Below are 56,247 nucleotides of genomic sequence, written 5' to 3'. Positions count from 1 at the left end.
TAGGCTCGTAGCTCAGTTGGTTAGAGCACCACCTTGACATGGTGGGGGTCGTTGGTTCGAATCCAATCGAGCCTACCAACGAACAAAAAGCAAAAGGCGTCCGCGTTCTCGCGTGACGCCTTTTGTTTTTTCTGCGACGGATTCGACGGATTCGCCGACCCTTTTGTGTGTCGGTCCCGGTCAGCATCCGGCACCTCCCCCTCAAGTCGCTTTACTCTCCCGTCCGTCGCTTCGTCCTCCTCAATGCCGTTCGCGCACTGACTCGATGAACGCTCGCCGCCATGGGCGACGTCAGCGCATCCGGCAGGTCTACCGGCGTTACAAAACGACACATCCCCAACACCCTCGTAGCACCTGCTACGCGAGGCCGTCGCTAGACTGGCATCAACGGTTCGACGACAAGCTCACACCGACGGCAACGTCCGAAGCGCTACCGAACCCATCCGACTCACCGGCTTCATTGCCACCGCGCGCGTAGTGTCGATGCATCCCGCATCCTGCTGCGAGCGCTCATGGAGGACACCATGAAACGCATTCTGATCATCGCTGCCCTCGGCGCCGCCGCCGCAGTCGCATCGACCGCTGCCTCGGCTCACGTGGACGTCGGCCTCTATCTCGGCGTACCCGCGCCGGTGGTCGCCGCGCCGGTCTATGTCGCGCCGCAGCCGGTGTACGTGGCACCGCAACCGGTGTATCGCGCGCCGCAACCGGTCGTGTACTACGGTCGCGATCGCTGGGACGACTGGCGCGAGCGCCGTTGGGAACACCGTCGCTGGGAAGAACGCCATGATCGCGGCTGGCACCGTGGCTGGTAATCGCCACAGCCTCTACGGCCTGTAGTACCGATTCAGTACCGGATGTCTCACGGCATCCTGATCGAACGAAGAACGAAGCGGCCCGCCGGTTGGCGTCGGCGGGCTTTTTAAGCGGGAAGCGGCGCCGTCGCTTTCCGCGTTCTTTTGTCCGCTTCACGTCAGCTTCACATCCGCTTTACATCCACCTCACACGCCTCGTCCGACGCCTCACGTCATCGCGACATCCCGCAATTCCCGCTTCATCCATTCGACGAAAGCCCGCGTGCGCGACGGCAACAGGCGCGCATGCGGATAGACGATGCTCACCGGCCGAGCCGGCCCTTCGAAGCCCGTCAGCACACGCACCAACCGACCATCGGCCAACGCCCCCGCCACCTGATAGGACAGGAAGCAGCCGTAGCCAACGCCATCGATACACGCCTCGACCGCCGTCATCCCATGACTGATTTCGAGATTGCCGTCGACCGCAACGACCGATTCTCGCCCGCCCTCCCAGAAACGCCACTGACCGTAGCCGCCGCCGTGCGACAGGATGCAGTTCTTGCCGATCAGCTCGCGCGGATGCTTCACGTCCCCCTGCTCGGCGATGCACGACGGACTCGCCACCACCACGCGACGAATCGCGCCGATGCCTTGCGCCACGAGCGTGGAATCCTCCAGCGGTGAGATGCGGATACCGACGTCGATGCCCTCCTCCCACAGATTCACCACGCGATCGTTGAGCATGAGGCGACACTTCACTGCCGGATAGGCGCGAAGGAACCGATACAACGCAGGCGCCACATGCAACTGCCCGAACAGTACCGGCGCAGTGACGACAAGCGTGCCCGTCGGGGCCTCATGACGCGCCGCCAGCCGCGCCTCGGCCTCGTGCAACTCGCTCAGGATCTGACGGCAGGTGTCGAGATACGTCCGCCCCTCTTCGGTGAGCGCGATACGGCGCGTGGTGCGATTGAGCAGGCGCACGTCGAGCGAGGTCTCGAGCGCCGCCAGCGTGCGAACCACGGCGGGGAGAGAGGAATCGAGCGCGCGCGCCGCCGCACTCAGGCTGCCCTGATCGACGATGGCCACGAACGTCTGCATTGCGCGAAGTTTGTCCATGCGGCGCATCATTACTCCGATTTTCGGAGTAGTCAAATCAGGTTGACGCCATTTATCCGGAAATCGGCGAGATGGACAATAGCTTCATCGCGTGACGGTTCTGACGCCAGCATCCGCACGTTCCCAATGTTCTTGCCAACGGAAATGCCCTATGACCCGCCCTGCCGATAGCCATACCCACGTTCCCGCCCGCCCGATTCGCCTGTACCGGTTCGCGCTGTCGGGTCATTGCCATCGCGTCGAGCTGATGCTCCGGCTGCTCGATCTGCCTTACGAGACGGTCGACGTCGATCTCGGTTCCGGTGAACACAAGCAGCCCCCTTACCTCGCCATCAACCCGTTCGGTCAGGTGCCCGCCATCGACGACGACGGCGTGGTGCTCGCCGATTCCAACGCGATCCTCGTCTATCTCGCGAATCGCTACGACGCCACGCACGCGTGGTTGCCGCAGGACGCCGTGGCGGCCGCCCACGTGCAGCGCTGGCTGTCCGTCGCCGCCGGGGATCTCGCCTTTGGTGCCGCCGCCGCGCGCGTGGCCGTGGTGTTCAACCGCGACGTCGACACAACCGCGATGATCGAGCGCGGCGTGCTGCTGCTCACGCGTCTGGAAGCGCATCTGAGCGGGCCGAAGGCAACGGCGTTCGTCACCGCCGCCACGCCGACGATTGCCGATATCTCGCTGTACACGTATCTGGCACACGCCCCGGAAGGCAACGTCTCGCTCCAGCCGTATCCCGCCGTGCGCGCCTGGCTGGCTCGCATCGAAGCGATGCCGCGTTTCGTACCGATGGCCCCCACGGCCTGCGGTCTGAATGCGCTTGCCGCCTGAGCGCAGGTTCGGCCGCCCCCTCCGGCCGGATGTCGCCTGAACTGAAGGAGAGACTCATGAACGCCCCCGCCCCGACACCCCTTCAACTCGAATCGCCGTTCCATGCCGGCGAGATCTACGTGCAGACGCTGGCCGGCTCGCGTGAAGCGATGGCGGAAATCGGCGGGCGCGTGATTCGTCTCGCGATGCCTGATCAGCATCGTCAGTTCTTCGCGCAACTGCCGTTTGTCGTGATGGGTGCGCTCGATGCCGACGCTCAACCGTGGGCCACGTTGCTGAGCGGCACGCCCGGCTTCGCACATTCGCCCGACCCGACGCTGCTGCGCGTGAACGCGTTTGCGCCGCCGACCGATCCGCTTTACGGCGCGGTGCGGCAAGGGGCGTCGGTCGGGTTACTCGGCATCGAGCCGTCGACGCGCCGTCGCAATCGCATGAATGGCACCGTCGAGGAAGTCTATACGCAAGGCTTTACGCTGCGCGTTGCGCAAAGCTTCGGCAATTGCCCGCAGTACATCCGCAAGCGAGAGATCACACCGCAGGAACATGACACGCCGCCCGTGGCCGAGCCGTCGCAGACCTCGCTCGACGACGAAGCCCAGTGGCAGATCGCCAGCGCCGACACGTTCTTCATCGCGACGCATTACGCGGGAGACGGTGCGACGCAACGCAGCGCAGGCACCGACGTCTCGCATCGCGGCGGCAAGCCGGGGTTCGTGCGCGTGGAGGATGCGAACACGCTGGTGTGGCCCGACTTTCGCGGCAACTCGTTCTACAACACGCTCGGCAATCTGCACGTCAATCCGCGCGCGGGGCTGGTGTTCGTCGACTTCACATCGGGCGATTTTCTGCATGTGGCGGGCGATGCCGAGGTGCTCTGGCACGACGAAACCGAAAGCGGGTTCGAAGGCGCGCTGCGACTGGTGCGTCTGCACGTGCGTGAAGTGCGTCGCGTGCGCGGTGCGCTGCCCGCCGCGTGGCGCGACGGCGAGGCGTCGCCGAGCGTCGAGCGCACCGGCGACTGGCCGACCGCCTGAGACTATCGGACGCGCGCTTGCTCGTTCAGAGTCCGCCGTGTAAAGTGTGTCCACGCCCGTCGAGTGACGGGCGTTATTTCTCTTCTCATCGATCCATGACCGCTGAATCGTCCATCCGCCTCGCCGTATCGCCGCCGCAACGCGGTGCGAGCGCACGGCTGCGCGGACGTTTTTCAGCCGTCGCTCCTCCCCCGCCGTCTGGCGTGTCGCCGCCCGCTGTGGTGGTCGTCAGCACCAGCGCCGTAGTGGCCTGACGCCACGTCTGGCGCGCTGGGTGTTCGTCACCCGGCACAACACCTTTTCATCTGAATATCAGTTCTGTCCCGCCTGTCTGCGCGTTGCGTCAGACGCGATGACGTTGCTTTGCACGAATCGGTTCGCCACGATGTCTTGATGCCTTGATGCATCGATGCATGGGCGAGTCGATACGTCGATGTCAGCACGTCGGCGCACGCGCCATGCACGTGGCCGACGCAGCGGCAGCACGAGGCGGACAGACTGCACTGGGGAAGATCGATGCAACTCGATGGTCTCGCGTGGCGCCGGCATGGCGCAACGCTCTTGTTCGTTCTGCTTTGGAGCGGCGGCGCACTGGCCGCCAAATGGGGGCTGACGCATGCGTCGGCGTTTGCCTTTCTCGTGATTCGTCTGGGCGTGGCGCTCGCCGCACTGACGCTCATCGCCCTCACGAGACGCCAATGGTGGCCCGCCGCCGGTACGCGGTGGCAGGTCGCCGGCACGGGCGTATTGCTGATCGGCGGCTACCAGGCTGCGTATCTGCTCGCGCTGGCCAACGGCATCACGCCGGGAGCGCTGGCGACGGTGCTCGGCGTCCAGCCGATTCTGACGCTGGTGGCGCTGGAGCGACGTCACAGTGCGCGCCGTCTGCTGGGTCTTGCCGTCGCGCTCGCCGGGCTGGCGCTCGTCGTCGCGCAGAGTCTGATGTCCGCCCGGCTATCGGCAGCGGGATCGATCTGGGCGCTGAGCGCACTCGCCTGCATGACGCTCGGCACGCTCGCGCAGAAAGGCTCGCGGCAGACACCTCTCGACGTGCTGCCCTTGCAGTACGCCGTGGGGCTGGCGCTGGCGTTGCTCGTCGCACCGACACAGCCGTGGCACATCGATGGCACCGTCGGCTTCTGGCTGCCCCTGCTGTACATGGGGCTGGTGATTTCGGTGGGCGCCACGCTGTTGCTCTACCGGATGATCGCCTCCGGCAATCTCGTGACCGTTACCAGCCTGTTCTATCTGGTGCCCGTCGTCACCGCGCTGCTCGACTGGGGCATCTTCGGCCATCGCCCGACGGCGCTGGCCGTTGCGGGCACCGGCGCGATCCTGCTGGGGCTTCGGTTGGCGCTTCGGTAGTCGGGGACGATCGCGGCAGACGTGGGTGCGGACGTTCGTGGCCCGCGTCTGACGGACCGGAAGACGCAAGCACCGACGACGGGGATATCGCCATCGAGCATGCCGTCGCGCCATCTCGGCTAAGATTGTCGGCTTCCGGGTGACAATGCGGGCAAGAGTCCGTGAGTTGTCACCCGCTTGCCCTCTCACTCTTTCTGACGACGGAAATCGGACCGATGGATCTGCTCGACGACATGCGTATCTTCGTCACAGCCGTAGACGCCATGAGCTTTACCGGCGCGGCAGCAAAGCTCGGGCTGTCGAAGCAGTTCGTGAGCCGTCGCATCTCCTCGCTGGAGCAGTCGCTCGGCGCTCGCCTGCTGCTGCGCACGACGCGGCGGCTGTCGGTGACCGACCTTGGACGGATCTATTACGAGCGGGCGAAACGCATCATCGACGACGTCGAAGCGGCGAATCTGGCGGTGAGCAGCCAGGGAGAGCGCCCGCGCGGCAATCTGCGGGTCTCCGCGCCGATGTCCTTCGGCACGATGTTCCTCGGCTCGGTGATCCCCTCGTTTCTCACGACGTATCCGGACGTCACGATCGAGCTGGAACTGAACGACCGTACCGTCGACATCATCGGCGAAGGCTACGACGTGGCGGTGCGCATCGGCGCGCTGGCCGATTCGTCGCTGATCGCCAGAACGGTCGCGCCCATGCGGATGGTCACCTGCGCCAGCCCGCGCTATCTGGACGCCCACGGCGCGCCGCAAACCCCGGAAGACCTGCGCGATCACGCGCTGCTGCCCTACGGCCATAGCCAGCGGGTGAACTGGCATTACGCGCGCGACGGGCATCCACTGGAAATTCCTGTGTCCGGGCGTCTTCGCGTGAACAACGGCGAACTGGCGCGCGACGCCGCCGTGGCGGGACTGGGCTTGACCTGGCTGCCGGTGTTCATCGTTGCGCCGGCCTTGCTGGGCGGGCGTCTCGTGACGGTGCTCGACGACTTCGAACCCACGCCGTCGTCCATTTATGTCGTCTACCCGCAGCATCGTCAGGCATCGCTCGTGATCCGGGCGTTTTCAGACTTCCTGGCGTCTGCATGCAGCGTGGCCGGCACGCAGTGGTGAGCGGCCGGAACGCGACGCCACGCGACGCAAGGATGACATCGCTGGAACGCAATCTCGGTGCGCGGGAAAAGCGCCGGGAAGCCGGACAAAGGGGCACGAAACGGTACGAATCGCCCATCAGACTTGACCATCCCTAGTCCGGACGGGGATACTTGACAGGTTAAAAACCCAGCTTTTTCACGCCGATGACCACGATTCTGCAACACATCCCCACGGGACAACGGGTCGGCATCGCCTTTTCGGGCGGTCTCGACACCAGCGCTGCGCTGCTTTGGATGCGCCAAAAGGGCGCGATTCCCTACGCTTACACGGCCAATCTGGGTCAGCCGGACGAACCTGATTACGAAGACATCCCGCGCCGTGCGATGGGTTACGGCGCCGAGAACGCCCGCCTGATCGACTGCCGTGCGCAACTCGTGGCCGAAGGCATCGCCGCCCTGCAATCGGGCGCGTTCCACATCTCGACCGCCGGCGTCACGTATTTCAACACCACGCCGATCGGCCGCGCCGTTACGGGCACGATGCTCGTGGCCGCCATGAAGGAAGATGGCGTCAACATCTGGGGTGATGGCAGCACGTACAAGGGCAATGACATCGAGCGTTTCTATCGCTACGGTCTCTTGACCAACCCGGGTCTGCAAATCTACAAGCCGTGGCTGGACCAGACGTTCATCGACGAACTCGGTGGTCGTAAGGAAATGTCGGAATTCCTGATCGCCAACGGTTTCGACTACAAGATGTCGGTCGAGAAGGCCTATTCGACGGACTCGAACATGCTCGGCGCCACGCACGAAGCCAAGGATCTCGAGCACCTGAATTCGGGCATCAAGATCGTGCAGCCGATCATGGGCGTGCCGTTCTGGCGCGACGATTGCGCGATCAAGGCCGAGGAAGTCACGGTTCGCTTCGAAGAAGGCCAGCCGGTGGCGCTGAACGGTAAGACGTTCGCCAACGCTGTCGAATTGTTCGAAGAAGCCAACCGCATCGGTGGCCGTCATGGTCTGGGCATGAGCGACCAGATCGAGAACCGCATCATCGAAGCGAAGAGCCGCGGCATCTACGAAGCCCCGGGCCTCGCGCTGCTGTTCATCGCCTATGAACGCCTCGTGACGGGCATTCACAACGAAGACACCATCGAGCAATATCGCGAGAACGGCCGTCGTCTGGGCCGTCTGCTGTATCAGGGCCGTTGGTTCGACCCGCAGGCCATCATGCTGCGTGAGACGGCACAACGCTGGGTGGCGCGCGCCGTCACTGGCGAAGTGACGATCGAACTGCGTCGTGGCAACGACTACTCGCTGCTGAACACGACCTCGCCGAACCTGACGTACAAGCCGGAACGCCTGACGATGGAAAAGGGCGATTCGGTCTTCACGCCGCTCGACCGTATCGGCCAGCTCACGATGCGCACGCTCGACATCGTCGACACGCGCGAGAAGCTGATGACGTATGCGAAGGCGGGTCTGCTGACGTCGACGGGCGACGACGCCCTGCCGCAGCTCGAAGGCAAGAAGGACTAAGTTCGACGCGCCGATGTATCGTGCCTCCCGGTGAGGTCGCGATACGTCTGTGTCGTCTGACACAACAGGCGGTGCGCCCCGAAAGGAGCGCACCGCCTTTGTTTTTGGTCTGTCACGGCTGACGCGCTAAGATAGCGACAAAAATAGGCGGCATCCCAAATTAGTTCTAACCCTCCCGCATTCGGGGTGCGTGTCGTCCCCTTGCCGGGACGCGCGCATGCGATGGAGACTCTCGTTGGTACGTCTGATTCTGTTATTGCTTGGCGTGAATTACCTGCGCCGCCGGGCTCGTGCGCTGATCTGGATCGGCGCGATCTTCTTTGCCTTCGGCCTGGCGCTGATCGTCGATGCGCTCGACGGCGTGGTGCATTTCCCGCTCAAGGTCTTCGCGTGGCTGCTGCTGCTCGAAGGTTTGGCGACGCTTGCCATCGCGACCATCGGTGTGGGCGGTCAGCGGCTCGTACGCGGGCTCAAGGGCGGCACGTTCACGGTCGCGGCACTGCTCGTACTCGTCTTCCATCAGTTCAACGGCAACTTCTGGCTGTCGATGCTGTTCGGCACGCTGTTCCTCGCCGACGGCCTGCTGCAATGCGTGGCGGCCTACGTGGTGCGCTACCCGCGCTGGATCTGGGCGATGGTCGGCGGCCTGCTGGAAATCGGCGTGGCGATCTTCTTCTACCAGCCGTATCCCACGCACTACAAGGGCACGCTGCCGTACGCCATCGGACTGGGCCTCGTCTTCACCGGGTGGAACGTGCTCGTGCTCGCCATGCGCGCGCGACGCATGCGTGGCGACTTTCGCGTGGAGCAGATTCTCGGTAGCCCGGAAGACAAGCGCCGCCTGTGGCGCGATCGTCCTCGCGCCCCTCGTTGGGACGGTCCGCCTACGGACGCCGAACCCGCGCTGACGGTGCACGTCTGGACGCCGTCGGGGTCCTCCAAAGCCCCTGCGCGTCGGCATCCGGTGATCGATCGCTACATCGCTGCCGTCGACAAGAATGGCGTGATTTCGACCGGCCACGCCGCGCTCGAGAGCCACGAGGGAGTCTATGTGAGTCTCTACCCCGCGAAGGAAATCGACCGCTCGCCGGATCAGTTCGGGCAGTTGCTGCGCGCCACCCGCGAGAACGACGTGCCCGGCACGTTCCAGCCGGACTACGCGACCGAATCGAAGGCCTGGTGTCCGTCGACGGTCAAGGTTCGCATTCGCAATTACAGTCCGCAACAATTGGCCGCTTTCTGGCAGACATACCAGCGCAACGCCACGTATAACCTCACGCACCGCAACTGTTCGAGCAGTGTGGCCAAGGCACTCGAAGCTGCTATCGAGGGTCGTGTGGGGCAATTGCAGAACGGCGCCGATGCCGGCTGGTGGACGTTCGTCCGGCTGTGGCTCACGCCGGAGCTGTGGGTCGCGGCGCAACTGCGCAAGCGCGCCAAGACGATGGCGTGGACGCCGGGTCTGGTGCTGGACTATGCGCGCGCGGTGAGCATGCTCGTCGATCCGCGTCCGTTCGGCTGGATCACCATGACGTCGCTGGCGCTGCGCCGGATGCGTCGCTCGCGCCGTGCGTGGCGCGAGGCCGAGCAAGCCGCAGCAACGCAGGCACAAGGCGGTCAGGCGTCGCACGGTTGACGAGCCCCGCAGGGTGCAACGACGCGTTTGATCGCGACCGATCGCATCCGGTCGCGCCTGATTGCCCGGGTGCGCGCCCGTCACACGGCGCGAACGACACGGTCGGGGACGCATCGATTCGGCATTATTGAGACTTTCACAGGGAGACGGTGTAACGTCACCCGTATTGGCCACGCAACAGCAGCAGGCATCCGGGCAGTGCGCGAGCGCTGCTCGCCCAAGCGTCACGCATCATCCAATACGAGGACAGTTCAACATGTTCAACCGCCTGTGGCGCTATGTCAGCGCCGCGCTGTTCGCCAGTCTGGTCATCGGCCGTGCCGCACATGCGATTACGCCCGAGGCCGCTCCCGTCACCATTCCGCACGGCGCTATCGTCGAACGGCAGCCGCTCAATCCCGACTACGGACTCGCGGAAGCCGGCGCGCAGTTCAGCATCCGTTACAGCTCCATTGACGGGGTCGGCGGCATCGAAGCCCGTGAGGACACCGGCGCAGTCTTCCTGCCCAAAGGGCCGACGCCGCCGGGTGGCTGGCCGGTCGTCGTCTGGGCGCATGGCACGGTCGGCATCGCCAGCACCTGTGCCCCGTCGCTCAATGTCCGCAGCCCGCGCGACATTCAATATCTCGACACCTGGCTATCGCTCGGCTTCGCCGTGGTGGCGCCGGACTACGCGGGCCTGGGCTCGCAAGGGCTGCATCACTATCTGAATTCGCGGGCCGAAGCGTACAGCGTGCTCGACAGCCTGCTGGCCGCGCGCAGCGTCTTCCCGTTACAGAACCGCGTGGTGCTCATCGGGCAGTCGCAAGGGGCCCACGCCGCGTTCGCCGCCGCGGGATACCAGCCGCAGTACGCACCGGACGTCAAAGTCGTCGCAACGATCCTGACCGGCACACCCTATTTCAACGCGCAAACGTCGGCCAGCAAGCTGTTCTCGGGTCAGCCCGACCCGGGCGCGCCGGACCCGAAGATCCCGTACGCGATGTACATCTTCCTGTCGGCCGCCGACCGCGATCCGTCGCTGAACCCGGCGAAGTACTTCTCGCCTCAGGCGCTGCCGGTCCTCAACGAAGCGCGCACGCTGTGCATCGACACGCTGACCGACCATTCCACCGCCGCCGGGCTGAACGCCGGGAACAGCATGCAGCCGGACATTCAGAAGTTGCTGGACAGTCAGACACCGTCGCTGCGCTATCCGACGCTGCGCATCCAGCATCCGGTGTTCATCGGCATGGGATCGGAAGATATCGACGTGCCGCTCATCATGCAGCAGGCCTTCGCCCGCGACGTCACGAAAGCCGGCACGAAGACGCTCGTGCGCGTCTATCAGGGACTGGATCACGATGCGACGGTCAACCCGTCGCTGCGCGATTCCGTACCGTTCCTGCTGCAACTGATGGCAACGAAGAAGGGTGCACGCGCACAATAACTAGAGGTATGACTCGGATTTCTCCGGGAGGATTCGTTGAACGGTACGGCGACATCGAAAATAACTCATTGATTTTATGATGATTATTTTCCGTTGCACATACGCAACAAGCGGGCACTTACGTAAAAATACATATGGTGCATCGCAACACGTCGTCCTATACTGAACTCGTCTCCTCCATGTCTCCTCCTGATATGGATTAAGCCCGCAACGCGCGGGCTTTCTTTTTTTCTGCGGTCAGTCGATCGCGGCAGCGCACGCATCCGTCGGCGCAGCCAGCACACCCCCAACCCCCGGAATGATCTTCAAGCCGGCCGAAGCCACCCGGCACGGTGCCGCCAGCAATCCACATCCCGCCACCGACGTCACGAACGGCAGAATTGCGAACAGTGCCCACCAGCGGCGCCAGTTGCGCGGCGCAGGTTTCGACATCGACGCGTCGGCGCGGTCGAACACGGTCGACGCGATGGGCTGTTGCGGGTCATGCGCGTCAGTCGTCGCAAAGTGACGGGCGTGCGGGGTCGCGATGGCCTTACGGCTCATCGTAGGATGCGTAGTCATCGGGGGGCGTCCTGAGTCGGGCTAGGTGCCGGAAAACCGGCGGTTCTGGTAAATCGTCAAATCAATCTGTCTGTATGCCGGTGTCCGGCGAAAAACGCTTTCAAATTGCGCTCCTGGCACACCGCCTCTGCCCGATACTTCATTCGGCACATCAGTTCAGCACCTCAATGAAGCACATCAGTTCGGCACAACAATGCCGACGGATTTCGCCAGCGGCACGGGCGAAATGCCCGAGGAGCCGCGGAAGGGTTCGTCGAGATTGACGATCAGCGCGATCACCATGCCGATCGCACCCATGTGCATCGCGACGATCACGTTGCTCTTCCACGAGCCCGGATATCGGCCATTCATCGCCATTGCCGCGAGCATGAACAGCGAGATCACCCACCAGAACACGCCGGGCACCGTCTTCGTCGAATTCTCGAAGCGTCCCTGCCTCGCCTCTTCCAGACGGTCGAGCAATGTGCGAATCGAACTGGCGCTGTCCTCATGTCGGGCGATCACCCGGCGCGTCGCGCCGACGAACGCCGTCAGCGCCGTCTCGGTATCCGGCGAGAGCTCGGGGTCGGCGGTACTCAACGTTTTCCATTCATCGGTCACGGCAGACGCCACATAGCCACGCAGCAATACGCGCGCCGACTTGGCATCGTCGTCGCCAACGGCCTTCAATTCACGATCGAGCCGACGAACCACCGACGCCTCGTGCAGTGCCTGATCGTCGGCATGCCCAAGGTTCGCCCGCACATCCGTCAGCACGTGGGCCAGCACGAACACGATGAAGGCCAGCAGGCTGCCGTGGACCACGTCCGCAACGGAGCCGCGCACTTCGGACGGATCCTTCAACCGGTCGAACAGCGTGACGCGTGCCAGCCAGGCGACGACAACGGCAAGCAATGCCGTGCCAATCGCCATGCAGACGAGCAACAAGCCCATCGGCAACAACGTCATGTGATCCACCACCCGCTGCATTCACGTCTCCCGGATTTCATCGCGATCATGCTTTCCGAAACTTTTCCGACGGTCGAGGCGCAGTGCTCCGCCGCCGATGCGGCGACTATACCTGATGCACGAAAGACGGCAACTTTAGAAAATTTCCGCGCCTCACCGTCGAAACGTGACGAAAGTTTCCCGTGCTTTCCAGGCGCGGCTGCGGGACGTCTGCGGCGCACTGCCGCCACGTGTCCGAGGAATCCCCGAGCCGATGATGTCGGCATGCGCGCGGCGTCAGAGTGGTTTGGTGAGCAGCACCGTCGTCAAACCGCTATCCCACTCTTCGTCGGGATACATGGCGACCTCGGCGTACCCGTGTCGCCCGTAAAAAGCGCGGCTTTGCGTATTGAAGGTGTCGGTCTCGAGGCGCGCCACCCGATGCCCCTGTGCGCGCATTTGCGTTTCGGCGTGCGCCAGCAGCAACGCCCCAATGCCCCGGCGCTGCTGTGATGGCGACACGTGCAGCGCGTCGATGAAGTCGCCGACCGTATGCACCATGCCGATAACGTCCTCATCCGCCCCCTGTGGCGCCGCGACGACGAACTCAGCCCAATGGGCCTGCACGTAAGCACGCGTGCGCTCACCCGAGGTGAACGTTGCGGCAATCTCAGCGCGCAGCATGGGCGCCCACGTCGAGAAATAGGTCCGCATGAGCAGTTGAGTCAGCGCGTCGACGTCCGATGCTCGCCCCTCGCGCAGCACGATCTGCGCTGTCATCTCACGTCCAGGCATTACGAAGTTTCCTCGCCACATCGATATGCACCTTCACGTCGCCGACCGGGCCGCGCGACATCTCGTCCTCGCGCGGTTTCGGGAAGATGTCGTAGAGCGGCAGCATCTTGTCGGAGACGAAGCGACTGCGTGTGCCGTACACATGACGGTCGCCCAAACCGGTTTGCTGGTGCACATAGAACCGCTGCGGCACGACTAACTGCAACGACTCTTTGGCGCGTGTCATCGCCACATAGAGCAGACGTCGCTCCTCCTCGATATCCTCGTCGTCCCCCGTACTCATGTCGGACGGAATACAGCCGTCGACCACATTAAGCACATAGACCGAATGCCACTCCTGCCCCTTCGCGCTGTGGATCGTCGAGAGAATCAGATAATCCTCGTCGAGCAACGGCGGCCCCGATTGCGCGCTGGTCGCATCGGGCGGATCGAGCGTGAGTTCCGTGAGGAACTGCTCGCGCGAGCCGTAGGTATTGGCAATGCGCGCCAGTTGCTCGAGATCAGCCTGACGCACGGCCGCGTCGTCGAAACGCTGTGTGAGCAACGGCGCATACCAGCGCAACGCGAGATCGACGTCGGCCGGCCACGCGAGCCGCGTGTCGCGCAACGTCATATAGACATCGACGAACGCCTTCCACTCCGCAGTCGCGGCTGCCGGTGGCTTGAACGCCGCCAGCACCTGTGCCGGTGTCGCAGATTGCGCCATGGCGTCGAGCAACCGGGTAGCGCTCACCGGGCCGATGCCGGGAATCAACTGCGCGACGCGGAACCCCGACAAGCGGCTCGCCGGGTTATGCGCCCAACGCAAGATCGACAGCATGTCCTTCACGTGCGCGGCTTCGAGAAACTTCAAGCCGCCGAACTTCACGAACGGAATATTGCGACGCGTGAGTTCCAGTTCCAGTGCGGCGCTGTGGCTGCCGGTACGGAACAACACCGCTTGCTGCGTGAGCCGGGTGCCGGTTTCCCGTTGCGCCAGCACTTGATCCGCGACCCAGCGCGCTTGTCCCGAGTCATCGCTGACATTGACGAGCTGCGGCAACCGCGTCGATTGCCGGTCGGTCCACAAAGCCTTGGCGTAACGCTCGCTCGACTCCGCAATAACGGCATTCGAGGCATCCAGAATCGGCTGCGTCGACCGGTAATTGCGCTCCAGCGTGACCACGTGCGCGGGTTCGGCGAACTGGCCGGGAAAATCCAGGATGTTGCGGATCGTGGCGGCGCGAAACGCGTAGATCGACTGCGCGTCGTCGCCCACGACGGTGAGGCCGCGTCCCTGAAGCTTCATCGACAGCAGAATCTGCGCCTGTAGGCGGTTGGTGTCCTGGTACTCGTCGACGAGCACGTGATCGAAGCGGCTATCGAGTTCGCGCGCCAGCGCCGGGGCCGCCATCGTCTCGGCCCAGTACAGCAACAAATCGTCGTAATCGAGTACGTGCTGCGCCTGCTTGGCGTCGACGTAAGCCCCGAAGAGTTGCTTGAGTTGCGCTTCCCACGGGGCACACCACGGGAAATGTTTCGCCAGCACTTCGGCCAGCGGCGCCTGACTGTTCACCACACGCGAATAGATCGACAGACACGTGCCCTTGAGCGGGAAGCGCGACTGTGTGGCGGAGAATCCGAGATCGTGCCGCACCAGCCCGAGCAGATCCTCGGCGTCGCTGCGATCGTGGATGGTGAAGGCTTCCGATAAACCAATGCGCGGCGCGAAATCGCGCAGCAACCGTGCACCGATGGCGTGAAACGTGCCGGCCCACGGTAGCGACGGCGGCTGGGACGACGCCAGCCCCAGCACCTTTTGCAGCACCGCGCCCACGCGTCGCTCCATCTCCCCCGCCGCGCGCCGCGAGAACGTGAGCAACAGAATGCGGTTGGGATCGGCGCCGCGCACGATCAGATTGGCCACCCGATGGGCGAGCGTACTCGTCTTGCCCGAACCTGCCCCCGCGATGACGAGCAACGGCCCGCCCGGCGCGCCGTCGTCGCCCACGCCATAGTCGACCGCTTCGCGCTGGCGGTCATTGAGTTCGGCCCACGGATCGCGGGCGGCGGCGGACGATGGTTCTGACATGCGAGGTGAAAAACGGAGAAGGTACGCTCGAAGAGTACTGTATATTTATACATTATAACGACGGACCCGACGCCCATCGAGCCTTCGCGGAAATTCGGACGAATCACCGTCGTCCCCCTCCCAAGCGTCCAACAGGCAAGCCATTCGCCGACACGATGACGATCCGCACCGGCACCTCCTCCTGGACCGACCCGACGCTCATCGCGTGCGGACGGTTCTACCCGCCGGGCGTCGATACGCCGGAGGCACGGTTGCGCCATTACGCGTCCCAGTTCGATCTGGTGGAAGTCGACAGCAGCTATTACCGTTTGCCGGACGCCGCCGTCGCCTGGCGCTGGACGCAGCGCACACCCCCATCGTTTCGCTTTCACATCAAGGCGTTTCGCGCGTTCACGGGGCATACCACGCCGGCGAGCGCCCTGCCGACGGATATCGCACGGGCCCTGGGATCACGCATCGCCACGGGCGGGTCATCGCGGACACCGGCGACATCGCCGACATCACCGACACAGGACACGCAGATCGCGCCCGGCGATATCCCGGCCGAATTGCGCGACGAACTCTGGCGACGCTATCTCGAAGCCATCGAGCCCCTGCGCCAGAGCGGGCAACTGGCGGCCATCCACTTCCAGTTTTCACCCCGCGTCCGGAACGACCGGGCCGGGCGCGCACTCGTCTTCGAGACGGCAGAACGACTGGACGGCGAGCGGCACGCCATCGAATTCCGCCATCGCAGCTGGTTCGATTCGCCGTCGCGAGAGACGGCCACGCTCGCCATGCTGCGCGAAACGGGTGCGGCGCACACAATCGTCGACAGCCCGACGGGCTTCGACAACACCGTACCTGCCGTGTGGGCTACGACGCGCGACGACCTGTGCGTCGTCCGTCTGCATGGCCGGAACGCGGCAGCGTGGAATCGACGAGGCATCACGGCCTCGTCGGGACGCTTCGTCTACGAATACAGCGCGAGCGAGCTGATCGACATTTCCGCCCGTGTGGCGCGCATTGCCGCCCTCGCCGACGACACGCACGTGCTCTTCAACACCAACCACGAAGATCAGGGCATGAAGAACGCATCGGCGTTCCAGCGCGCCCTCACCGACCTGGCACGCCTTGGACGATAGCGCTATGGGTCCGAAAACTGCCTGACGTCAGACGCGGGGCAGGCTGTCGCTCGGATTGACAGCGGCCGTGTCCTTGGACGCGACGCCCGTACGCAGCATCCTGCGCCACGCAGGCACATCCGCAAGCCGCGTGCCTTCAGGTACCGGGCCATGTTTGCTGTGCCCGACCCGTTGCGCACGATAGATCCCCGTGTGTCCCGAGCAGAGATACGCCAGTACGCAGGCGAGGGCCGCATATCCACCGATCTGCGGACCGAAGATTTCGATGGCCATCAATGTCGACGCGATCGGCGTATTGGCAGCCCCCGCGAAGACGGCAACGAAACCGATGCCCGCCAGAATCGGTGCGGGCAGTGCCAGCACGTGAGACAGCGCGTTGCCCATCGTCGCGCCGATGTAAAACAACGGGGTGACTTCGCCGCCCTTGAATCCGGTGCCCAGCGTCACGACAGTGAAGACGAGCTTGCCGAGAAAGTCGTACCACGGCAGCGACGTATGGAATGCGTCGACGATGGTCGGAATGCCGAGCCCCAGATACTGCGGCGTGCCCAGCACCGTGACGGCAATCGCCACCGCCAGACCGCCCAGCAGCGGACGCAGCGGTGCGTAGGCCACACGACGCTTCATGAAAGCGGACGTCGCGTGGGTCGCCTGCGCGAAAGCCATGCCGACCAGTCCGCAAAGCACGCCGGCCGCCGCCGCGCTGAACGCCCCCGAAAGGGTCATCGATGCGCCGAATGCCGAGGGGGCAATCGTATAGACGGTGTGATGCACGCCCCAGGCATGCGTGACGGCGTCGCCCACGAGTGCGGCGACGAGACAGGGCAGCAAGGCGTCATAGCGCAAGCGGCCGATCGCCAGCACCTCCAGCCCGAAAATAGCGCCCGCGAGCGGCGTGCCGAACACCGAGGCGAAGCCCGCCGCGATCCCCGACATCAGCAGCACGCGACGCTGCTCGCCGGACAACCGGAAAACATGGGTGAGCTGATCGGCCAGCGCGCCGCCCATCTGGACGGCGGTGCCTTCGCGTCCGGCGGAGCCGCCGAACAGATGCGTCATGACCGTACCGAACAGCACGAGCGGCGCCATGCGCAACGGCACTACCCGCCGGGGATCGTGGATTTCGTCGATCAGCAGATTGTTGCCCGCCTCGACGCTCGCGCCGAGCCGAAGGTAGAGCCAGCCGACGGCGAAGCCCCCGAGCGGCAGCCCCCAGAGCAGCCAGGGATGGGCGAGGCGCGTGTCGGTCGCGAGATCCAGGGCGACGAGAAACAGCGCGGAAGCACTACCGGCCATCACCCCGACGAGCGCGGCCAGCAAGCTGGCGTGGGCGGCACGCGGGATGACACCGAACAGGTCACGCAATGGAGAGTCGTGGAACATCTTCATGGTTGCAAACATCGTGAATCGCGGCGTACGACGCCGTCGACAACATGCCTGAACGCGACAGAAAGGGGAAACGCGGGGTGACTTCGTGGGGAACGAGAAAATCGCCCGTCCGCATAGCCCGCAACCTCCCGGCACGCCAGGATCTTGCAGGCATCATCAGCCCCGGGGCGGGGCGGTTTGCGAAACGAACGCCGGAGGTATGCCATCTCCGTGCAGCAATCGTCATGCTATCAGGAAGCGAGCGCACTCACAATGCGTGACATTTTTCGACGATATCTCAGACGAAATGCCGAACCGCATCGGCGGATTCCGATAAATCGGCCAGTTGCCGTTTTGTCAACCCCAACGCCCCTAGAATCGCCTTCAGCTTCACGGAGGACAGCATGGTCGCAGACAGGGAATACATCGAACGGGTGAAGGGGTACGGGTGGGACGAGGTTACGGGGTTGTGGCGCGACGTCAAACAATGTTCGACACCGGGTTGGGATGCGGGAAGAGCGTTGGAATACCTCGTGCTCAAGGGCTTCGAGCTAAGCGGAGCGAAGGTCAGGTGGCCTTTCAGGGTGCGGCACGAGGACCGGAAGATCATCGAACAGGTCGACGGCATGATCTATTCCGGTGGCATTGCCGCCATTGTCGAGTGCAAGGACTATTCGAAGCCGTCGACACGAACGAAGCGAGCCGCGAACAAGGAGCCGATCGCAACATTGCTCGCGCATCTCACGCGTCGCCCGTCGTCGTTGATCGGTTGTCTGTTCGTCAGCGGTAACTACTCGGACACCGCGCGCAATCTGGTCAATTCGATCAAGCCCGCCACGATTCTTTGCTGGACCGGCGACGACATCGAGTTCTGTCTGGCGCAGCGGGATTTCGCCTTGGGACTAAAACGCAAATACCGCGCGTGCATGGAAGAAGGCGCGCATTGCATGAGCTGTGCGAACTAAGGAGACACGTTCATGGACTTACGAAGCATTGTTTGCCCCTCCAATGACGCGATTGCGTTTCTTAAGGCATGGCTGCCCGACACCCTTGTCGAGACGTCGCGCTTTTATTGCCCCAGTTCGTTGAGTGACGTCCCGTCGACGGCAGGCGACGTCATTTATCTCCGGCAACTTCAAACGCTCGTGATTCACGACGTTCACTCGACGCACTCTGGCGTCATCGACGATCAGGAGGATCGCATCAAGGACGTGCTGACCATCAACGCGTCAAGCGAGCAGTTCGAGGTCGTGGTCGTCGCGCCGACGCTCTTCATCATGCTCTTCGAATCGCAAACGATATTTGGCGCGGTCTTCGGCGAGCGTGCGACCGAATACCTGCACTTGATGGGAAGCTACGATCCCGAACGTGCCATTCAGGAGGCGGACACCAGTGTGGCCAGGATAATCGAAGGCCTGGACGCGTCCATGCGGGAACAACTGCGGGCGACACCCACGGCGACCCGCATTCTCGCGGGCATTGCCACCCTGGACGCCAAACCTTTCACCCATGAAAACGGCGGGGACTATGTCGTGCATCGTCGCCCGCCGTCACTCCGTCAGTGGGAGTAGTGGGTTTACTTCTTCGCGTCCTTCACCGCTTTCTCGATACGCGCACCGACGTCCGGATCGATCTGCTTCCAGTAGTCGAATGCGCGTTCAAGCACCGGACTGCGCACGCCACCGAGCAGCGCGCCCGAAACGGTCTCGACCAGTCGCGTGCGCGATGCGTCGTCGAACACATGGCGCACGAGGTCGCCGGGTTGCGAGAAGTCGTCGTCGTCCTTGTGCAGCGTGTAGGCGCTGCGCACCATCGGACCATCGGACTCCCAGCCGTCGTCGGCCGCGCCCGTCTGATCGGCATACGGACGGCCGCCGCTGTTCGGCACGTACACCGGCGCGTTGCCGCTATGCTCGTAAGCCATGTGGCCGTCGAACATATAGGTCTGCACCGGCACCTTCGGGCGATTCACCGGCAGTTGATGGAAGTTCGTGCCGATGCGATTGCGTTGGGCGTCGTTGTAAGCGAAGGCCCGGCCGAGCAACATCTTGTCCGGCGAAAGACCGATACCCGGCACAGTGTTGCCCGGCGAGAACGCGGCCTGCTCGATCTGCGCGAAGAAGTTTTCCGGATTGCGGTTGAGCGTCATCTTGCCCACCTTGATCAGCGGATAGTCCTTGTGCGACCAGGTCTTCGTCAGATCGAACGGATTGAAGCGATACGCTTTGGCGTCCGCGTAGGGCATCACCTGCACCGACAGGATCCAGCTCGGGTTGTCGCCGCGTGCAATGGCGTCGAACAGGTCGCGACGATGGAAGTCAGCGTCCTCGCCCGACATCTTGGCCGCTTCGGCATTGGAGAAGAACTCCATGCCCTGCTGCGTGTGGAAGTGGTACTTGACCCAGAATTTCTCGCCCTGCGCATTGACCCACATGTAGGTATGCGAACCATAGCCGTTCATGTGGCGCCAGGTGCGCGGCAATCCCCGGTCACCCATCAGATAGGTCACCTGATGCGCAGACTCCGGATTGTTGGTCCAGAAGTCCCATTGCATGTGGTTGTCACGCAATCCCGAATCCGGCAGACGCTTCTGGCTGCGGATGAAGTGCGGAAACTTCATCGGATCGCGTACGAAGAACACCGGGGTGTTGTTGCCGACGAGATCGTAGTTGCCTTCGTCGGTGTAGAACTTCAGAGAGAAACCGCGCACGTCGCGCCAGGTGTCGGGGCTGCCGGCTTCGCCCGCGACCGTGGAGAAACGCGCGAGCATGTCGACCTTGGCGCCCTTCTTGAACAGCGAGGCCTTGGTGTACTTGCTCACATCTTCCGTGGTTTCGAAAATACCAAAGGCGCCGGCGCCCTTGGCGTGAGGTTGACGCTCCGGCACCTTTTCCCGGTTGAAGTGCGCCATCTGTTCAAGGAAGTGAACGTCATGCAGCAGGAGGGGGCCGTCTGCACCGACCGACAACGTGTTCCGGTCGCTTGCCGCCGGGGCACCTGCTCCGGTTGTCGAACCGGTGTCCAGACGTTCTTTCTCTTTGCTCATACATACCTCCGACATGAAGGTGGGTGGGGAGAGGGAGAGAATTAGAGTCAGCAATATCGCAAGTCGTTCAAAGCATAATACAAGACGACGAATTTCACCCCCCCCCACGACGGTTACAGCGTCGAGAAGCCGCCGTCCACCACGATTTCCGCACCGAGCATGTAGCGCGAATCGTCGCTCGCGAGGAATAGCGCCGCACGAGCGATGTCTTCAGCCGTGCCGAGTTGACCGACCGGAATCCGCGACGCCAGTTGCTGCTTCGCGTGCGCATTCTCTTCCGGCGTCGCTCCCCGACGGTCCAGAATCGGCGTATCGATCGCGCCCGGACTCACGGCGTTCACCCGAATGCGGCGTGCCAGCAATTCGCTCGACCAGGTGCGTGCCAACGAGCGAACCGCCGCTTTCGACGCCGAGAGCATCGACATTCCCGGCGTTCCCACCTCGTTGAGCCACGACGTATTGAGAATCACCGACGCGCCATCGCTGAGTATCGGCGCCATCGCCTGCATTGACAGAAACACGCCCTTCACATTGATGTCCATCAACGTGTCGTACTGCGCTTCAGTCGTATCGGCCAGCGGCGTCGCATAAGCAACGCCTGCGTTGGGGAAGAAGATGTCGAGCGAACCGAGCGCCTGAACGACTTCGTCGCGGATACGGTGCAGGTCGTCAACGCGACGAACGTCACCAAGGATGGGCACGACGCGCTCACCCAACGATTGCCGCAGCGCTTCCATGCGCGCCACATCGCGGCCGACGACCGCAACGCGTGCCCCTTCCTCCACGAACAATCGCGTCGTAGCCAGACCAATACCGCTCGTCGCGCCCGTGATGAGCGCACGCTTGCCTTGCAGTTTCATGAGATGTCTCCCGAGTGTTCAACGCGTGTTGACGAAGGCCGAATGCGCATCGAGTACACGCGCGGTGTACGTGAGCGCCGCCCCGGCGTTGAGCGAGATCGCGACCGTCAGCGCTTCGATGATTTCCTCGCGCGTAGCGCCCTGCTCGATGGCGGCCTTCGTGTGCACGGAGATGCATCCGTCGCAACGCGTCGTGACCGCGACAGCCAGTGCGATCAGTTCGTGCGTCTTCGCATCGAGATGCCCCATCTTCGCGGCGCCGCTGTCGATCATTTGCAAGCCGCGCATCGACTCGGGGTTCGCCTTGGCATACTCGCCGACGCGAGCCAGCAGTTCACTGCGGTAACCGTTCCAGTCTTTCATGACAAGGTCCTCCTCAAGCGTGACGGCCGGCCATCACGCCGCCATCGACCGGTAGCACCGTGCCCGTAATCCACCCTGCGGCGTCTGATGCGAGGAACAGAATGGCTTCGGCCACATCGCGCGGCTGACCGTTGCGGCCGAGCGGATGGAACGCGTTGAATGTCGGCAGCGCCGCTTTCACTTCGTCGTCGCTCATGAACGTGTTGTAGACAGGCGTCTCCACGACACCGGGCGCCACGGTGTTGATACGGATGTGCAGCGGCGCGAGTTCGATGGCGAGGTTGCGCGTGAGAGCGTGCACGCCGGCGTTGGCAGCGGAATAGGCCGAAGAGGGCGTCGCCCCGATCGCCTGCAACGCCCACAGCGACCCCGTCTGCACGATGGCGCCGCCGCCGCGCAACGACATCGCCTTGGCAGCCGCCTGCGCCATGAAGAATTTGCCCTTGAGGATGATGTCGAGAAAGCCGTCGTACTCGCTTTCGGTGAGCGAGAGGAATGCCTTCGGACGGAACACCCCGGCGTTGTTCACGAGAATATCCACGCCGCCGAACGCCGACGTCGCCAGATCCACCAGCGCCTGCGCCGTCTCCGGACGCGCGATGTCGCCCGCCAGATAGCGCACGGCAGCGCCGCTCGCATCGATCTGTGCGGCCGCAGCCTTGAGCTTGGCCTCGTCACGCCCGCCGATGACCACCTTCGCGCCGGCCGCAACAAGTCGTGCCGCCACTTCCTTGCCGATGCCCGAACCGCCACCTGTCACGATGGCAACCTTGGAAGAAAAACTATGCATTTGATGACTCCAGAGATACGTTGGAATTCGCAGGCCCGGCCGCCATTTATCGGCTGCACCGCACCTTCGATGTCTGCATTGTTCGCTCCGGGCAACGGCTTCACAAATCAGTTATTCTGCGTCGCATCGAAAGAAAATCTTTCTCATATGAAAGCTCCCGTGTTCCTCAATGCGCTGCGCGCCTTCGAAGCCAGCGCACGCCATCAGAGTTTTTCTGCCGCCGCCGGCGAGTTGAACGTGACGCCCGCCGCCGTCGGTCAGATGGTGCGAAGCCTCGAAGCATGGCTCGGCCTGTCGCTGTTCGAGCGCAGCAGTTCCGGGCGCGCCCGGCTCGTGCCGACGCAAGCCGCCCAGCGTGCACTGCCCGACCTGCGCGACGGCTTCGACCGTCTGAACCTTGGATTCGCCAAGCTTCGCGAAGGCTCGACCGTCGGCGTGCTGACGGTGGCGGTGAGCCCGGCCTTTGCCGCGAAATGGCTGCTGCCGCGCATCGACCGTTTCCAGAGCGCGTGGCCCGACACCGACGTGCGTCTCGACACCAACCTCAAGCCGGTGGATTTCGTTGCGCAAGGCATCGATATCGGCGTGCGCTACGGGCTCGGCCACTGGCCGGGACTCGTGGCGGAAAAGCTGATGGACGAGGAAGTGTTTCCGGTGTGTGCGCCGTCGCTATTGCGCGCGCATGCGGCATTGAAGACGCCGGCCGGTTTGAAAGGGATGACGCTGATCCACGATCTGTCGATCGACAAGAGCGCAGGCTATGTGACGTGGCCGCAGTGGTTGGAACGCGCAGGGCTGGCTTCGCTGGAGACACGCGCCGGGCTGAAGATCAACAACTCGGCCGCGGTCCTGCAAGCGGCCATCGACGGGCATGGCATCGCGCTCGCCCGCAGCGTACTCGCGCGCGACGACCTCGCGGCAAACCGACTGGTGCGGCTCTACCCCGAGGTGGATTGTTCGTCGCCGCTCGCGTATTACGTGGTGTATCGCGCGGAGTGCGCCACGCTGCCCCGGCTCGCGGCGTTCCGCGAGTGGTTGCAGCAGGAAACTTCCGCACTGGCGACGTCGGATACCGACACGCGCAATACGGGAAAGGGACGCAAGACTGCCGTCAAGCCGCCAGCGCCCGGCACTGACAAACCACGCGCTCGAAGCAGGCAATCGCAAAGTCGACAGACGCCTCGGAAGTAAAACGCCCGAGACTCAGCCGCACCGTGCGGCTCGCCGCTTCGCTGTCGAGTCCGATGCCGCTCAGCACGTGCGACGGCTGGCCGGAGCCGGAGTTGCACGCCGAGGTCGACGACACCGCGAGATTGCTGTTGAGCATGAACGTGAAGAAGCCGGGATGCCCGACGGTCAGGCTCAACGTGTGGGGAATGCGTCTGGCGGCTCCGGCGTTGTGCACCACACCGTCGAGCGCGAGCACCCCATCGAGCAACCGGCGGCTCAGCGCCGCAATGCGCACGTTATCCGACGTCATGTTCTGCCGGGCCAAATCGCAGGCCGTGCCCATGCCGACGATCTGATGCGTCGCCAGCGTGCCCGAGCGCAGACCGCGCTCATGGCCACCGCCGTGGATCTGCGGGGCGATACGCGCCATCACGTCCTTGTTCACGTACAACGCACCGATGCCTTTGGGGCCGTACACCTTGTGCGCCGACATCGACAGCATGTCGATGCCCATCGCCTTCACGTCGATAGGGGTCTTGCCGAGCGCTTGCGCGGCGTCCACGTGCAGCAACGCACCGGCGGCATGCACCACCTTCGCGATGGCGGCCACGTCGGTCAGCGTGCCGAGTTCGTTGTTGACGAGCATCAGCGACACCAGCCCCGTCTCAGGACGCAGCGCGGCGGCAACGGCATCTGCCGTGATCTCGCCGTTAGCCGAAGGCGTCACATAGGTCACGGGCACGCCGCCCTTCTCCAGATAGGCCATCGTGTCGAGAATGGCTTTGTGCTCCAGAACGCTCGTGATCAGGTGCGGGCGGGCCTGCCCTCGTTCGGCATAGCCCTTGAGGGCGAGATTGTTCGATTCGGTCGCGCCGGAGGTCCAGACGATCTCACCGGCATCGGCATTGATAAGTGCCGCAACCTGCGCCCGCGAGCGCTCGACGAGACGGCGCGCGCCGACACCGGCGGCGTGCGAGCTGGACGCCGGATTCCCGAACACGCCATCGACGCCCAGACATTCGGACATGGCCGCGATCACGGTGGCATCCACCGGCGTCGTCGCGGCGTAGTCGAAGTAATGGAATGATTCGTTGTCGCGCATGATCGGCCCCCGCCAGAAAAAAGTTGCATCGATCGTACGCGCCGGAAGCGGGAAAAGGCTTGCGAATTTAGCTGTACATATCTGGTTTCGTGGAATATCCATCCCACAAAATATGGATTGAAGGAAAATTCATCCAGCCAAATTCATTCGATACCGTCCACCGGGAATCGGACGGTGACTTCGAGACCGCCGCCGGGGGCGTCGCCAAGCGACACCTGAGCGTGATGCTTGCGGGCGATTTCCCTGACGATCGCCAGCCCGAGTCCGGAGCCGTCGGCGTTTTGTTGCGGGGTGCCGCTGTGCTCGCGACGATAAAAGCGCTCGAACACCGCGTCTCTCTCCTGCACCGGGATGCCAGGCCCGTTGTCGATCACCTGAAGGACGGGCACCGCCCCGTCGAGACGCGTGCGAACGGTGATCACCGCCTCGTCCCCCGCGTAGCGAATGGCGTTGTCGATCAGGTTGCCGCACAACTCCGCCAGCAACTCGCGCTGTCCGTGAACCGTCACCGCACCGTCGTGCTCGAAGCCCAGATCGATCCGGCGGGCACGAGCGACCGGCGACCAGTCGAGCGCGACGCTGCGAGCCACGTCGTCCAGTCGTAGCGAGGCCATCACCATGGGCGGACCGCCCTCCGCCTCCAGGCGCGACAACGACAGCAACTGCCGCACACTCTTCGCGGCCTGCCTGACCGCATGATTGAGCCGCTCGACGCGCTCTCGTGCGTGCGCGCTCAGCGATTCGCGCAGCGTCAGCTCGGACTCGGCCTGAATGATCGCGAGCGGCGTTTTCAGTTGATGAGCGGCATCGGCGAAGAAGCGTTGTCGCGCGGCCTGCATGCGCCCAACGCGTCCTACGTACTGATTGATGGACTCGACCAGCGGCTTGACCTCCGTCGGCAAGTCGACGTTATCGAGCGGTGTCGTATCGTCTTCACCACGAGCCGCCACTTTCGCCGAGAGTCGGTTCAGGGGGCGCAGACCACGCGTCACCCCGAGCCAGACGATGGCCAGCGCCAGCACCACGAGCAGCACTTCCTGCTGAAGGGCGCCGGTCAGGATCTGACGCGCCAGTTCGTGACGCGCTTCCGTCGTCTCCCCGACCACGATCCACACCTTACGCGTCTTCGCATTCGGCACGTCGTGCACCGGCAATTGCAGCGCGCCCATGCGCAGCGTCTCGCCGCGATATTCGGCGTCGTAGAACGCCGTGTGGTACGGCTCGGGCGTGAGCCGAACCGGCGGCAGCGGCAAGTCGTGGTAGCCCGTCACCGCGCGCCCGTCGTTGCCACCGCCCTGTGTGCCGTCGCCGCCTTCGCGAATCACGTAGTAGATCTTGCCGCCGCGATCCGACTCGAACATCTCCAGCGCGAGATACGGCAGGTTGACCTGCACCTCACCGTCGATCAGTTGCGTGCCTTCGCGAATCGACTTGATCGAGAACTCCAGCGAACGGTCGAACGCCGAGTTGGCCGCACTCATGGCGCGCTGATAGGTCAGCCAGGTGTCGAGGGCGAGCAGTCCGAGCAACGGGAACAGCAGCCAGAGCGCCAGTTGACGGCGAAGATTCGGTTGCGGCATGGAACGGGGGACGTCGAAAAAGGTACGGCGTGAGACGAAAGCGCGGCGCGCCTGACGGCAAGATCGTGAGAGATCGCGCTCAGCCAGCAGAAGGTGCGAGGTCGGCCTTCTCTTCGAGCAGATAACCCAGCCCGCGCAACGTGACGATCGCGACGCGGCTGCCTTCGAGCTTCTTGCGAAGCCGGTGAACGTATATTTCGATGGCATCGGGGCTCACCGATTCGTCGATGCCGAACAGCTTCTCGGAGAGCGCTTCCTTGTTGATCGCGCGTCCGCCGCGCAGGATCAGCACTTCGAGCACGGCACGCTCGCGCTTGGTCAGCGCCAGTAGCTCGCCGTCGAGACGAAAGCTTCGTTCCACACCATCGAAGACCAGTGGCCCGCATGTGACGTCGGCGCTCTCGTGATGCTGCGACCGGCGAATCAGTGCGCGGGCTCGCGCTTCCAGTTCATCGAGTTCGAACGGTTTTGAAAGATAATCGTCGGCCCCGAGATTGAGGCCCTTCACGCGGTCTTCGAGCGAGCCGTGCGCGGTGAGAATCAGCACCGGCACGCGATTGCGCCGTGCGCGCAGGCGTCGCAGGATCTCGAGCCCGTCCAGACGCGGCAACCCGAGATCGAGAATCACGAGCGAATATTCCTGCGTGCGCAGCACGTGATCGGCCGCTTCGCCGTCGTGCATGCAGTCGACGGCGAAGTTCGCCTGCCCCAATGCTTCGGAGAGCGATTTGGCCAGACTCGGATTGTCTTCGACAAGCAGGATACGCATGAGATGCAAGACCACTGAAGCGCCGCAGAATTCGCTTTCGATGGCGTGTCGATCGTTGAATCGCACGACGCGGGCGGATGAGCGCACTCACCGACACTAGGGAAATCCATGACCCGAAAAAGGGGGCGCAGGCCGGATTCGAAAGGAAATCGAAAGCGAATTGAAAGTTTCGGCAAATTAACATGCGCCACGCGAAAACGACAAATCCCTCTCAAGGGATCTTCCGGAGGATGACATGCAGCAAAAGACAGCGATCGGCGCACTCGGCGCAATAGCGGCGTCCGTGACGCTTGTGGCCGCCATGCCCGCAGCCCACGCGCAGGTACCGGCCGGCTACCCGGCCAACTATCAGGCCACCATCGACGCCGCCAAAAAGGAAGGCAAGCTGATCGTGTACTCGGTGACCGACACCGCGCTCGTGCGTCCGCTCATCAAGGACTTCGAGTCGCTGTACGGCGTGAAGGTCGAGTACAACGACATGAACAGCACCGAGTTGTACAACCGCTTCATCAGCGAATACGCCGCGAACAGCACCAGCGCCGACGTGCTCTGGAGCTCGGCGATGGACCTTCAGGTCAAGCTCGTGAACGACGGCACCATGGCCAGCTACGAGTCGCCCGAAGCCGCGCACATCCCCGGCTGGGCGCAGTATCAGAAGCAGGCATACGGCACGACGTACGAGCCGCTCGCCATCGTCTACAACAAGCGCCTGCTGCCCGCGAACGAAGTCCCGCAAACGCGCATGGAGCTGATCAAGCTGTTGCAGGCGAATCCGGCGAAGTTCAAGGGCAAGGTCACGACCTACGACATCGAAAAGTCCGGCGTGGGCTTCAACTACCTGACGCAGGACGCCCGCGTGAATCCGGAAGTGACGTGGGAGCTCGTGGGTGCCATGGGCGCGCTCAACCCGAAGCTGCAATCGAGCACGGGCGCGATGATGGAGCGCATCTCGTCGGGCGAAAACCTCATCGGCTACAACATCCTTGGCTCGTACGCCTTCGCCAAGGCGAAGAAGGATCCGTCCATCGGCTACGTCTATCCGCGCGACTACACGCAGGTGGTGAGCCGTCTGGTCACGATCTCGAAGAAGGCGAAGAACCCCAACGCGTCGAAGCTCTGGATCGACTATCTGCTCTCCCAACGCGGCCAGACGCTGCTCGCCAATCAGGCCAACCTGTTCTCGATCCGTGCGGACGTGGACGGCGAAACCTCGATGGCGAACCTCACGCAGCAACTCGGCGCGGCGCTCAAGCCGATTCCGATCGGTGCGGGCCTGCTCGTCTATCTGGATCAGTCCAAGCGTCTTGAATTCCTCAAGCGCTGGCAGCAGTCGATCAAGCGTTAATGGCATAGCTAACCCATTGATATCGACTTGATAACGCCGTGAAGTCTACGGCCAGCGGATGCTGATTCACCCCTAAGTCTCAAGCCTCAAGACCGGCGCTCGCGTATCGACGTTCCAACGACATCGTTACGACATCGATACGCAGCGCCTCTCCCCAAGCCTTTCTCGATATGCGCCCCGCGGGGTGCAGGGAGACCCTCATGCTGTCGTCTTCTACCGCCAACCGCTCTGCGGTGCCTGCCGGGCGTGCGCCTCACGGTGCCGCGCCTCACGTGGCGTCCCCCTGGCGCGCGCTTGCCGCCACTTCGCGCTGGCTGGTCATCGCCGTGCTCACGATCGCGGTGTTGCTGCCGCTGTCGTTCATCGTGCTGCAAAGCCTGCTCTCGGCGCCGTTCTTCGACGCCAGTCGCACGTTCGGCATCGACGGTTACCGCTTCATCTTCACCGACCCCGACTTCTGGTCGGCGGTGAAGAACTCTTTCATCATCGCGTTCGGGATGCTGTTCATCTCGATCCCGTTCGGCGGCATTCTCGCGTTCCTGATGGTGCGCACCGACCTGCCGGGCCGTCGCTGGCTCGAACCGCTGCTGCTCACACCCGTGTTCGTCTCGCCGATGGTGCTCGCCTTCGGCTACGTCGTGGCCGCCGGCCCCGTGGGCTTCTACTCGGTGTGGTTCCGTGAACTCACCGGGATCGACGCACCGTGGTCGGTGTACTCGGTGCTCGCCATCACGATCATCGTCGGCCTCACGCACGTGCCGCACGTCTATCTGTACTCGTCGGCCGCCCTGCGCAATCTCGGCTCCGATGTCGAAGAAGCGGCCCGCGTGGCCGGCGCACGCCCGTTCCGGGTCGCGCTCGACGTCAGCCTGCCCATGACCATGCCTGCACTGCTTTTTGCCGGCGTGCTCGTGTTCTTCCTCGGCTTCGAAGTCTTCGGCCTGCCGCTGGTGCTGGGCGACCCCGAAGGTCACCTTGTGCTGGCGACGTACCTCTACAAGCTCACGAACAAGCTCGGCGTGCCGTCGTATCACCTGATGGCGGCCGTGGCGATGTGCATCGTGGCCATCACGTTCCCGCTCGTGCTGCTGCAACGTCACCTGCTCAAGCGCGCCAACAAGTTCGTGACGGTCAAGGGCAAGGCCGGCCGTCAGACGGTGCTGCCGCTGGGCGTCTGGCGCTGGGTGGCGCTGGCCATCGTTGCCCTGTGGCTGGTCGTGACGGTGTTCGTGCCGATCTCGGGCATCGTGCTGCGCTCCTTCGTCACGCACTGGGGCGAAGGCGTTGCGCTGGCCGAAGTCCTCACGCTGTCGAACTTCACGGAGCTGTTCGAGCAGGACAACCTCGTGCGCGCCATTCTCAACACGCTGGGCATCGGCGTGATCGGCGGGGCGATGGCCGTGGGCTTCTACTCGCTCGTGGCGTTCGCCGGGCATCGTCGCAACGACTGGGCGGCGAAGCTGCTCGACTACATCGTGCTGCTGCCGCGCGCCGTGCCGGGTCTGCTTGCCGGTCTGGCATTCCTGTGGATCTTCCTGTTCGTGCCGGGGCTGCGCGAACTGAAGAACTCGATGTGGAGCATCTGGGTGGCCTACACGGTCGTGTGGCTCGCCTACGGCATGCGTCTCATTCAGAGCGCGCTGCTGCAAGTCGGCCCCGAACTGGAAGAAGCCGGCCGCAGTGTCGGCGCCACGCGCAGCCGCGTGAGTCTCGACGTCACCCTGCCGCTCGTTCGCTTCGGTCTGCTCGCAGCGTGGCTGCTGATCTTCATGATCTTCGAGCGCGAATACTCGACCGCCGTCTACCTGCTCTCCCCGGGCACGGAAGTCATCGGCTCGCTGCTCGTGTCGCTGTGGGCGACCGGTGCGGTCGATCAGGTCGCGGCGCTCTCTGTCATCAACATCGCGATGGTCGGCGCCGGTCTGGGCGTGGCGTTGCGCTTCGGAGTCAAATTGCATGGATAAGCTCATCGTCGACAACCTCTTCCTGAGCTACGGCACCAACCCCATCCTCAAGGGCGTGTCGTTCGAACTCAAGGCCGGTGAAGTCGTTTGCCTGCTCGGCGCGTCCGGCAGTGGCAAGACCACGTTGCTGCGTGCCGTCGCAGGCCTCGAACAACCGTCCGACGGCCGCATCTCGCTCGACGATCAGGTTTTCTTCGACGGCGCAAAAGGCATCGACTGCCCCGTCGAACAGCGCTCGCTCGGGCTGGTGTTCCAGTCGTACGCGCTGTGGCCGCATCGCACCGTGGCGGACAACGTCGGCTATGGTCTGAAGCTGCGCAAGGTGAGCGCGGCCGAGCGTCGTGAGCGCGTGCAGAACGCCCTCGATCAGCTCGGCCTCGGCCATCTCGCCGAGCGTTTCCCCTTCCAGCTCTCCGGCGGCCAGCAACAGCGCGTGGCGATTGCGCGAGCGCTCGTCTACAACCCGCCCGTCATTCTGCTCGACGAACCGCTCTCGAACCTCGACGCCAAGCTGCGCGAAGAAGCGCGTGCGTGGCTGCGCGAGCTGATCGTCTCGCTGGGGTTGTCGGCGCTGTGTGTCACGCACGACCAGACCGAAGCGATGGCGATGTCGGACCGCATTCTGCTGCTGCGCAACGGACGCATCGAACAGGAAGGCACGCCGGCCGAACTCTATGGATCGCCGCGCTCGCTGTACACGGCCGAATTCATGGGCAGCAACAACCGGATCGACGCCACGGTGAGCGCCGTCGACGGCGATCTCGTCACGCTCGCAGGCGACGGCTTCGCGCTGCAAGCCCGTGCACGCGACACGCTGGCCGCCGGTCAGGACGCGCAGGCCGTCATCCGGCTGGAGCGCGTGCAGGTCGCCGACGGCCCGGGCCACAACCGCGTGAACGCGCAACTCGTCACGTCGATGTATCTCGGCGACCGCTGGGAATACCTCTTCCATTGCGGCTCGCTGCGCTTTCGCGCCTTCGGCCATGTGCCGCGCGAACCGGGTCATCACTGGGTGGAGTTTCCGGCCAACGACTGCTGGGCGTTTGCGCAATCAAATGCCTGACGGCGGGTGCCGGGGGCATTCGTCCACCCGGCACTCACGCTTTTCATGCGATGCGCGGGCGCTCTCCCGCGCGAACACCACGAGAATCAAAAAAGAGGAGACAACAATGAAACGAAGCAGTATGGCGTTGGCCGCCATGACCGCAATGGTCGCCGCGGGAACGCTGGCCGGACAGGCGCACGCACAATCCAACGTGACGATTTACGGGATCGTCGACGCGGGCGTCGAGTATGTGAACCACGCCAGCGACAACGGCGGTGCCGTGCGCGCGATCTCCGGCGGCAAGAACACGTCGCGCTTCGGCTTCAAGGGCACCGAAGATCTCGGCGGCGATCTCAAGGCCGTGTTCAACCTCGAGAGCGGCATCAACATGGTCAACGGGCAGTTCGACGACGGCCCGGGCGCGATCTTCGACCGCCGTGCGACGGTCGGTCTGGCACACAAGAAGTGGGGGCAGTTCACGATCGGCCGCACGTTCACCACGACGTACGACTACATGCTCCAGTTCGACCCGATGGGCTATGCGCCGAACTACTCGTGGGCGACCAGCTCGACGGCCACCGGCGGTCGTAAGGACGGCCTGTTTTCGCGCTCGTCCAACGTCGTGCGTTACGACGGCGACTACAACGGCCTGAAGTTCGGGGCGATGTATGGCTTCGGCAACGTGGCCGGCAGCACGAAGACGTCGTCGAAATACGACTTCGCCCTCGGCTACGAGAACGGCCCGTTCGCGGTCGTGGCGACGTATGACCGTCAGAACGGCGCAGGCAATAGCGTCGCGCCGGCCGACACGACGGACTACATCCAGGGCATTCACGCCGGCGCGAGCTATCGCTTCGGTGGCGCCAAGGTAATGGCAGGCTATCGCAACTACAAGAAGACGTTCGTGACAGCGGGCACCGCATCGCTGCGCAGCGATATGTACTGGCTGGGCGCGTCGTACGACTTCACGCCGGCGTTCACGCTGTACGGGGCGATCTACCATCAGGACATCAAGGACGCGAGCGACGCCGATCCGACGCTCATCTCGCTGCGCGCGCAGTACGCGATGTCCAAACGCACGGCGCTGTACCTGTCGGGCGGCTACGCCTTCGCGAAGCACGGCCAGAAGGTCAGCCTGTCGCGTGACCTGACCGGCGCGGCGGACACGCAGCTTGGCGTGACGGCGGGCATCCAGCACCGCTTCTGACGCGAGTCCATCACTACAAGAGAATCTCCAAAGCGTTTCCTCAACGACGGCCCGGAGGTGCGGGGGTGCACCGCTTGCCGGGTCGTCGTGTTTTTTTGTCTACGCCCTTGTCCCGGGTCTCGTCAGGACAGAGATTCAATGTGCGTCGAATGCGCGTAGACCTGTCCGAAGCGATTGGCGAGGAAGTCCGGCAGCGCGATCTGCTCCTGACGGATAAACCCGCGTTGCGGCAGTTGCTTCGCGAAGAACATGTCCACCACGGCGCAGATCGCCGACGCGGTCGTAATCTGAATCGCACTGGCGCTGTGCCCGTTATTGCGCTCCGCGAAAATCTTGCGGGCAAACACTTCCTGCGTGAGCGTACCGCCGCGAAGCCCGTTCACGACCACGAAAATCAGCACTACATCCTGCAACGTGCTTGGGATGGCGCGCTTGAGAATGGTCTTGATCGTCTCCTGATCATCCTTGAGTCGCAGCTCGTTGAGCAGCACCTTCATCAACGCCCCGTGCCCCGGATAACGCACCGACTTGTAGTCGAGATCGCGCACGCGCCCGGCCAGCGTTTCACATAACGTCCCCAACCCGCCGGACGTATTGAACGCCTCGTACTCGGCGCCGTCGAGCGAGAAGTGTTCGAGGTCTTCGAGCGGCTGCACGCTGAGCCGGACACCGTCGCGAATCGCTTCACAGGGCTGACAGTACTCGTTGATGAGCCCGTCGACGCTCCACGTCAGGTTGTACTTCAGCGAATTGGTCGGGAACGCGGGCAAGGCGCCCACGCGCATCTTCACGGAATCCACCTGATCGAACGAGGCGGCGAGATGGTGCGCCGCGATGGCGATGAAGCCGGGAGCGAGTCCGCATTGCGGCATCAGGGCCGTCGAGGCGCCTTCGGCGAGTTGCGCGATGGCGTGGGTCGCGGCAACGTCTTCCGTCAGATCGAAATAGTTACAGCCGGCCGCCACGGCCGCAGTCGCAGCGCTCGTCGCCATGGTGTAGGGCAACGCGTTGACCACGGCATCAAAGCCGGACACCGCGCGCTGCAACGAGCCGGTGTCGTGACCGGAAAGTTCGACGAACGCATGCGCGTACTCGCGAACCGCGTGATAGGACTGTGCGTTACGGTCGAACACCGTCACCCGGTAGTCGCCGCTGTCGTGCAACAAACGGGCAATGGTCTGGCCGATGTGTCCCGCACCCAGCAAGGCAATCTTCTTCATGTTTTCCCCCTTTCAGGAACGTCGGTCGGAGGCGTCGCGCGGGCTTCGCCAGCGACGCGTCGGTGCTTTCATTCTAGGGAGGGTAACGGATGAAATGTAGCGTCATTTCGTCGATAAAACTTATATTCATGACGAAATGACTTAATAGCTATTGATTTCGTCATCAGCCGACGAAACGTCAATCGATTGATGGCCAGCCCGTTGCCGGACGGGCGTTGTGCGATTTTTGCAAGTCATCTCGGTCGAGCCTCGTCGACAATGGCGCGCGAGTCACACAACGCAGGAATCGGAGCCTATGCGACCAAGACGCCAGCGCGCAACCGCAACCGTGATGACGGCCATGCTTGCGGCATTGTTCGCGCCATCCGCACGCGCGGACTGCTGGGACATCGCGGCCGAACGTTATCAACTCGACCCGCTATTGCTGTACGCCATCGCGCAAGTCGAATCGAATCTGGACCTGAAGGCGCGCAACGTGAATCGGGACGGCACCTACGACATCGGACTGATGCAGATCAACAGCCGTCACTTGCCGAGCCTCCTGCATTACGGCGTCAGCGAGCGGCGATTGCGGGAAGATGCCTGCACGTCGATCGTCACCGGCGCATGGATTCTTGCCGGCTTCGTGCGTCAGTACGGCTATGGATGGGAGGCGGTCGGTGCGTATAACGCCGGCGGAGGTCAGGCCCGCGCACCGTTGCGAAAGACGTACGCCGAGAAGGTGCGCAAGCGCTATGCGGCATTGATCGCCGAACGCAATCGACGTCTGATGCAGTCCGACTGATGAGAGGGAGCACTCCCGGACTTCGCGGCCATTGGATTTATACGGCAGTCATGTGTCATGAAAATGAAATTGCGGCGATTCTTCGGCACTTGTTTCGATGCGTTGCAACGACAAGACAATTCGCACACCTTTTCGTTAAGACACCTATGGAATTACGACTTCGTTCGATATAGTTCGGCCCGAACCCACGGGGCGCCCGTCCACAGGCGAAAGGGTTCGAATCGACTAATAGGTTATCGATAGAGGAATCGACCGATGAAAAAGACGCAATTGGCCGCCGCACTGTGTGGCGTTATCGCAGCCGCAGCAACCGGTGCAGCCCACGCGCAGAGCAACGTCTCGCTGTATGGCATTCTCGACGGCGGTCTCGCCTATGTGAGCAACGTCGGCGGCAGCAAGAACTTCACGACCGCCGATGGTCTGCAATCGGGCAACCGCTGGGGCCTGAAGGGCTCGGAAGATCTGGGCGGCGGCACGTCGGCCATCTTCACGTTGGAAAACGGCTTCAACATCACGAACGGTCAACTGGGTCAGGGCAGCCGCGAGTTCGGCCGTCAGGCATTCGTCGGTCTGTCGAACAAGGCGTTCGGTAGCGTGACGATCGGTCGTCAGTACGACTCCGTGGTCGACTTCGTGAGCGGCCTGACGGCAGCCAAGCAGTTTGCGACGAAGCTCGGCGCACACGTCGGCGACGTTGACAACCTGTACAACTCGTTCCGTATCAACAACTCGATCAAGTACACGAGCGCCAACTACGCCGGCTTCTCGTTCGGCGGCCTGTATGGCTTCTCGAACCAGGCCAACAACGGCGCAAGCGGCACCGGCTTCGCGAACAACCGCGCATGGAGCCTGGGCGCGAGCTACGCGAACGGCCCGGTCAAGTTCGGCATCGGCTACCTGGAAGTCGGCACGCCGAACGGCGCCAACACCGGTGGTGCCGTGTCGGGTGACTACAGCGGCGACTTCTACTCGTCGAAGGTCGGCACGGCAACGGTCGGCGTGGACAAGCAGCGCGTGCTGGCTGCGGGCGGTAGCTACAAGTTCGGCCCGGCCAACGTCGGCTTCGTGTATAGCAACACGCAACTGCGCTATGTCGGTGGCACGGGTGCCCGTGTGTCGAACTACGAACTGAACGGCACGTACAACCTGACGCCGTCGCTGCTGCTGGGCCTGTCGTACACGTACACGGACGCCAGCACGCGTAGCGCCACGCTCGCCGACCTGAGCCCGAAGTATCACCAGGTCAACGCAGCGGTCGACTACCTGCTCTCGAAGCGTACCGACGTGTATCTGGTCGGTATCTATCAGAAGGCAGCCGGCGACGCCACGGCCGCATCGATCAGCGGTGCCGGCGGCCTGTCGAGCACGAAGACGCAAACGGCTGTGATCTCGGGCCTGCGCCACAAGTTCTAAGCCGACATCTTCGCGAGATGTTTTTGTAGTTGATTTGAGTGCTCCAGTATTTTTAGGGAGCCCCGCAAGGGGTTCCCTTTTTTACTGGCCCACTCACTTTCTCGCGTTGAGCTTGTCGTCGATCTGCGGCACAAACTCCTGCTCGAACAATTCCCGCATGACGCCGACGAATTCGTTGACGATCTTTGAGCGCTGCTGATGCGCCGGGAAAACCATCGAGACCTGAAAGGGAATCGCAGGCGCCAGCCGTCGCCAGACGGCGCCCGGAAATTTCGTGTACGTCGCGGTAAAGGGATCGAGCACCGCGATACCAAGACCACCCGCGACCAGCGTGCACGCCGAATGCGCCAGCGTCGTTTCCACCGGATACCGGCATGTCACGCCGGCCGCATCCATCGCCATCTCGAGACGTAAGCGCAAAGGATTGTTCGCACTCAATGCGATGATCGGCTGATCCTGAAGCTGGTGAATATCCACCGTCTTCTTGCGCGCGAGCGGATGGTGCGAAGGCAGCACGCACACCGCATCGACACTCGGCAGCGCCACCACATCGACACCCGGATACTCCGCGCCGAGAATCTGCACGAAGCCGATGTCGACCTGATTGGCGGCAATCAGCTCCAGCACGCTCGTCGAATTCCTCACATCGAGGGATGTCCGCACGCCCGGCCTCGCGTCGGAGAAGCGCCGCACGCCTTCCGTCACCACGCTCAAGCCCAGCGCTGTCATCGACGCGATACGCAACGTTCCCGTGCGGGCCGACTTCAGGTCTTGCGCGACCTGCTCGATACGCTCGATCCCCTTGTAGAACCGATCGACTTCGTTGAACAGACGCTGCGCCTCCGCGCCGGGAATCAGGCGGTTCCCCTCACGCCGGAATAACCGCAGGCTCAGGGTCTGCTCCAGATCCTTGATCAGACGACTGACGGCCGGCTGGCTGACCTTGAGCATCTCGGCGGCAAGCGTCATGCTGCCCGTGAGCATCACGCTGCGAAACGCTTCGAGCTGACGAGGATTGAGCTGCATGGCTGGCCTTGAGACGAGTGTGAAGTGTGCCGTGGAACGCGAACGCCCGGAGCATAACATTTCCTTATGCGCGTCCAATGCCGTGTGGGTTTGATTGTTGAATTTTGGAGCGCAATCATCCGGGTCATTAGCTGTACATTATTCGGAGGCATTTTGCTGAACTTTGCTATTCGACGGCTCCTGCTGTTACCGCTGATGTTATTTGGCGTATCGGTAGCCGTCTTCGTCATGTTGCATGCCATCCCGGGAGACCCCGCGCGAATGGCCGCAGGCCCTGATGCGTCGGAGGAAGACGTTCAGCAGATCCGCCTGAACTATGGACTCGACAAGCCCCTCACCACGCAATACGCGATCTATCTCAAGAAGATCGTGCACGGCGATCTGGGCGACTCGTTCCAGACGTACTCCCCTGTCCTCGAAGGGATCGGCATCACGCTGCCTGCCACACTGGAGCTGACCGCCGCCGGCATGCTCGTTGCAGTGCTGATCGGTATTCCGCTGGGCATCTTCGCCGCGATGCGCCCACGAGGGCTCCTCGACAACGCGCTCACGTCGCTCGCCGTGTTAGGCATCTCGATGCCGGGCTTCTTCCTCGGCCTGCTGCTGATGATGTTCTTCTCGCTGCGTCTCGGCTGGTTGCCGCCGACAGGCCGGGGCAGTTGGCAACACCTGCTGCTGCCCGCGCTCACACTCGGTTTGCCGTACGTCGCGACCTTCTCGCGACTGGCCCGCTCAACGATGCTCGACGTGCTCGGCGAGGACTACATCCGCACGGCCTACGCCAAGGGGGTGCCGCGCTACAAGGTCGTGTTCAAGCACGCGCTCTCGAACGCCGCCATTCCGCTCGTGACGGTGTTCGGCATGGACTTCGGACGCCTGCTCGGGGGCGCCGTGATCGTCGAAAAAGTGTTCGCGTGGCCCGGCATGGGGCGCTTCATGATCGACGCCATCGTCGCCCGCGATATCTATGTCGTACAGGGGACCATCCTCGTTTTCGCAGCGATCGTCGTACTCGTTAATCTCTTGGTGGATCTCGCTTATGGATTCCTCGACCCTCGCATCGCTTACGCCTGATACGGCGGCGTCGGCACGGATGAGGCCGCGCGGCGGCTTCGTCGGTTACCTGTTCGCGCAACGACGCTGGATCGCCCTGCTCGCGCTGGCCGTAATCGCCGTGATGTTCCTCGCCGCCGCGCTCGCGCCATGGCTCTTCGACTGGCATAGCGTGACGCGCGTGAATCTCGCGACATCGCTCACGGCGCCGAACACCACTTTCTGGCTCGGCACCGATCAGATGGGGCGCGACTTGCTCGGACGCGTCGTCTGGGGCGCACGCATCACCCTCACGGTAGCGTTCGGCAGCGTGGCCATCGCGGTGGCCTTCGGACTGACGCTCGGCGGTATCGCGGGCTATTACACCGGCATCGTGCCCGGCGCCATTCTGCGTCTGACGGACTTCATGATTGCGTTTCCGCGCACGCTCGTCGCCATCATGGTCATCACCGTGGCAGGCAACAGCGTGCTGAGCCTGACGCTGGCGATTGCGATCTCCACGGTGCCGATCTATGTCCGCTTCTTCGCCGCGCCGGTAAGAACGCTCAAGCAGCGTGAGTTCGTGCTCGCCTCGCGCTCGATCGGGGTGGGCGACGTCGGACTGCTGCTCACGCACATCCTGCCGAACGTGGCGTCGCTCGTCATCGTTCAGGTCACGGTGTCGATTGCGGAAGCCATTCTCATCGGGTCCGGGCTGAGCTTTCTCGGACTCGGGCCGGCGCCGCCCACGCCCGAATGGGGCGCAATGATTGCCGAAGCCCGACCGTTCCTGACCAGCCATCCGTATGTGCTGGCAGCCCCCGGCGGCGCCCTCTTCTTCGTGATTCTGAGCTTCAACCTCGTGGGCGACGCCTTGCGTGACTACGTCGACCCGAAGTCTCGTCAGGGTCGTTCCTGACATTGCCCGCGACGCACCCGAACTAAGCATTGGAGTGATGCCACCGATGAATCGGTATCGTAACGAAACACGCCCGGCCGCGCGGCTTGCCGCCGCAGCGCTCGGCACAGCATTCGCAGCATTTTGTAGCCTCTGTCCCGTATGGGGACACGCGGCGGACAAGGCGACGACCAGCGTGACCTACGTGCAAGGCTCGGATCTCGACACCCTCGATCCGGCCGTGACGCGCAGTACGCCGTCCAAGATCGTGATCGCCCACCTCTTCAATCAACTGGTGAAGTGGGATGGCCCCGGCATGAGCAAGATCGTGCCGGATCTCGCCGAATCCTGGACGACGTCGCCCGACGGCAAGGTCTGGACCTTCGCGCTGCGGCCCAACGTGAAATTTCAGGATGGCACGCCGCTCAATGCCGATGCCATCAAGTTCAATCTCGATCGCATACGCGATCCGAAGCTGGGGTCGCCGAACCGCTCGTACTACAGCGACATTCAGTCGGTGCAGGCAATCTCGGAACTCGTGGTCCAGATCAGCACGAAGCATCCGTCGCCCACGCTGCTCGAAATTCTCGCCGATGGCTGGTCAGCGATCAGCAGCCCGACAGCCATCAAGAAGTACGGGCGCGGCTACGGTCATCATCCGGTCGGCACCGGCCCGTACAAGTTCACGCGCTGGATGCCCAACGACCGCGCAGTTATCGAGCGCAACCCGGCGTACTTCGGCGCCTCGCCAATCCCGGACAAGCTGATTTTCCGCCCCGTGCCGGAGGACTCCGCACGCGTGGTCGAACTGCAAACCGGGAACGCTGATGTCGCAGGCAATCTGTCGCCCGAGTCCGCCGCTGCCGTCAAGGACAACCCGAAGGTCGAGTTGCTGCGCACGCCGGGGTCGTTTCAGGTGTTCTTCGAGATGAACGTGACGAAGCCGCCGTTCAATGACGTTCGCATGCGTCGCGCGGTCAATCTCGCCATCGATCGTCAAGCCATCGTCGACAAACTGCTGCTCGGGTATGGAAAGGTGCCGACGAGCCCGTTCGCACCGGGGGTACAGGGCCGCCGCACCTTCAAGCCGTTCGCCTACGACCCGCAGACCGCGAAGCAACTGATCCGCGAGGTGTACCCGAACGGCTATCCCGGCGTGGTGGTGATATGGACCACGGCGGGGCGTTACACCAAGGATCGCGAGGTCTCGGAAGTGGTGCAGAGCTATCTCAACGCCGTGGGCCTCAAGACGGAATTCAAGGTCTGGGAGTGGGCGTCGTACCAGAAGACGCTGTATCGCGCACAACCGGGCACGGGCACCGGCCATGGCACCGACGACGCCAACCTGTGGTTGCTCGGCACCGGTATCACCAGCGCCGACATCCGGTTGCGTCGCAAGCTGAAGACCGGGGATCCGTCGAATCTCACCGGGTACAGCAATGCGCAGGTCGATCGTCTGCTCGATCTCGCCGCCTCGGAAATGAATCAGGACAAGCGCATGCGCTACTACGGCGACATCCAGCGCATTGTCTGGGACGAAGACCCCGCGAGCATTCCGCTCTTCGATCAGGAGCAGGTGTTCGGCTTACGCAAGAACCTGAAGGGCCTGGTGGTATTCGACGACGGCATCGTCAACTTCAACAGGACCGAGTTGAACCGGTAATTACCATGACTGCACAAACCATGCAAAACGAAATGCTGCTGACCGAGGCGCGTCTGAGCGCCCCCGCCTCCCAACGCCTGGTCAAGTACCACGACATTCCCGCGCTGGAACATGAGCGTCGTCAGTTCCACGAGTTCGTCGCCGTCGACCGGGCGCACACCGCCATGATCGTCGAGACGGGCATCATCGGCCGCGACGTCGGTCGTTCGATCCTGACGCAATTGCAGCGACTCAAGACACTCCGTCCGGAAGACTTCTCCACGGATGTGACGAAAGGCAGCTTCCTGCTTCAGGTCGAGTCGTTTCTCTTCGATGCCATCGGCGAAGATTTCGCGGGCCAGATGCACACGGGCCGCAGCCGTATCGATCAGGGAGCCACGGTGCGCCGTCTCTATGACCGTAACCGCATGCTCGACGTGATGGATCGCATGAACGAACTGCAAGCGGCACTCGCCCGTCAGGCAGCACGTCATTCACGCACGATCATGCCCGGATACACCCACATGCAGCACGCGCAGCCGTGGGTGTTCGGTCACTATCTGCTGAGCTTCAGCGCGCGTTTGCACGACAGTTTTGCGCGACTCACCGAAGCCTATGCCCGTGTGAACCGCAACCCGCTCGGCGCCGTGGGGCTGGCCGGCACCTCGTGGCCGCTCAACCGCGCCCGCACGACCGAATTGCTCGGCTTCGATACTGTGCTTGAAAACTCCAAGCTCGGACGCGAGGCCTGGTACGCGGCGGAAACCATCGGCGCGCTCTCGTTCGTGATGGCCGACCTGAACGATCTCGCCACCGATCTGCATGTGTGGTCGAGCATCGAATTCGGTCTCGTCGAGAGCGACGACAGTTACAGCGGCACGAGCAGCATCTTCCCGCAGAAAAAGAACCCGACGGCGCTTGAGACGATCAAGAAGGCCGCGGGCGGCGCCGTCACGTGGCTGTCGACCGCACTCGCCACGTTCCGCGCGGAAGGCACCGGCGATCAGGCAATGCGCGATCTACCGCTGATTCACTCGGCGCTCGAGACGACGGAAGGCATGCTGGATCTCTTCACCGGGGTGATGGACACGCTGATCGTGCACGAAGACCGTATGGCATCGCGGCTCTCCGGAAGTTGGGCGACGGCGAGCAACCTCGCCGACGTCATCGTGCGCGAGAGCGGCCTGTCGTTCCGGCAAGTGCATCACATCGTCGCCCGACTGGTCCGCAACTGCCTGCGTGCAGACATCCGGCCGGATCAGGTCACGGGCGCATTGCTCGACGACGCTTCGTTCGAAACGGCAGGCGTACGACTCGATTTCTCGGATGCGATGGTGCGCGACGCGCTCGATGCACGTCGCTTCGTGGAAACGCGTGTCACCGTGGGCAGCGTCGCCCCATCCGAGGTCGAGCGCATGCTGGCGCGCGCCGTGGCAGATGCCGACGGCGATCGCCAGTGGGTAGTGAATGCACGCACTCGCTTGCTGGATGCGGAGCGCGCCCTCGATAGCGCCGTTGCCGCGATCGTCGGCTGATGAAAGACGTACGGGACAAGTCATGAGCGATAACCTCGTAGCACAGGTGCGCAACCTGAGCGTCGCCTTCGGCAACAACCCCGCCGCGCCGCCCGTCGTGCGCGACGTCTCTTTCGACGTGCGACGCGGACAGACCCTCGCCATCGTCGGGGAATCCGGGTCGGGCAAGTCGGTGACATCGCTCTCGATGATGCGGCTCGTCGAACTCGGCGGCGGACGCATCGTGTCGGGCAGCATGACGCTGCACACCCCGACGGGCGAGCGGATCGACCTCGTGCAAACGCCTGAAGACAGGATGCGACGTCTGCGGGGCTCCGCTATCGGCATGATCTTTCAGGAGCCGATGACGTCGCTCAACCCGGTCTTCAAGATCGGTGCACAACTGATCGAGGCGATCCGGCTGCATCAGCCCGGCAGCCGACGCGCCACGCAGGCGCAAGCGTTGCGCATGCTCGATCTCGTGCGCATTCCGGACGCGCGCCAGGTGCTCGGGCGCTATCCGCATCAACTCTCGGGCGGCATGCGGCAACGCGTGATGATCGCCATGGCCCTCGCCTGCGAGCCCGCACTGCTGATCGCGGACGAGCCGACGACCGCGCTCGACGTCACGGTGCAAGCGCAAATCCTGCAACTGATCCGCCAGTTGCAGGACGACATGGACATGGGGGTCGTCATCATCACGCATGACATGGGGGTCGTGGCGCAGGTCGCCGACGAGGTCATGGTGATGCGCCACGGCGAGACGGTGGAGCACGGTAGCGTGACGGACATTTTCCGCGCGCCACAGCACGAATACACGCGCGCGCTGCTTGCAGCGGTGCCCCGGCTGGGCTCGATGAACGGTACGGATGCGCCCGCCAAGTTCGCACTGGTCGGCAGCGAGGCGAAACCTGCGCCGTCCCCGGTGCCCGCACACGCCGAGGCAACGCGCCAGGCGTCGGCAGCGCCTCTGCTGAGCGTGAAGGATCTGGTCATTCGCTATGACCTTCGTGGCGGCATCTTCGGCGGCGTGAAAAAGCGTGTCCACGCGGTCGAAGGCATCGACTTCGCCTTGCATGCCGGGGAGACCCTTGCACTGGTCGGTGAGTCCGGCTGCGGCAAATCGACGACGGCCCGTGCGGTTGCCGGGTTGATCGATACGCAAGGCGGAACCATCGAGTTTCAGGGACGCGCGCTGACTGGCCTGAAAGGCGCTGAGAAGAAACAACTGCGACGCGACATTCAGGTCGTGTTTCAGGATCCATATGCGTCGCTGGACCCACGAAGGAGCATCGAAGACACGTTGCTTGAGCCGCTGCGCGTGCATCGCATCTGCGACGGCGCACAGGCACGTGCGCGCGTGGGCGAACTGTTGGAGCGCGTCGGCCTGTCCGCCAGCCACGCGCAGCGCTATCCGCACCAGTTCTCCGGTGGGCAACGTCAGCGCATTTGCATCGCACGGGCACTGGCGCTCTCGCCGAAGCTCGTCGTGGCAGACGAGTCGGTGTCCGCGCTCGACGTCTCGATTCAGGCTCAGATCGTCAATCTGCTGCAAGACCTGCAACGGGATCTTGGCATCGCGTTCCTTTTCATCTCACACGATCTGGCGGTCGTGGAGCGCGTCAGTCACCGTGTGGCTGTCATGTATCAGGGACGCATTGTCGAGATCGGGACTCGCCGCCAAATCTTTGAAACGCCGCAGCATGCTTATACGCGCAGACTACTCAGCGCGGTGCCGCATGCCGATCCGGGCGTGAAACCGTCGTCGATCGAGACGCCTCCGGACGACATGCCGAGCCGGGTTTTCGACATCGACTACCGACCGGAGCCGATGCATTTCGCGCAGGTCGCGCCGGGTCACTTCGTCGCCCGGGCCGCCTGAATTCATAGGGCAATTCGCATCGCACGGCGACACCGGTCGCCGGCGGCATCAAGGAGGCTGAAACGTCGTTCGATTGACAGGGGACATCCGCCGAAAGGCGTGATTTAAATTTAGGATAACTAATAGAAAATCGATGAACAACGGCATTCGAATCGCTGCCGCGATGGCAGTCTTGTCGGGCGTGGCCCATGCGCAAAGCCAGGTGACGCTCTACGGCATTGTCGATAATGGTCTGACGTATGTGTCCAACTCGGGCGGCAGCCGCCTTGTCGGCATGGCAAGCGGTGGCATGCAGGCCGCGCGATGGGGCATGCGCGGCGTCGAGGACCTCGGCGGGGGACTGAAGGCGACGTTCCGGCTGGAGAACGGGTACGACCTGAATACCGGAAAGTTCGGACAGGGCGGTCTGGAGTTCGGCCGTCAGGCGAACGTGGGGCTTTCCGGGCGTTATGGCGCTGTCTTGCTGGGCCGTCAGTACGATTCCGTGATCGACTACGTCGGCCGGTTTGCGTTCTCCAATACGTTTGGCGCGTCCATCAACGCGCATCCTGGCGATATCGACAACTTCAACAGCAGCAATCGCATCAACAACGCCGTGAAGTTCCAGAGTGCCGATTACGCCGGGTTCAGCATGGGTGGCCTGTACAGCCTGGGAGGCATTGCGGGCAACAGCGGGCGCAACCAGATTTATTCCGTTGGCGCCGCGTATGCGCGTGGACCGCTGAACGTCGGTGTCGGCTATCTCAACGTGCGAAATCCGAACGTCAGCTTCTTCGGCAACAGCACGACGGGCACGGTGTCGTCGACGACCTCCAACATTGCGTCACCGGTGTACGCCGGCTTCGGCTCGGCGAATACGTATCAGGTGGTCGCGGCGGGGGCCAGCTATGAGGTGGGCGACGCCACGCTCGGCGCGACCTACTCGAACATTCGCTTCATCAATCTCGGCGCGGCGTATGCGTCGCCGTTCGCAGGGCAATCGCAGACGTTCAACAACGGTGAAGTTTCGCTCATCTACCGGCTTAACCCGGCGCTGCTGCTCGGTGCCTCCTACAACTACACACGCGGGACCAGTGTGAACGGCAAGCCTGCTGCGCAATATCACCAGGGCGCGATGGGCATCGATTACTTCCTCTCCAAACGCACCGATCTGTATCTGGTCGGCGTGTATCAGCATGCGAGCGGCGTGACGTTGTCGAGTTCGGGCACGGGGGTTGTCGCGGCCGTCGCATCGATCGGCGGTCTGACGGCGTCGTCGAACCAGAATCAGGTAGCGTTGCGCGCAGGGATCCGCACGAAGTTCTGACGTTGGGGCGTTCAAGCGCCATCAACTTCGACCTTGCATCCTGCTCAGGTTCGAGTACACTCAATACTGTACAAAAATACAGTATTGAGTGGTATCTCATCTCAACCGAGGAGCGTGTAAGTGAATCGCACTGCCAAAGGTCTTTTCGATGTCCAGCTCGGCCCGCAGCCGCTCAGTCCGGTAGCGGAAGGTACGGGACTTGCGCGTCTATCACTGGACAAGACGTATCACGGCGATCTGAGCGCGACCGGGCACGGTGAGATGCTCGCGTTTCGAAGCGGCACCCCGGGCTCAGCGGGCTACGTCGCGATGGAGACGGTACGCGGCACGCTTCAAGGCCACACCGGAACGTTCGTGTTGCAACACAGCTCGACGATGACACGCGGCGTGCCTACGCAATCGATCACCGTCGTTCCCGACTCCGGCACCGATGCGCTCAGCGGCCTGACCGGGACCGTGATCATCACTATCACCGACGGACAACACGCTTACGCGTTCGACTATGTGCTGCCGCAGACGCAGCCCGCGACAGGAGAGGCGTCATGAGCCATCGAGGCACCGATCGTCAGATCGACAACATCGAATTCAATGTCGGCGATATCGCACGCAGCAAGAAGTTTTACGGCAGCGTGTTCGGCTGGACGTTCACCGACTACGGTCCAACCTATACGGAATTCACCGATGGGCGACTCACCGGCGGGTTCACGACTGGCGAAGCCGTGCGTCCGGGCGGCCCGCTGGTGATTCTGTATGCCGACGATCTCGCCGAGACGCAACGCCGCATCGAAAACGCAGGTGCGACGATCAGCCGTGCGGTGTTTTCGTTTCCCGGTGGCCAGCGCTTTCATTTCATCGATCCGGACGGCTACGAACTTGCGGTGTGGTCGGCGGCAACTTGATTCCGATTGATTGAGGTCACCGGCGTCGCGGGCATTGCGCGTCGCGACACAAAACAAAAAGGCCGGCACGCTTACCGCGTTGCCGGCCTTTTTATTGCGTCTGGTTGGGGGCACTGCCCCCACCGCGCTACCTCACTCCACCGTCACCGACTTGGCGAGGTTACGGGGCTTGTCGACGTCGGTCCCGCGAGCGCAGGCCGTGTGGTACGCCAGCAGTTGCAGCGGCACCACGTGCAGGATCGGCGAGAGCTGGCCGTAGTGCTCCGGCATGCGGATCACGTGGAGACCTTCGGCATTCGCGATCTGCGTGTCGGCGTCGGCGAAGACATACAACTGACCGCCGCGCGCGCGCACTTCCTGCATGTTCGACTTCAGCTTTTCCACCAGCGCGTCGCGCGGCGCTACCGTGACGACCGGCATCTGATCCGTCACCAATGCCAGCGGGCCGTGCTTCAACTCGCCTGCGGGATACGCCTCGGCGTGGATGTACGAGATTTCCTTGAGCTTGAGTGCACCTTCCAGAGCGATCGGATAGTGCAGACCGCGTCCCAGGAACAGCGCATTCTCGCGACGGGCAAATTCTTCCGCCCAGGCGATGATCTGCGGCTCAAGCGCCAGCACGCTGTTGAGCGCCGCCGGCAGGTGACGCAACTGCGTCAGGTATTCCGCTTCCTGCGCTGCCGGCAAGCGGCCACGCAGCTTCGCGATCGTCAGCGTCAACAGGAACAGCGCCGTGAGCTGCGTCGTGAACGCCTTCGTCGACGCCACGCCAATTTCCGTGCCGGCACGCGTGAGGTAATGCAGCGCCGTCTGACGCACCATCGCACTCGTACCCACGTTGCAGATCGCCAGCGTGTTCGTCATGCCCAGCGATTGCGCATGTTGCAGCGCCGCCATGGTATCGGCGGTCTCGCCCGACTGGGAAATCGTGACGACCAGCGTTTTCGGATTCGGCACGCTGTCGCGATAGCGGTATTCGCTCGCCACTTCGACCTGCGTCGGAATCTGGGCCAGCGACTCCAGCCAGTACTTCGCCGTCATGCCCGAGTAGTAGCTCGTGCCACACGCCAGAATCAGGATCGAGTCGACACTGCTGAGCATCGCTTCGGCCTTCTCGCCGAAAAGCGTCGGCGAAATGCCTTCTACGCCTTCCATCGTGTCGCCGATCGCGCGCGGCTGCTCGAAGATTTCCTTCTGCATGTAGTGGCGATACGGCCCCAACTCCACCGCGCCCGTGTACGCCTGCACCGTGCGCACTTCGCGCTCGACCACGGTGTCGTTGCGATCCATGATCTTCACGCCTTGCAGCGTGAGCTCGACGACATCGCCTTCTTCCAGATAGATGAACTGGTCGGTCGTGCCGGCAAGCGCCAGTGCGTCGGACGCGAGGAAGTTCTCGCCATCGCCGACACCCACGACGAGCGGCGACCCGGCACGCGCGCCCACGATACGGTGGGGCTCCTGCTTGCGGAACACCGCGATGGCATAGGCGCCATGCAAACGACGCGTGGCCAGACGCACCGCCTGATACAGATCGTCGGCGGCGCCATTCGACAGAATGTGATGAATCAGATGCGCGATGACTTCGGTGTCGGTTTGCGACACGAACGTGTAGCCCAGTCCACGCAACTCGTCGCGCAGGCTCTCATGATTCTCGATGATGCCGTTGTGCACCAGCGCCACTTCGTCACGCGAGAAGATCGGGTGCGCGTTGTCCGTCACCGGTGCGCCGTGCGTGGCCCAACGCGTGTGGGCGATGCCCGTCTCGCCGCCGAGCTTCGTTTGCGCCAGTTGCTCGTCGAGGTCTGCCACGCGCGACACGCTGCGCGCCCGCTGGGGCACGCCGTCCTTCAACACCGCCACGCCACACGAGTCGTAGCCGCGATACTCCAGGCGACGCAATCCCTCGACCAACACCGGTACTACATTACGTCGCGCTACCGCGCCGACAATGCCGCACATATTCGCTTTCCTCAGTGCCAGATAGTCTGGCTCGATCAATCGGATGAAATCCGTTTCCATCGCCGGCGCGCGCATCCGCGGCGCTCGCCGGCACATAACCGCCGATTTTACTGCTTCTGCTTGCGCGGGCGAACATACCCCGCCTTCGCTTCCTGCGTCTTGCCGTTGAGCACCAGCGAATCTTCCGGCGTGTCCTTCCACACGGTCGTGCCTGCAGCGATGGTCGTGCCGCGGCGCACCGTCACGGGCGCAACCAGTTGCGAATCGGAGCCGATGAACACATCGTCTTCGATCACCGTGCGGTGCTTGTTCGCCCCGTCGTAATTGCAGGTGATCGTGCCCGCGCCGATGTTCACGCGCGCGCCCACGGTCGAGTCGCCGACGTACGCCAGATGGTTCGCCTTCGAACCGTTCCCCATCACCGCATTCTTCACTTCGACGAAGTTGCCGATGTGCACGTCGTCCGCCAGATCCGCCCCCGGACGCAGACGGGCATAAGGCCCGATATGCGCATTCGCGCCGACGACCGCACCGTCCAGGTGACTGAACGGTTCAATGTGCGTTCCGGCGCCGATGGTGCTGTTGCGAATGACGCAGTTCGCGCCGATGCTCGCGCCGTCACCAATCGTCACCTTGCCTTCGAAGACGCAGTTCACATCGATGGAGACGTCGGTACCGCATGCGATCTCGCCGCGAAGATCGAAACGTGCCGGATCGATCAGCGTGACGCCTGCCGCGAGCAACGTATTTGCCGCGTTGCGCTGATAGTCACGTTCCAGTTCGGCCAGTTGCGCCTTGTCGTTCACGCCGTTGGGCTCCCATGCAAACGCCGGCTGCGTGGTCACAACCGGCACACCGTCCGCCACCGCGCACGCGATCACGTCCGTGAGGTAATACTCGCCTTGGGCATTCTGGTTCTTCAGACCGCCGAGCCAGCCTTTCAGGGCGCGCGTCGGCGCCACGAGAATGCCCGTGTTGATCTCGTGAATCGCCAGTTCCGCCTCGTTGGCGTCCTTCTGTTCGACGATGCGCTGCACGTTGCCAGCCGCGTCGCGCACGATACGGCCATAGCCGGTCGGGTTGTCCAGATCGACGGTCAGCACGCCCAGCTTGTCGTTGCCCGCCGCTGCAAGCAGTCCCTGCAACGTTTCGGCACGCGTGAGCGGCACGTCGCCATACAGCACGAGCGTCGGCACGGACTCGTCGAGCAGCGGCGCCGCCTGCTGCACGGCATGTCCCGTACCCAGTTGCTGCGCCTGCTCGGCGAAGCAGACGCCTTCATCCCCCACGGCTTCGCGCACGGCATCGACGCCATGCCCGACCACCACGATCAATTTTCCCGGCGCGAGCTTGCGCGCTGTCGCGATAACATGCGAGAGCACCGGACGGCCAGCCAGCGGCTGCAACACCTTGGGCAACCTGGAGCGCATGCGCTTACCCATGCCAGCGGCGAGAATGACAATGTTCATGGCGTCGTGACGATTCGAAATTGGAAGACGGATATCGTGGGTATCGGGATCTTACCCCGCCGCCCGATCACGGCACGGCGGGGCGTCAGGAAGAGCGGCGTGCGATCAGTCGTCGAATTGCGTGATGCGAATGATGCCCGCGTCGTCGTCGCCGCAGGGCGCTTCGTCGAAGGCGATATCACCGAGCGGATCGGGTTGCCCCGTCGCACGCAGATTCTTGAAGTCGTGCAGATTCGTGTCCATCAGGTGCGACGGCACCACGTTCGACAGCGCGCTGAAAATCGATTTGATACGCCCGGGATGCTGCTTCTCCCACAGGCGGATGAGCGACTTCATCTCCGCACGCTTGAGGTTCGGCTGGCTGCCGCACAGCGTGCACGGAATGATCGGGAACTGCTTGTACTCGGCGTAGCGCTCCAGATCCGGTTCGCGCACATAGGCGAGCGGGCGAATCACCACGTTCTTGCCGTCGTCCGATTGCAGCTTCGGCGGCATGCCCTTGAGCTTGCCCCCATAGAAGATGTTGAGGAACAGCGTCTCGATGATGTCGTCGCGATGGTGGCCCAGCGCGATCTTGGTCGCGCCCAGCTCGCCGGCCACGCGATAGAGAATGCCGCGACGCAGACGCGAGCACAGCGAACACGTCGTCTTGCCCTCGGGCACCACGCGCTTGACGATGGAGTACGTGTCCTGATTCTCGATGTGGAAATCCACGCCGATGGAACGGAAGTAGTCCGGCAGCACATGCTCCGGGAACCCCGGCTGCTTCTGGTCGAGGTTGACGGCGACGATCGAGAAATCGATCGGCGCGCGCTCACGCAGCTTGAGCAGGATGTCGAGCATGGCGTAGCTGTCCTTGCCGCCGGACATGCACACCATCACGCGATCGCCCTGCTCGATCATGTTGTAGTCGCCGATGGCCTGCCCCGTCAGACGGAACAGACGCTTTTCGAGCTTGTTGTTCTCGAACGCGAGCTTCTGCGCTTTCTTCACGCTGTCGGTGGCAGCACCGGTGGCAGCGTTCGCCGGGTTGGCGGTGGCGGTAAGCGGCGCACCGGTCTCGGGCATGACGGCACTCATGTCAGGCATCCTTCATTTGAAACACTTCGATGCCGACCGAGTGGCAATCGGGATAGACGTCGGGCTTCTCGGTCGACACACCCACGGCACGCACGCGCGGATGCGCCAGCAGCGCACGCGCGACGTCGTCGCAAAGGGTTTCCTGCAGGTGAATATGGCCCTGCCCCACTCGCTTGGCGATCGTCTCGCGCATGAAGTCGTAATCGACCACTTCGTCGAGCTTGTCTTCCGTGGGCGTGCTTTCGGCCAGCGGCACGAACAACTGAACGTTGATCAGCACGCGCTGCTCGCCACGCTTCTCATGATCGTGCACGCCAATGTTGATGAACACTTCGTAGTCGCGCAGGAACATGCGACGGCAGTCCATCAGGCGGGGGTGGGAAAGAGCGCTATGCATTTTGAAGACTCGTAATGACAATCAACGAGACCGGTCGGCGTCGGCCGGCTCGGTCAGAAATTTCACGTCCCGCGACGAACTCGCGAGATGTTGCCCGCCATCGACATACAACACCGTGCCGGTGACGGCAGGCGCCTCAGCCAGATAGGCGACGGCCTGGGCAATGTCCTCCGGCGTGGACGACGCCCCCAGCGGCGTGGCGGCATGTGCCGCAGCAAACCCCGCCGGGGTCTGATCGACCGACAGGAGCGTGACACCGGGCGCCACGCCGACCACACGCAGACGCGGCGCAAAGGCCTGCGCCAGCAGCGTCGTCGCCACATCGAGCGCCGCCTTCGACAGTGTGTACGACAGATAGTCCGGATTCGGATTCGCCAGCTTCTGATCCAGCAAGTTGACGACGACACCGCGCCCGGTCTCGCCCAATGCGGCGTGCATTTCGCGCGCGAGCACGAGCGGCGCGCCCGCGTTCACCCGCATGTGACGCTCCAGCGCCTGATACCCGAAATCGTCGGCACTATCGTATTCGAAGCGCGAGGCGTTGTTCACCAGGCAGCGCGGCACGCCCAGCGATTCACGGCAGCGGGCGATCAGCCCGACCGTGGCGGCTTCGTCGGCGAGCGACGCTTGCAACGCCACCGCGCGGCGGCCCATGGCCTCGATGGCCGCGACGGTTTCGAGCGCTTCGTCGTGCGAGCGCTCGTAATGAACCGCGACGTCCCATCCCAGGCCAGCCAGCTTCAGCGCGATGGCACGGCCGATGCGACGTGCACCGCCGGTCACCAGCGCTACGCGCGGCACGTCAGACGTGCGGGCGGTGTCGCTTGCGGCGGAGGCGGGGCGTGGCGTCGATGCAACGGTCATGCGGCGATTTCCTGTCGAATGCCTGTCTGCGGGCAGGACGATGAGCTAACTTCGGGCGGCACAGTGCAAGGTTTGCGGCGGGACCCGGCAATCGCTCGCGCCGTCATGGCCCTCTGGATAGAGGGCGATCGTTGCGCATACTAGCGAAAACCTCGCCAAAACAATCGAAAACCGGCAAAAATCGGCGCAAAAGCCCTCGATTTCGCCCGCAGACGCTGCGATGTCAACCATAGCAGCCAGTCTGCACGGTCTCCGTTACAATGCCCGCATGAATCAGGCCGCACCGAAACCCCATAGTTTACCCGTTCCGGAGACGGACGCGCTCGAACACTCGCGTCGCCTCACGGCATATCTCGCCGACGCCATTGCGGCGAACGGCGATTGGCTGCCGTTCGACCGCTTCATGGAACTCGCGCTGTACGCACCCGGCCTTGGCTACTACGCCGCCGGTGCTGCCAAATTCGGACGTCTCGCCGCCGACGGCAGCGACTTCGTCACCGCACCGGAACTCACGCCGTTCTTCGCCCGAACGCTGGCACGCCAGCTCGGCGAGATCTTCGAGCAGACGGGTGACACGCGCGTGCTGGAATTCGGCGCCGGCTCCGGTCGCCTCGCCGCCGACCTCCTGCTCGCACTCGATGCCCAAGGCACGCCGTGCGAGCAGTACTCGATCATGGAACTGTCCGGCGAGCTTCGCGCGCGTCAGCGCGACACCATCGAAAAGGCCGCGCCGCATCTGCTCGATCGCGTGACGTGGCTCGACCAGCTACCCGACGCCTTCGAGGGCGTGATGCTCGGCAACGAAGTGCTCGACGCCATGCCGGTGCGCCTCTGGGCCCGTCGCCCTGACGCGAACGCTCACCCCGTGTGGTTCGAGCGCGGTGTCGTGCTCACGCCGGATGGCTTCGCATGGGAGGAGCGCCTTTACACCGGCCGCCTGCCCGAAGCCCTCGATGCGCTGGCCGATCTGCCGCCGACGCAGGAATATCTGACGGAGACGCACGAAGCGGCGGCCGCGTTCGTGCGCAGTGTGGCACCGCTGCTCGCCCGTGGCGTGCTGCTGCTGATCGACTACGGATTCCCGGCCCGCGAGTACTACCATCCGCAGCGGGCGGGCGGCACACTGATGTGCCACTACCGACATCACGCGCACGACGACCCGTTCTATTACCCCGGCTTGCAGGACATCACGGCACACGTGGAGTTTTCGGGGGTGGCCGACGCAGGCGTCGAGGCCGGTCTCGACCTGCTGGGTTTCACCTCGCAGGCACGCTTCCTGATGAACGCGGGCATCGTCGATCTGATGAGCGCGCTGGACCCGACCGATCCGAAGACCTTCCTGCCGGCGGCCGCTGCGGCACAAAAGCTGTTGTCCGAGGCCGAGATGGGCGAGTTGTTCAAGGTCATCGCCTTCGGACGTGGCATCGATGAATGGGCAGGCCTGATCGGATTCGCCACGGGCGACCGCAGCCACGCGCTCTGATCCACATCCATTCCTTCCACCAGACGCCACCGAGAGGCCACGCCGATGTTTCGCTGGATGTTCACCATCTTCTTCGCGATCTGCGTTCTCTCGGCGGCCGCACCGTGGCTCACCAAGCTCGGCATCGGCCGCCTGCCCGGTGACGTGCGTCTGCGCTGGCGCGGCAAGGAGATGGTCTTCCCGTTCGCGTCGACCGTCCTGCTCTCGCTCGTCTTCAACCTGCTGATTCGTTTGTTGTAAGCCGCTCGGCGCCATCTTTCCCGTCGCAACACCTGTTGCAACGCGTTTCGCTTTCTTCCCCGCCTCCCCGCTTCCACTGACAGCCTCGCCCTAGGCTGCGCTTGTGCGTTTCCGTCGCACCACCCCTGCCATTTTTCAGGGTTAACTACGATTTGATCATTTGTTGCAAAAAAATTAACATGAAACAAATGATTCAGTTATGGATCACGGAAAGACCTTCATAGGAGCAGGACATGACCGAAACACGATTGACCGGGGTAATGCGTGGCGTGCGCGAGTTGCGTGCGGTGCTGGGCGTAGCGATGATGGCGGTCGCCGGCGCGGCGCTGGCTCAGGGCGCATCGGAAACGCTGCAAAAGATCGAAAGCAGCGGCGTGATCTCGATCGGCCATCGCGAGTCGTCGATCCCGTTCTCCTACTACGACAACAATCACAACGTCATCGGTTACTCGCAGGACCTCTGCAACAAGGTCGTCGACGCGGTGAAAACCCGTCTGAAGAAGCCCGACCTTCAGGTGCGCTTCATTCCCGTCACCTCACAGAACCGTATCGCGCTCGTGCAGAACGGCACGGTCGACATCGAATGTGGCGTGACGACGAACCTCAAGGCGCGTCAGGCACAGGTCAATTTCTCGAACACGTTCTTCATTGCCGGCACGCGCCTGCTCGTGAGCAAGACCAGCGGTGTGAAGGATTTCCCGGATCTCGCGGGTAAAGCGGTGGTGACCAATGCCGGCACGACCTCGGAGCGCATCCTCAACAAGATGAACAACGAGAAGAAGATGAACATGAACGTCATCTCCGGCAAGGATTACGGCGAGTCGTTCACGATGCTGCAAGGCGGACGCGTGCAGGCGTTCATGATGGACGACGTGCTGCTCGCCGGCGCCCGCACGATGGGCCGCAACCCCGATGACTGGGTCGTGACGGGCGCACCGCAATCGTTCGAGGCTTACGGCTTCATGATGAAACACGGCGACGCCGAGTTCAAAAAGCTCGTGGACGATACGCTGGCGGGCGTCATGAAAAGCGGCGAGATCAACACGATGTACAAGAAGTGGTTCGAATCGCCGGTGCCGCCGAAGAACATCAGCTTCAACTTCCCGATGAGCGAACAGCTCAAGCAGCTTTACGCCAATCCGAACGACAAGGCGTTCGAGTGATCTGAGTCGTACTCACTCACCTTCGCCGTGCAGTCCGGCGGCGGCAACGGCGTCGATACGCGCGGCCTGCACCGCTTCGCGAATCTTCGCGGGATGGTCGGCGTACTGACGCGCGACCGCCCCCGCATCGATGCTACGTGCAGCGTCCAGCGCCGCCATCAGACGCTCGCGCTGAGGATACGGCGCGGTGGCGAAGTCGCCGCCCCGCCCTCGTGCGTCGGCCTCACAGGCTTGCAGGATCTCGACGAACCGATCAGGCTTGCGCAACGCATCGCACCGCTCCAGCAGACGCACCAGCGCCCCCGCGCCGAACTTCCCGCTCGCGTGAATGTTGCCGTGCTCGCGCGCCACCACCTGCGCCAGTTCACGACAGTCCACAGGTACCCGCAAGCGCGCGCATAGCGGTCCGAGCAATCCGACGCTACGGCCTTCGTGTCCAATGTGACGCGGCAGCACGTCCTCCGGCGTCGTTCCCTTGCCCAGATCGTGCGTGAGTGCGGCAAACCGCACCGGCAGCGAATAGCCCTGCGTCGCCGCGTAATCAAGCACCATCATCACATGCACGCCGGTATCCACTTCCGGATGGAAGTCGGCACGTTGCGGCACGCCCCACAACTGCTCGACCTCGGGAAGAATGCGCGCGAGCGCCCCGGACGCACGCAACACGTCGAACATCCGCGACGGCCGATGTTCCATCAGACCGCGCGAGATTTCCTGCCAGACACGCTCCGCCACCAACGCATCCACCTCGCCGTTGCCGGTCATCTCACGCATGAGCGCAAGCGTCTCGTCGGCGACGGTGAAGTCGGTGAACCGCGCGGCAAAGCGTGCGCATCGCAGAATCCGCACCGGATCCTCCGCGAACGCTTCCCCCACATGCCTGAACAGTCGCGCTTCCAGATCGCGCTTGCCGCCGTAGGGATCGACGAGCACGCTGGACAGACTGTCGTCCGGTAGCACCTCGCGGGCCATCGCGTTGATGGTGAAGTCGCGCCGGATCAGATCCTCTTCGAGGGTGACTTCGGGCGCGAAGTAGAACGAGAAG

49 protein-coding genes, 1 tRNA gene, 1 pseudogene and 1 riboswitch (1 of these 52 only partly in view) are annotated in these 56,247 nt (G+C 63.3%); of the genes and pseudogenes, 30 read left to right on the top strand and 21 right to left on the bottom strand.

The annotated features are described in order from the left end of the window. Position 1 precedes the first annotated feature (1 nt). Both A9762_RS11195 and A9762_RS11190 read left to right on the top strand, forming a co-directional pair. Positions 2-78: transfer RNA gene (locus A9762_RS11195), tRNA-Val, on the top strand. 446 nt (positions 79-524) lie between these two features. Beyond that, a complete protein-coding gene (locus A9762_RS11190) occupies positions 525-815 on the top strand; it encodes a hypothetical protein (RefSeq protein WP_069342113.1) in 291 nt (96 codons plus the stop codon). A gap of 207 nt (positions 816-1,022) precedes the next feature. Here the strand turns inward: A9762_RS11190 and A9762_RS11185 are convergent, their stop codons facing one another. Beyond that, a complete protein-coding gene (locus A9762_RS11185; RefSeq protein WP_069342128.1) occupies positions 1,023-1,916 on the bottom strand; it encodes a LysR family transcriptional regulator in 894 nt (297 codons plus the stop codon). A gap of 151 nt (positions 1,917-2,067) precedes the next feature. Here A9762_RS11185 and A9762_RS11180 point away from each other — a divergent pair, with 151 nt between their 5' ends. From A9762_RS11180 to A9762_RS11150, 7 genes are all read left to right on the top strand, one after another. Next, positions 2,068-2,745, top strand: coding sequence for a glutathione S-transferase family protein (locus A9762_RS11180; protein WP_069342112.1), 678 nt, complete (start codon positions 2,068-2,070; stop codon positions 2,743-2,745). Between the two features lie 56 nt (positions 2,746-2,801). Next, positions 2,802-3,779, top strand: coding sequence for a pyridoxamine 5'-phosphate oxidase family protein (locus tag A9762_RS11175; RefSeq protein WP_069342111.1), 978 nt, complete (start codon positions 2,802-2,804; stop codon positions 3,777-3,779). Between the two features lie 516 nt (positions 3,780-4,295). Beyond that, positions 4,296-5,144 (top strand): DMT family transporter, encoded by an 849-nt coding sequence (locus tag A9762_RS11170; RefSeq protein ID WP_069342110.1) that lies wholly within the window; start codon positions 4,296-4,298, stop codon positions 5,142-5,144. 215 nt (positions 5,145-5,359) lie between these two features. Continuing rightward, a complete protein-coding gene (locus A9762_RS11165; protein WP_069342109.1) occupies positions 5,360-6,256 on the top strand; it encodes a LysR family transcriptional regulator in 897 nt (298 codons plus the stop codon). Positions 6,257-6,441: 185 nt separating this feature from the next. Beyond that, entirely contained in the window at positions 6,442-7,776 is a 1,335-nt protein-coding gene (gene argG / locus A9762_RS11160) for an argininosuccinate synthase (protein WP_069342108.1), read from the top strand. A 235-nt stretch (positions 7,777-8,011) separates the two neighbouring features. Further along, positions 8,012-9,412, top strand: coding sequence for an HdeD family acid-resistance protein (locus A9762_RS11155; RefSeq protein ID WP_069342107.1), 1,401 nt, complete (start codon positions 8,012-8,014; stop codon positions 9,410-9,412). 256 nt (positions 9,413-9,668) lie between these two features. After that, positions 9,669-10,841: an alpha/beta fold hydrolase gene (locus tag A9762_RS11150; protein WP_069342106.1), complete on the top strand. Its 1,173-nt coding sequence runs from the start codon at positions 9,669-9,671 to the stop codon at positions 10,839-10,841. A 237-nt stretch (positions 10,842-11,078) separates the two neighbouring features. Here A9762_RS11150 and A9762_RS29420 read toward each other — a convergent pair whose 3' ends face one another. From A9762_RS29420 to A9762_RS11130, 4 genes are all read right to left on the bottom strand, one after another. Continuing rightward, the gene (locus tag A9762_RS29420; protein ID WP_343032058.1) at positions 11,079-11,273 is read right to left on the bottom strand and encodes a DUF6726 family protein; all 195 of its coding nucleotides are present in this window, start codon (positions 11,271-11,273) and stop codon (positions 11,079-11,081) included. 306 nt (positions 11,274-11,579) lie between these two features. Then, positions 11,580-12,371, bottom strand: coding sequence for a DUF4239 domain-containing protein (locus A9762_RS11140; protein WP_069342104.1), 792 nt, complete (start codon positions 12,369-12,371; stop codon positions 11,580-11,582). A 255-nt stretch (positions 12,372-12,626) separates the two neighbouring features. After that, a complete protein-coding gene (locus A9762_RS11135; RefSeq protein ID WP_240493510.1) occupies positions 12,627-13,124 on the bottom strand; it encodes a GNAT family N-acetyltransferase in 498 nt (165 codons plus the stop codon). Then, positions 13,111-15,195: an ATP-dependent helicase gene (locus A9762_RS11130; protein ID WP_069342102.1), complete on the bottom strand. Its 2,085-nt coding sequence runs from the start codon at positions 15,193-15,195 to the stop codon at positions 13,111-13,113. The genes A9762_RS11135 and A9762_RS11130 overlap by 14 nt, the downstream gene beginning before the upstream one ends. A 155-nt stretch (positions 15,196-15,350) precedes the next feature. Between A9762_RS11130 and A9762_RS11125 the strand changes: the two genes are divergently transcribed. Next, complete coding sequence (locus A9762_RS11125; RefSeq protein ID WP_069342101.1) at positions 15,351-16,319, top strand: DUF72 domain-containing protein; 969 nt, start codon at positions 15,351-15,353, stop codon at positions 16,317-16,319. Between the two features lie 27 nt (positions 16,320-16,346). On the opposite strand, the gene A9762_RS11120 is transcribed toward A9762_RS11125, so the two are convergent. After that, positions 16,347-17,720: a voltage-gated chloride channel family protein gene (locus A9762_RS11120; RefSeq protein WP_240493509.1), complete on the bottom strand. Its 1,374-nt coding sequence runs from the start codon at positions 17,718-17,720 to the stop codon at positions 16,347-16,349. Between the two features lie 128 nt (positions 17,721-17,848). Then, positions 17,849-17,927: riboswitch (Fluoride riboswitch) on the bottom strand. A 164-nt stretch (positions 17,928-18,091) separates the two neighbouring features. Here A9762_RS11120 and A9762_RS11115 point away from each other — a divergent pair. Together A9762_RS11115 and A9762_RS11110 are read left to right on the top strand one after the other, a co-directional pair. Further along, complete coding sequence (locus A9762_RS11115; RefSeq protein WP_069342100.1) at positions 18,092-18,652, top strand: hypothetical protein; 561 nt, start codon at positions 18,092-18,094, stop codon at positions 18,650-18,652. 12 nt (positions 18,653-18,664) lie between these two features. Continuing rightward, on the top strand, positions 18,665-19,258 hold the full coding sequence (locus A9762_RS11110; RefSeq protein ID WP_069342099.1) for a hypothetical protein: 594 nt from the start codon (positions 18,665-18,667) through the stop codon (positions 19,256-19,258). A 5-nt stretch (positions 19,259-19,263) separates the two neighbouring features. Here A9762_RS11110 and A9762_RS11105 read toward each other — a convergent pair whose 3' ends face one another. The 4 genes from A9762_RS11105 to A9762_RS11090 all read right to left on the bottom strand — a co-directional run bounded on the left by A9762_RS11105 (position 19,264) and on the right by A9762_RS11090 (position 22,746). Then, a complete protein-coding gene (locus tag A9762_RS11105) occupies positions 19,264-20,733 on the bottom strand; it encodes a catalase (RefSeq protein WP_069342098.1) in 1,470 nt (489 codons plus the stop codon). 113 nt (positions 20,734-20,846) lie between these two features. Next, entirely contained in the window at positions 20,847-21,593 is a 747-nt protein-coding gene (locus A9762_RS11100) for an SDR family oxidoreductase (RefSeq protein WP_069342097.1), read from the bottom strand. 18 nt (positions 21,594-21,611) lie between these two features. Then, positions 21,612-21,956 carry a carboxymuconolactone decarboxylase family protein gene (locus A9762_RS11095; protein WP_069342096.1) on the bottom strand — a complete coding sequence of 115 codons (345 nt, stop codon included), beginning with the start codon at positions 21,954-21,956 and terminating at the stop codon, positions 21,612-21,614. 13 nt (positions 21,957-21,969) lie between these two features. Next, positions 21,970-22,746: an SDR family NAD(P)-dependent oxidoreductase gene (locus A9762_RS11090; RefSeq protein WP_069342095.1), complete on the bottom strand. Its 777-nt coding sequence runs from the start codon at positions 22,744-22,746 to the stop codon at positions 21,970-21,972. Between the two features lie 147 nt (positions 22,747-22,893). Here A9762_RS11090 and gcvA point away from each other — a divergent pair, with 147 nt between their 5' ends. After that, the gene (gene gcvA, locus A9762_RS11085) at positions 22,894-23,937 is read left to right on the top strand and encodes a transcriptional regulator GcvA (RefSeq protein ID WP_083253832.1); all 1,044 of its coding nucleotides are present in this window, start codon (positions 22,894-22,896) and stop codon (positions 23,935-23,937) included. On the opposite strand, the pseudogene A9762_RS11080 reads toward gcvA, so the two are convergent. The 3 genes and pseudogenes from A9762_RS11080 to A9762_RS11070 form a co-directional block, all read right to left on the bottom strand. After that, positions 23,861-25,018, bottom strand: a pseudogene (locus tag A9762_RS11080) (cysteine desulfurase family protein); the annotation flags it as partial. The gene gcvA and the pseudogene A9762_RS11080 overlap by 77 nt on opposite strands. A 143-nt stretch (positions 25,019-25,161) precedes the next feature. Further along, the gene (locus tag A9762_RS11075; protein WP_069342093.1) at positions 25,162-26,598 is read right to left on the bottom strand and encodes a sensor histidine kinase; all 1,437 of its coding nucleotides are present in this window, start codon (positions 26,596-26,598) and stop codon (positions 25,162-25,164) included. Positions 26,599-26,677: 79 nt separating this feature from the next. Then, on the bottom strand, positions 26,678-27,367 hold the full coding sequence (locus tag A9762_RS11070; RefSeq protein WP_069342126.1) for a response regulator: 690 nt from the start codon (positions 27,365-27,367) through the stop codon (positions 26,678-26,680). A 301-nt stretch (positions 27,368-27,668) separates the two neighbouring features. Between A9762_RS11070 and A9762_RS11065 the strand changes: the two genes are divergently transcribed. From A9762_RS11065 to A9762_RS11050, 4 genes are all read left to right on the top strand, one after another. Continuing rightward, positions 27,669-28,712: an ABC transporter substrate-binding protein gene (locus tag A9762_RS11065; protein ID WP_139133176.1), complete on the top strand. Its 1,044-nt coding sequence runs from the start codon at positions 27,669-27,671 to the stop codon at positions 28,710-28,712. 200 nt (positions 28,713-28,912) lie between these two features. After that, positions 28,913-30,676: an iron ABC transporter permease gene (locus A9762_RS11060; protein ID WP_069342091.1), complete on the top strand. Its 1,764-nt coding sequence runs from the start codon at positions 28,913-28,915 to the stop codon at positions 30,674-30,676. After that, a complete protein-coding gene (locus A9762_RS11055; protein WP_069342090.1) occupies positions 30,669-31,739 on the top strand; it encodes an ABC transporter ATP-binding protein in 1,071 nt (356 codons plus the stop codon). Before A9762_RS11060 ends, A9762_RS11055 begins: the two co-directional genes overlap by 8 nt. Positions 31,740-31,845: 106 nt before the next feature. Continuing rightward, on the top strand, positions 31,846-32,928 hold the full coding sequence (locus A9762_RS11050) for a porin (RefSeq protein WP_069342089.1): 1,083 nt from the start codon (positions 31,846-31,848) through the stop codon (positions 32,926-32,928). Between the two features lie 122 nt (positions 32,929-33,050). Here A9762_RS11050 and A9762_RS11045 read toward each other — a convergent pair whose 3' ends face one another. After that, a complete protein-coding gene (locus A9762_RS11045; RefSeq protein ID WP_069342088.1) occupies positions 33,051-34,148 on the bottom strand; it encodes a saccharopine dehydrogenase family protein in 1,098 nt (365 codons plus the stop codon). 295 nt (positions 34,149-34,443) lie between these two features. On the opposite strand from A9762_RS11045, the gene A9762_RS11040 reads away from it, so the two are divergent. Both A9762_RS11040 and A9762_RS11035 read left to right on the top strand, forming a co-directional pair. Continuing rightward, a complete protein-coding gene (locus tag A9762_RS11040) occupies positions 34,444-34,932 on the top strand; it encodes a transglycosylase SLT domain-containing protein (RefSeq protein WP_069342087.1) in 489 nt (162 codons plus the stop codon). Positions 34,933-35,187: 255 nt separating this feature from the next. Continuing rightward, positions 35,188-36,345, top strand: a complete 1,158-nt coding sequence (locus A9762_RS11035; protein ID WP_069342086.1) for a porin — start codon at positions 35,188-35,190, stop codon at positions 36,343-36,345. A 93-nt stretch (positions 36,346-36,438) separates the two neighbouring features. Here A9762_RS11035 and A9762_RS11030 read toward each other — a convergent pair whose 3' ends face one another. After that, complete coding sequence (locus A9762_RS11030; protein ID WP_069342085.1) at positions 36,439-37,371, bottom strand: LysR substrate-binding domain-containing protein; 933 nt, start codon at positions 37,369-37,371, stop codon at positions 36,439-36,441. Positions 37,372-37,437: 66 nt separating this feature from the next. On the opposite strand from A9762_RS11030, the gene A9762_RS11025 reads away from it, so the two are divergent. The 8 genes from A9762_RS11025 (at position 37,438) to A9762_RS10990 (ending at position 46,544) form a co-directional block, all read left to right on the top strand. Beyond that, the gene (locus tag A9762_RS11025; RefSeq protein ID WP_371442795.1) at positions 37,438-38,445 is read left to right on the top strand and encodes an ABC transporter permease; all 1,008 of its coding nucleotides are present in this window, start codon (positions 37,438-37,440) and stop codon (positions 38,443-38,445) included. Further along, positions 38,411-39,322: an ABC transporter permease gene (locus A9762_RS11020; protein WP_069342083.1), complete on the top strand. Its 912-nt coding sequence runs from the start codon at positions 38,411-38,413 to the stop codon at positions 39,320-39,322. Before A9762_RS11025 ends, A9762_RS11020 begins: the two co-directional genes overlap by 35 nt. A gap of 46 nt (positions 39,323-39,368) precedes the next feature. After that, entirely contained in the window at positions 39,369-40,964 is a 1,596-nt protein-coding gene (locus A9762_RS11015) for an ABC transporter substrate-binding protein (RefSeq protein ID WP_069342082.1), read from the top strand. A gap of 5 nt (positions 40,965-40,969) precedes the next feature. Then, positions 40,970-42,478 carry an argininosuccinate lyase gene (gene argH, locus A9762_RS11010; protein ID WP_083253830.1) on the top strand — a complete coding sequence of 503 codons (1,509 nt, stop codon included), beginning with the start codon at positions 40,970-40,972 and terminating at the stop codon, positions 42,476-42,478. Between the two features lie 22 nt (positions 42,479-42,500). Next, positions 42,501-44,339, top strand: coding sequence for a dipeptide ABC transporter ATP-binding protein (locus tag A9762_RS11005; protein ID WP_069342081.1), 1,839 nt, complete (start codon positions 42,501-42,503; stop codon positions 44,337-44,339). Between the two features lie 133 nt (positions 44,340-44,472). Beyond that, a complete protein-coding gene (locus A9762_RS11000; RefSeq protein ID WP_069342080.1) occupies positions 44,473-45,645 on the top strand; it encodes a porin in 1,173 nt (390 codons plus the stop codon). Between the two features lie 120 nt (positions 45,646-45,765). Then, a complete protein-coding gene (locus A9762_RS10995; protein ID WP_069342079.1) occupies positions 45,766-46,191 on the top strand; it encodes a DUF3224 domain-containing protein in 426 nt (141 codons plus the stop codon). Further along, positions 46,188-46,544, top strand: a complete 357-nt coding sequence (locus A9762_RS10990) for a VOC family protein (RefSeq protein WP_069342078.1) — start codon at positions 46,188-46,190, stop codon at positions 46,542-46,544. The genes A9762_RS10995 and A9762_RS10990 overlap by 4 nt, the downstream gene beginning before the upstream one ends. 132 nt (positions 46,545-46,676) lie before the next feature. On the opposite strand, the gene glmS is transcribed toward A9762_RS10990, so the two are convergent. From glmS to A9762_RS10965, 5 genes are all read right to left on the bottom strand, one after another. After that, the gene (glmS, locus tag A9762_RS10985; RefSeq protein WP_069342124.1) at positions 46,677-48,506 is read right to left on the bottom strand and encodes a glutamine--fructose-6-phosphate transaminase (isomerizing); all 1,830 of its coding nucleotides are present in this window, start codon (positions 48,504-48,506) and stop codon (positions 46,677-46,679) included. A 107-nt stretch (positions 48,507-48,613) separates the two neighbouring features. Beyond that, entirely contained in the window at positions 48,614-49,975 is a 1,362-nt protein-coding gene (gene glmU, locus A9762_RS10980; protein ID WP_069342077.1) for a bifunctional UDP-N-acetylglucosamine diphosphorylase/glucosamine-1-phosphate N-acetyltransferase GlmU, read from the bottom strand. A gap of 105 nt (positions 49,976-50,080) precedes the next feature. After that, on the bottom strand, positions 50,081-51,043 hold the full coding sequence (gene ttcA / locus A9762_RS10975; protein ID WP_139133175.1) for a tRNA 2-thiocytidine(32) synthetase TtcA: 963 nt from the start codon (positions 51,041-51,043) through the stop codon (positions 50,081-50,083). A 13-nt stretch (positions 51,044-51,056) separates the two neighbouring features. Next, positions 51,057-51,452 carry a dihydroneopterin aldolase gene (locus A9762_RS10970; protein WP_039394985.1) on the bottom strand — a complete coding sequence of 132 codons (396 nt, stop codon included), beginning with the start codon at positions 51,450-51,452 and terminating at the stop codon, positions 51,057-51,059. 21 nt (positions 51,453-51,473) lie between these two features. Next, entirely contained in the window at positions 51,474-52,316 is an 843-nt protein-coding gene (locus tag A9762_RS10965; protein WP_069342075.1) for an SDR family oxidoreductase, read from the bottom strand. Positions 52,317-52,584: 268 nt separating this feature from the next. Between A9762_RS10965 and A9762_RS10960 the strand changes: the two genes are divergently transcribed. The 3 genes from A9762_RS10960 (at position 52,585) to A9762_RS10950 (ending at position 55,202) form a co-directional block, all read left to right on the top strand. Further along, on the top strand, positions 52,585-53,799 hold the full coding sequence (locus A9762_RS10960) for a class I SAM-dependent methyltransferase (RefSeq protein WP_069342074.1): 1,215 nt from the start codon (positions 52,585-52,587) through the stop codon (positions 53,797-53,799). Between the two features lie 45 nt (positions 53,800-53,844). Beyond that, on the top strand, positions 53,845-54,039 hold the full coding sequence (locus tag A9762_RS10955) for a DUF2905 domain-containing protein (protein ID WP_044453465.1): 195 nt from the start codon (positions 53,845-53,847) through the stop codon (positions 54,037-54,039). 302 nt (positions 54,040-54,341) lie between these two features. After that, positions 54,342-55,202, top strand: a complete 861-nt coding sequence (locus A9762_RS10950; protein ID WP_240493512.1) for a glutamate/aspartate ABC transporter substrate-binding protein — start codon at positions 54,342-54,344, stop codon at positions 55,200-55,202. 12 nt (positions 55,203-55,214) lie between these two features. On the opposite strand, the gene A9762_RS10945 is transcribed toward A9762_RS10950, so the two are convergent. Continuing rightward, on the bottom strand, positions 55,215-56,247 hold the 3' portion of the coding sequence (locus A9762_RS10945; RefSeq protein WP_069342072.1) for a multifunctional CCA addition/repair protein. Its footprint extends 218 nt past the window's final position; the window shows 1,033 of its 1,251 coding nt (coding positions 219-1,251); its start codon lies off the right edge, out of view — the gene reads right to left on this strand; it ends in the stop codon at positions 55,215-55,217.

The sequence above is a fragment of the Pandoraea sp. ISTKB genome (assembly GCF_001721285.1).
Lineage (GTDB): Bacteria > Pseudomonadota > Gammaproteobacteria > Burkholderiales > Burkholderiaceae > Pandoraea > Pandoraea capi.
This window is presented reverse-complemented; position numbering and strand designations above follow the sequence as displayed.

What these genes read in the sequence shown, in the direction of transcription:
- A9762_RS10960 (WP_069342074.1), top strand. Translation starts at nt 52,585, where the DNA reads ATGAATCAGGCCGCACCGAAACCCCATAGTTTACCCGTTCCGGAGACG.
- A9762_RS11135 (WP_240493510.1), bottom strand. Translation starts at nt 13,124, where the DNA reads ATGCCTGGACGTGAGATGACAGCGCAGATCGTGCTGCGCGAGGGGCGA.
- A9762_RS29420 (WP_343032058.1), bottom strand. Translation starts at nt 11,273, where the DNA reads ATGTCGAAACCTGCGCCGCGCAACTGGCGCCGCTGGTGGGCACTGTTC.
- A9762_RS11075 (WP_069342093.1), bottom strand. Translation starts at nt 26,598, where the DNA reads ATGCCGCAACCGAATCTTCGCCGTCAACTGGCGCTCTGGCTGCTGTTC.
- A9762_RS11140 (WP_069342104.1), bottom strand. Translation starts at nt 12,371, where the DNA reads ATGCAGCGGGTGGTGGATCACATGACGTTGTTGCCGATGGGCTTGTTG.
- A9762_RS11035 (WP_069342086.1), top strand. Translation starts at nt 35,188, where the DNA reads ATGAAAAAGACGCAATTGGCCGCCGCACTGTGTGGCGTTATCGCAGCC.
- glmS (WP_069342124.1), bottom strand. Translation starts at nt 48,506, where the DNA reads ATGTGCGGCATTGTCGGCGCGGTAGCGCGACGTAATGTAGTACCGGTG.
- A9762_RS11125 (WP_069342101.1), top strand. Translation starts at nt 15,351, where the DNA reads ATGACGATCCGCACCGGCACCTCCTCCTGGACCGACCCGACGCTCATC.
- gcvA (WP_083253832.1), top strand. Translation starts at nt 22,894, where the DNA reads ATGAAAGCTCCCGTGTTCCTCAATGCGCTGCGCGCCTTCGAAGCCAGC.
- glmU (WP_069342077.1), bottom strand. Translation starts at nt 49,975, where the DNA reads ATGAACATTGTCATTCTCGCCGCTGGCATGGGTAAGCGCATGCGCTCC.
- A9762_RS11170 (WP_069342110.1), top strand. Translation starts at nt 4,296, where the DNA reads ATGCAACTCGATGGTCTCGCGTGGCGCCGGCATGGCGCAACGCTCTTG.
- A9762_RS11175 (WP_069342111.1), top strand. Translation starts at nt 2,802, where the DNA reads ATGAACGCCCCCGCCCCGACACCCCTTCAACTCGAATCGCCGTTCCAT.
- A9762_RS11095 (WP_069342096.1), bottom strand. Translation starts at nt 21,956, where the DNA reads ATGAAAGACTGGAACGGTTACCGCAGTGAACTGCTGGCTCGCGTCGGC.
- A9762_RS11090 (WP_069342095.1), bottom strand. Translation starts at nt 22,746, where the DNA reads ATGCATAGTTTTTCTTCCAAGGTTGCCATCGTGACAGGTGGCGGTTCG.
- A9762_RS11045 (WP_069342088.1), bottom strand. Translation starts at nt 34,148, where the DNA reads ATGAAGAAGATTGCCTTGCTGGGTGCGGGACACATCGGCCAGACCATT.
- A9762_RS11055 (WP_069342090.1), top strand. Translation starts at nt 30,669, where the DNA reads ATGGATAAGCTCATCGTCGACAACCTCTTCCTGAGCTACGGCACCAAC.
- A9762_RS11150 (WP_069342106.1), top strand. Translation starts at nt 9,669, where the DNA reads ATGTTCAACCGCCTGTGGCGCTATGTCAGCGCCGCGCTGTTCGCCAGT.
- A9762_RS11100 (WP_069342097.1), bottom strand. Translation starts at nt 21,593, where the DNA reads ATGAAACTGCAAGGCAAGCGTGCGCTCATCACGGGCGCGACGAGCGGT.
- A9762_RS10990 (WP_069342078.1), top strand. Translation starts at nt 46,188, where the DNA reads ATGAGCCATCGAGGCACCGATCGTCAGATCGACAACATCGAATTCAAT.
- A9762_RS11110 (WP_069342099.1), top strand. Translation starts at nt 18,665, where the DNA reads ATGGACTTACGAAGCATTGTTTGCCCCTCCAATGACGCGATTGCGTTT.
- A9762_RS11005 (WP_069342081.1), top strand. Translation starts at nt 42,501, where the DNA reads ATGAGCGATAACCTCGTAGCACAGGTGCGCAACCTGAGCGTCGCCTTC.
- A9762_RS11015 (WP_069342082.1), top strand. Translation starts at nt 39,369, where the DNA reads ATGAATCGGTATCGTAACGAAACACGCCCGGCCGCGCGGCTTGCCGCC.
- A9762_RS10955 (WP_044453465.1), top strand. Translation starts at nt 53,845, where the DNA reads ATGTTTCGCTGGATGTTCACCATCTTCTTCGCGATCTGCGTTCTCTCG.
- A9762_RS11190 (WP_069342113.1), top strand. Translation starts at nt 525, where the DNA reads ATGAAACGCATTCTGATCATCGCTGCCCTCGGCGCCGCCGCCGCAGTC.
- A9762_RS11000 (WP_069342080.1), top strand. Translation starts at nt 44,473, where the DNA reads ATGAACAACGGCATTCGAATCGCTGCCGCGATGGCAGTCTTGTCGGGC.
- A9762_RS11025 (WP_371442795.1), top strand. Translation starts at nt 37,438, where the DNA reads ATGCGCGTCCAATGCCGTGTGGGTTTGATTGTTGAATTTTGGAGCGCA.
- A9762_RS11165 (WP_069342109.1), top strand. Translation starts at nt 5,360, where the DNA reads ATGGATCTGCTCGACGACATGCGTATCTTCGTCACAGCCGTAGACGCC.
- A9762_RS11115 (WP_069342100.1), top strand. Translation starts at nt 18,092, where the DNA reads ATGGTCGCAGACAGGGAATACATCGAACGGGTGAAGGGGTACGGGTGG.
- A9762_RS11050 (WP_069342089.1), top strand. Translation starts at nt 31,846, where the DNA reads ATGAAACGAAGCAGTATGGCGTTGGCCGCCATGACCGCAATGGTCGCC.
- A9762_RS11105 (WP_069342098.1), bottom strand. Translation starts at nt 20,733, where the DNA reads ATGAGCAAAGAGAAAGAACGTCTGGACACCGGTTCGACAACCGGAGCA.
- A9762_RS11030 (WP_069342085.1), bottom strand. Translation starts at nt 37,371, where the DNA reads ATGCAGCTCAATCCTCGTCAGCTCGAAGCGTTTCGCAGCGTGATGCTC.
- A9762_RS10950 (WP_240493512.1), top strand. Translation starts at nt 54,342, where the DNA reads ATGATGGCGGTCGCCGGCGCGGCGCTGGCTCAGGGCGCATCGGAAACG.
- A9762_RS10965 (WP_069342075.1), bottom strand. Translation starts at nt 52,316, where the DNA reads ATGACCGTTGCATCGACGCCACGCCCCGCCTCCGCCGCAAGCGACACC.
- ttcA (WP_139133175.1), bottom strand. Translation starts at nt 51,043, where the DNA reads ATGCCCGAGACCGGTGCGCCGCTTACCGCCACCGCCAACCCGGCGAAC.
- A9762_RS11065 (WP_139133176.1), top strand. Translation starts at nt 27,669, where the DNA reads ATGCCCGCAGCCCACGCGCAGGTACCGGCCGGCTACCCGGCCAACTAT.
- A9762_RS10970 (WP_039394985.1), bottom strand. Translation starts at nt 51,452, where the DNA reads ATGCATAGCGCTCTTTCCCACCCCCGCCTGATGGACTGCCGTCGCATG.
- argG (WP_069342108.1), top strand. Translation starts at nt 6,442, where the DNA reads ATGACCACGATTCTGCAACACATCCCCACGGGACAACGGGTCGGCATC.
- A9762_RS11130 (WP_069342102.1), bottom strand. Translation starts at nt 15,195, where the DNA reads ATGTCAGAACCATCGTCCGCCGCCGCCCGCGATCCGTGGGCCGAACTC.
- A9762_RS11120 (WP_240493509.1), bottom strand. Translation starts at nt 17,720, where the DNA reads ATGTTTGCAACCATGAAGATGTTCCACGACTCTCCATTGCGTGACCTG.
- A9762_RS11060 (WP_069342091.1), top strand. Translation starts at nt 28,913, where the DNA reads ATGCTGTCGTCTTCTACCGCCAACCGCTCTGCGGTGCCTGCCGGGCGT.
- A9762_RS11180 (WP_069342112.1), top strand. Translation starts at nt 2,068, where the DNA reads ATGACCCGCCCTGCCGATAGCCATACCCACGTTCCCGCCCGCCCGATT.
- A9762_RS11040 (WP_069342087.1), top strand. Translation starts at nt 34,444, where the DNA reads ATGCGACCAAGACGCCAGCGCGCAACCGCAACCGTGATGACGGCCATG.
- A9762_RS11070 (WP_069342126.1), bottom strand. Translation starts at nt 27,367, where the DNA reads ATGCGTATCCTGCTTGTCGAAGACAATCCGAGTCTGGCCAAATCGCTC.
- A9762_RS11020 (WP_069342083.1), top strand. Translation starts at nt 38,411, where the DNA reads ATGGATTCCTCGACCCTCGCATCGCTTACGCCTGATACGGCGGCGTCG.
- argH (WP_083253830.1), top strand. Translation starts at nt 40,970, where the DNA reads ATGACTGCACAAACCATGCAAAACGAAATGCTGCTGACCGAGGCGCGT.
- A9762_RS11185 (WP_069342128.1), bottom strand. Translation starts at nt 1,916, where the DNA reads ATGGACAAACTTCGCGCAATGCAGACGTTCGTGGCCATCGTCGATCAG.